The organism is Pedobacter sp. Leaf170 (genome assembly GCF_920984665.1).
Taxonomy (GTDB): Bacteria; Bacteroidota; Bacteroidia; order Sphingobacteriales; family Sphingobacteriaceae; genus Pedobacter.
In genome coordinates, this window is the sequence record NZ_CAKLBP010000011.1 from 1 (window position 1) to 57,671 (window position 57,671).

54 protein-coding genes (1 of these 54 running past the window's edge) are annotated in these 57,671 nt (G+C 36.1%); 24 read left to right on the top strand and 30 right to left on the bottom strand.

The window, feature by feature from the left end:
• Positions 1-273: 273 nt before the first annotated feature.
• The gene (locus tag LUA90_RS18775) at positions 274-513 is read left to right on the top strand and encodes a hypothetical protein (protein ID WP_231464052.1); all 240 of its coding nucleotides are present in this window, start codon (positions 274-276) and stop codon (positions 511-513) included.
• 23 nt (positions 514-536) lie between these two features.
• On the opposite strand, the gene LUA90_RS18780 is transcribed toward LUA90_RS18775, so the two are convergent.
• Positions 537-2,141, bottom strand: coding sequence for a SulP family inorganic anion transporter (locus LUA90_RS18780; protein ID WP_231464054.1), 1,605 nt, complete (start codon positions 2,139-2,141; stop codon positions 537-539).
• 127 nt (positions 2,142-2,268) lie between these two features.
• Positions 2,269-2,613, bottom strand: a complete 345-nt coding sequence (locus tag LUA90_RS18785; RefSeq protein WP_231464056.1) for a hypothetical protein — start codon at positions 2,611-2,613, stop codon at positions 2,269-2,271.
• 296 nt (positions 2,614-2,909) lie between these two features.
• Here LUA90_RS18785 and LUA90_RS18790 point away from each other — a divergent pair, with 296 nt between their 5' ends.
• The 10 genes from LUA90_RS18790 (at position 2,910) to LUA90_RS18835 (ending at position 14,831) form a co-directional block, all read left to right on the top strand.
• Entirely contained in the window at positions 2,910-4,451 is a 1,542-nt protein-coding gene (locus tag LUA90_RS18790) for an acyl-CoA carboxylase subunit beta (RefSeq protein ID WP_231464058.1), read from the top strand.
• Between the two features lie 229 nt (positions 4,452-4,680).
• The gene (locus LUA90_RS18795; RefSeq protein WP_231464060.1) at positions 4,681-5,838 is read left to right on the top strand and encodes an MFS transporter; all 1,158 of its coding nucleotides are present in this window, start codon (positions 4,681-4,683) and stop codon (positions 5,836-5,838) included.
• Between the two features lies 1 nt (position 5,839).
• Positions 5,840-6,256, top strand: a complete 417-nt coding sequence (locus tag LUA90_RS18800) for a GNAT family N-acetyltransferase (protein ID WP_231464062.1) — start codon at positions 5,840-5,842, stop codon at positions 6,254-6,256.
• A gap of 110 nt (positions 6,257-6,366) precedes the next feature.
• Complete coding sequence (locus LUA90_RS18805) at positions 6,367-7,482, top strand: M42 family metallopeptidase (protein ID WP_231464064.1); 1,116 nt, start codon at positions 6,367-6,369, stop codon at positions 7,480-7,482.
• 97 nt (positions 7,483-7,579) lie between these two features.
• Positions 7,580-7,996, top strand: a complete 417-nt coding sequence (locus LUA90_RS18810) for a DUF1801 domain-containing protein (RefSeq protein ID WP_231464065.1) — start codon at positions 7,580-7,582, stop codon at positions 7,994-7,996.
• A 106-nt stretch (positions 7,997-8,102) separates the two neighbouring features.
• Positions 8,103-10,520: a S9 family peptidase gene (locus tag LUA90_RS18815; RefSeq protein ID WP_231492136.1), complete on the top strand. Its 2,418-nt coding sequence runs from the start codon at positions 8,103-8,105 to the stop codon at positions 10,518-10,520.
• A 128-nt stretch (positions 10,521-10,648) separates the two neighbouring features.
• Positions 10,649-11,527 carry a DnaJ C-terminal domain-containing protein gene (locus LUA90_RS18820; protein ID WP_231464069.1) on the top strand — a complete coding sequence of 293 codons (879 nt, stop codon included), beginning with the start codon at positions 10,649-10,651 and terminating at the stop codon, positions 11,525-11,527.
• 116 nt (positions 11,528-11,643) lie between these two features.
• A complete protein-coding gene (locus LUA90_RS18825; protein ID WP_231492137.1) occupies positions 11,644-13,218 on the top strand; it encodes a helicase HerA-like domain-containing protein in 1,575 nt (524 codons plus the stop codon).
• Between the two features lie 11 nt (positions 13,219-13,229).
• A complete protein-coding gene (locus LUA90_RS18830) occupies positions 13,230-13,886 on the top strand; it encodes a hypothetical protein (RefSeq protein ID WP_231492139.1) in 657 nt (218 codons plus the stop codon).
• Between the two features lie 45 nt (positions 13,887-13,931).
• Positions 13,932-14,831, top strand: coding sequence for a sugar phosphate nucleotidyltransferase (locus LUA90_RS18835; protein WP_231492142.1), 900 nt, complete (start codon positions 13,932-13,934; stop codon positions 14,829-14,831).
• Between the two features lie 458 nt (positions 14,832-15,289).
• Here the strand turns inward: LUA90_RS18835 and dnaK are convergent, their stop codons facing one another.
• Positions 15,290-17,194, bottom strand: coding sequence for a molecular chaperone DnaK (gene dnaK, locus LUA90_RS18840; RefSeq protein WP_231464079.1), 1,905 nt, complete (start codon positions 17,192-17,194; stop codon positions 15,290-15,292).
• 913 nt (positions 17,195-18,107) lie between these two features.
• Between dnaK and LUA90_RS18845 the strand changes: the two genes are divergently transcribed.
• The 3 genes from LUA90_RS18845 (at position 18,108) to crtD (ending at position 21,752) form a co-directional block, all read left to right on the top strand.
• Complete coding sequence (locus LUA90_RS18845) at positions 18,108-18,470, top strand: DUF1304 domain-containing protein (RefSeq protein ID WP_231492144.1); 363 nt, start codon at positions 18,108-18,110, stop codon at positions 18,468-18,470.
• 108 nt (positions 18,471-18,578) lie between these two features.
• Entirely contained in the window at positions 18,579-20,279 is a 1,701-nt protein-coding gene (locus tag LUA90_RS18850; RefSeq protein ID WP_231492147.1) for a M28 family peptidase, read from the top strand.
• 6 nt (positions 20,280-20,285) lie between these two features.
• Complete coding sequence (gene crtD, locus LUA90_RS18855) at positions 20,286-21,752, top strand: 1-hydroxycarotenoid 3,4-desaturase CrtD (protein ID WP_231492150.1); 1,467 nt, start codon at positions 20,286-20,288, stop codon at positions 21,750-21,752.
• Here the strand turns inward: crtD and LUA90_RS18860 are convergent.
• From LUA90_RS18860 to LUA90_RS18880, 5 genes are read right to left on the bottom strand one after another with little or no spacing between them, the layout of a single operon-like run.
• Positions 21,749-22,252, bottom strand: coding sequence for a shikimate kinase (locus LUA90_RS18860; protein WP_231492152.1), 504 nt, complete (start codon positions 22,250-22,252; stop codon positions 21,749-21,751). The genes crtD and LUA90_RS18860 overlap by 4 nt on opposite strands.
• The gene (locus LUA90_RS18865) at positions 22,249-22,692 is read right to left on the bottom strand and encodes a DinB family protein (protein WP_231464089.1); all 444 of its coding nucleotides are present in this window, start codon (positions 22,690-22,692) and stop codon (positions 22,249-22,251) included. Before LUA90_RS18865 ends, LUA90_RS18860 begins: the two co-directional genes overlap by 4 nt.
• 1 nt (position 22,693) lies before the next feature.
• A complete protein-coding gene (locus LUA90_RS18870) occupies positions 22,694-23,749 on the bottom strand; it encodes an ABC transporter permease (RefSeq protein WP_231492154.1) in 1,056 nt (351 codons plus the stop codon).
• Positions 23,750-24,901 (bottom strand): BT_3928 family protein, encoded by a 1,152-nt coding sequence (locus LUA90_RS18875; RefSeq protein WP_231492155.1) that lies wholly within the window; start codon positions 24,899-24,901, stop codon positions 23,750-23,752. It abuts the gene before it with no gap.
• Complete coding sequence (locus LUA90_RS18880) at positions 24,901-25,446, bottom strand: DUF1599 domain-containing protein (RefSeq protein ID WP_231492157.1); 546 nt, start codon at positions 25,444-25,446, stop codon at positions 24,901-24,903. The genes LUA90_RS18875 and LUA90_RS18880 overlap by 1 nt, the downstream gene beginning before the upstream one ends.
• Before the next feature lie 98 nt (positions 25,447-25,544).
• Here LUA90_RS18880 and folP point away from each other — a divergent pair, with 98 nt between their 5' ends.
• On the top strand, positions 25,545-26,396 hold the full coding sequence (gene folP, locus LUA90_RS18885) for a dihydropteroate synthase (RefSeq protein WP_231492159.1): 852 nt from the start codon (positions 25,545-25,547) through the stop codon (positions 26,394-26,396).
• Between the two features lie 216 nt (positions 26,397-26,612).
• Positions 26,613-27,404, top strand: a complete 792-nt coding sequence (gene cdaA, locus LUA90_RS18890) for a diadenylate cyclase CdaA (protein WP_231492160.1) — start codon at positions 26,613-26,615, stop codon at positions 27,402-27,404.
• Positions 27,405-27,490: 86 nt separating this feature from the next.
• On the opposite strand, the gene LUA90_RS18895 is transcribed toward cdaA, so the two are convergent.
• The 7 genes from LUA90_RS18895 to recJ all read right to left on the bottom strand — a co-directional run bounded on the left by LUA90_RS18895 (position 27,491) and on the right by recJ (position 33,353).
• Positions 27,491-27,901 (bottom strand): BrxA/BrxB family bacilliredoxin, encoded by a 411-nt coding sequence (locus LUA90_RS18895; protein WP_231492162.1) that lies wholly within the window; start codon positions 27,899-27,901, stop codon positions 27,491-27,493.
• A gap of 102 nt (positions 27,902-28,003) precedes the next feature.
• A complete protein-coding gene (locus tag LUA90_RS18900; protein ID WP_231492164.1) occupies positions 28,004-28,462 on the bottom strand; it encodes a CCC motif membrane protein in 459 nt (152 codons plus the stop codon).
• Positions 28,463-28,469: 7 nt separating this feature from the next.
• The gene (locus LUA90_RS18905) at positions 28,470-28,793 is read right to left on the bottom strand and encodes a DUF2752 domain-containing protein (RefSeq protein WP_231492165.1); all 324 of its coding nucleotides are present in this window, start codon (positions 28,791-28,793) and stop codon (positions 28,470-28,472) included.
• Positions 28,777-29,205 carry a YkvA family protein gene (locus LUA90_RS19585; protein ID WP_370635375.1) on the bottom strand — a complete coding sequence of 143 codons (429 nt, stop codon included), beginning with the start codon at positions 29,203-29,205 and terminating at the stop codon, positions 28,777-28,779. The genes LUA90_RS18905 and LUA90_RS19585 overlap by 17 nt, the downstream gene beginning before the upstream one ends.
• Before the next feature lie 44 nt (positions 29,206-29,249).
• Positions 29,250-30,767 carry a GH3 auxin-responsive promoter family protein gene (locus tag LUA90_RS18915; RefSeq protein ID WP_231464107.1) on the bottom strand — a complete coding sequence of 506 codons (1,518 nt, stop codon included), beginning with the start codon at positions 30,765-30,767 and terminating at the stop codon, positions 29,250-29,252.
• 9 nt (positions 30,768-30,776) lie between these two features.
• The gene (lptB, locus tag LUA90_RS18920) at positions 30,777-31,517 is read right to left on the bottom strand and encodes an LPS export ABC transporter ATP-binding protein (protein WP_231464108.1); all 741 of its coding nucleotides are present in this window, start codon (positions 31,515-31,517) and stop codon (positions 30,777-30,779) included.
• A 132-nt stretch (positions 31,518-31,649) separates the two neighbouring features.
• Positions 31,650-33,353 carry a single-stranded-DNA-specific exonuclease RecJ gene (gene recJ, locus LUA90_RS18925; RefSeq protein WP_231492167.1) on the bottom strand — a complete coding sequence of 568 codons (1,704 nt, stop codon included), beginning with the start codon at positions 33,351-33,353 and terminating at the stop codon, positions 31,650-31,652.
• Between the two features lie 112 nt (positions 33,354-33,465).
• Between recJ and LUA90_RS18930 the strand changes: the two genes are divergently transcribed.
• Positions 33,466-34,230 (top strand): MBL fold metallo-hydrolase, encoded by a 765-nt coding sequence (locus tag LUA90_RS18930; RefSeq protein ID WP_231464112.1) that lies wholly within the window; start codon positions 33,466-33,468, stop codon positions 34,228-34,230.
• Positions 34,231-34,777: 547 nt separating this feature from the next.
• On the opposite strand, the gene LUA90_RS18935 is transcribed toward LUA90_RS18930, so the two are convergent.
• Positions 34,778-35,350, bottom strand: a complete 573-nt coding sequence (locus tag LUA90_RS18935; RefSeq protein WP_231464114.1) for a YceI family protein — start codon at positions 35,348-35,350, stop codon at positions 34,778-34,780.
• Positions 35,351-35,688: 338 nt separating this feature from the next.
• Here LUA90_RS18935 and LUA90_RS18940 point away from each other — a divergent pair, with 338 nt between their 5' ends.
• Positions 35,689-36,048: a VOC family protein gene (locus LUA90_RS18940; RefSeq protein ID WP_231492169.1), complete on the top strand. Its 360-nt coding sequence runs from the start codon at positions 35,689-35,691 to the stop codon at positions 36,046-36,048.
• Positions 36,049-37,311: 1,263 nt separating this feature from the next.
• Here LUA90_RS18940 and gcvP read toward each other — a convergent pair.
• Positions 37,312-40,188: an aminomethyl-transferring glycine dehydrogenase gene (gene gcvP / locus LUA90_RS18945; RefSeq protein WP_231492171.1), complete on the bottom strand. Its 2,877-nt coding sequence runs from the start codon at positions 40,186-40,188 to the stop codon at positions 37,312-37,314.
• A gap of 682 nt (positions 40,189-40,870) precedes the next feature.
• Here gcvP and LUA90_RS18950 point away from each other — a divergent pair.
• On the top strand, positions 40,871-41,713 hold the full coding sequence (locus LUA90_RS18950; protein WP_231464120.1) for a hypothetical protein: 843 nt from the start codon (positions 40,871-40,873) through the stop codon (positions 41,711-41,713).
• A 4-nt stretch (positions 41,714-41,717) separates the two neighbouring features.
• Here the strand turns inward: LUA90_RS18950 and LUA90_RS18955 are convergent, their stop codons facing one another.
• From LUA90_RS18955 to LUA90_RS18965, 3 genes are all read right to left on the bottom strand, one after another.
• Positions 41,718-42,281, bottom strand: a complete 564-nt coding sequence (locus LUA90_RS18955; protein ID WP_231464122.1) for a hypothetical protein — start codon at positions 42,279-42,281, stop codon at positions 41,718-41,720.
• A gap of 259 nt (positions 42,282-42,540) precedes the next feature.
• A complete protein-coding gene (locus tag LUA90_RS18960) occupies positions 42,541-43,434 on the bottom strand; it encodes a DMT family transporter (RefSeq protein WP_231464124.1) in 894 nt (297 codons plus the stop codon).
• Positions 43,435-43,530: 96 nt separating this feature from the next.
• Positions 43,531-44,247, bottom strand: a complete 717-nt coding sequence (locus tag LUA90_RS18965) for a pyridoxine 5'-phosphate synthase (protein WP_231464126.1) — start codon at positions 44,245-44,247, stop codon at positions 43,531-43,533.
• A gap of 84 nt (positions 44,248-44,331) precedes the next feature.
• Between LUA90_RS18965 and LUA90_RS18970 the strand changes: the two genes are divergently transcribed.
• Together LUA90_RS18970 and LUA90_RS18975 are read left to right on the top strand one after the other, a co-directional pair.
• On the top strand, positions 44,332-45,972 hold the full coding sequence (locus LUA90_RS18970) for a glycosyltransferase family 39 protein (protein WP_231464127.1): 1,641 nt from the start codon (positions 44,332-44,334) through the stop codon (positions 45,970-45,972).
• A 1-nt stretch (position 45,973) separates the two neighbouring features.
• Positions 45,974-46,354, top strand: coding sequence for a GtrA family protein (locus tag LUA90_RS18975; RefSeq protein ID WP_231492173.1), 381 nt, complete (start codon positions 45,974-45,976; stop codon positions 46,352-46,354).
• A 205-nt stretch (positions 46,355-46,559) separates the two neighbouring features.
• Here LUA90_RS18975 and LUA90_RS18980 read toward each other — a convergent pair whose 3' ends face one another.
• The 4 genes from LUA90_RS18980 to LUA90_RS18995 form a co-directional block, all read right to left on the bottom strand.
• Positions 46,560-46,913, bottom strand: a complete 354-nt coding sequence (locus tag LUA90_RS18980) for a DUF6370 family protein (RefSeq protein WP_231492175.1) — start codon at positions 46,911-46,913, stop codon at positions 46,560-46,562.
• Between the two features lie 345 nt (positions 46,914-47,258).
• Positions 47,259-48,575: an adenosylhomocysteinase gene (gene ahcY, locus LUA90_RS18985; RefSeq protein WP_231464133.1), complete on the bottom strand. Its 1,317-nt coding sequence runs from the start codon at positions 48,573-48,575 to the stop codon at positions 47,259-47,261.
• 245 nt (positions 48,576-48,820) lie between these two features.
• The gene (locus LUA90_RS18990) at positions 48,821-49,300 is read right to left on the bottom strand and encodes a hypothetical protein (protein ID WP_231492177.1); all 480 of its coding nucleotides are present in this window, start codon (positions 49,298-49,300) and stop codon (positions 48,821-48,823) included.
• 4 nt (positions 49,301-49,304) lie between these two features.
• The gene (locus tag LUA90_RS18995; protein WP_231492179.1) at positions 49,305-50,537 is read right to left on the bottom strand and encodes a hypothetical protein; all 1,233 of its coding nucleotides are present in this window, start codon (positions 50,535-50,537) and stop codon (positions 49,305-49,307) included.
• A gap of 1,623 nt (positions 50,538-52,160) precedes the next feature.
• On the opposite strand from LUA90_RS18995, the gene LUA90_RS19000 reads away from it, so the two are divergent.
• The 3 genes from LUA90_RS19000 to LUA90_RS19010 all read left to right on the top strand — a co-directional run bounded on the left by LUA90_RS19000 (position 52,161) and on the right by LUA90_RS19010 (position 54,416).
• Complete coding sequence (locus LUA90_RS19000) at positions 52,161-52,391, top strand: hypothetical protein (protein WP_231492181.1); 231 nt, start codon at positions 52,161-52,163, stop codon at positions 52,389-52,391.
• 117 nt (positions 52,392-52,508) lie between these two features.
• Entirely contained in the window at positions 52,509-54,044 is a 1,536-nt protein-coding gene (locus LUA90_RS19005; protein WP_231492182.1) for a PAS domain-containing sensor histidine kinase, read from the top strand.
• 9 nt (positions 54,045-54,053) lie between these two features.
• Positions 54,054-54,416, top strand: a complete 363-nt coding sequence (locus LUA90_RS19010; protein WP_231492183.1) for a response regulator — start codon at positions 54,054-54,056, stop codon at positions 54,414-54,416.
• A gap of 236 nt (positions 54,417-54,652) precedes the next feature.
• Here LUA90_RS19010 and LUA90_RS19015 read toward each other — a convergent pair whose 3' ends face one another.
• The 6 genes from LUA90_RS19015 to LUA90_RS19040 form a co-directional block, all read right to left on the bottom strand.
• On the bottom strand, positions 54,653-55,294 hold the full coding sequence (locus tag LUA90_RS19015) for a hypothetical protein (RefSeq protein ID WP_231492184.1): 642 nt from the start codon (positions 55,292-55,294) through the stop codon (positions 54,653-54,655).
• A 34-nt stretch (positions 55,295-55,328) separates the two neighbouring features.
• Positions 55,329-55,751 (bottom strand): hypothetical protein, encoded by a 423-nt coding sequence (locus LUA90_RS19020; protein ID WP_231492185.1) that lies wholly within the window; start codon positions 55,749-55,751, stop codon positions 55,329-55,331.
• A gap of 14 nt (positions 55,752-55,765) precedes the next feature.
• A complete protein-coding gene (locus LUA90_RS19025; RefSeq protein WP_231492187.1) occupies positions 55,766-55,903 on the bottom strand; it encodes a hypothetical protein in 138 nt (45 codons plus the stop codon).
• A gap of 2 nt (positions 55,904-55,905) precedes the next feature.
• Positions 55,906-57,033 carry a phage integrase SAM-like domain-containing protein gene (locus LUA90_RS19030; protein WP_370635377.1) on the bottom strand — a complete coding sequence of 376 codons (1,128 nt, stop codon included), beginning with the start codon at positions 57,031-57,033 and terminating at the stop codon, positions 55,906-55,908.
• Between the two features lies 1 nt (position 57,034).
• Positions 57,035-57,319: a hypothetical protein gene (locus LUA90_RS19035; RefSeq protein WP_231492189.1), complete on the bottom strand. Its 285-nt coding sequence runs from the start codon at positions 57,317-57,319 to the stop codon at positions 57,035-57,037.
• A gap of 240 nt (positions 57,320-57,559) precedes the next feature.
• A protein-coding gene (locus LUA90_RS19040; protein ID WP_231492190.1) for a hypothetical protein crosses the window boundary here: on the bottom strand, positions 57,560-57,671 show its final stretch. The gene runs 296 nt beyond the window's last position; the window shows 112 of its 408 coding nt (coding positions 297-408); the start codon falls outside the window, past its right edge; it ends in the stop codon at positions 57,560-57,562.

The following is a 57,671-nucleotide window of genomic DNA, read 5'->3' on the forward strand; positions in this document are numbered from 1 at the left end:
TTAGGTGGTTGGAAAGGTTATTCATCACAGAGGAAGCCTGGTGCAACAACCCTAATACTCGGTCTCCAAAAATTCTATAATATCTATTTAGGATTCGAAATCCAAAAAGATGTGGGTACACGGTAGGTAGTAGCGGGCATCCCGACCCTTCATCGGGATAAAGCGGATAATGGGACTGATGAAGCCAAGAATTACTGCGCATTCATTTCCAAAAACCTTATTGATATTTAAAACCATTGCTTCATCCTAACGTTTTAATAGAAATTAAAAGTTATGGAAAGTCACAAAGAAAATAATGCTGAAAAATCAAATTTGCCTGATAACTTAGTCCCAAAACATCATAGCAACGCAGATAGCGACAAAAACAAGGTTAAATCTGAGGCTGGAAATTTGGCAAAGGATTTTGGTAAAGGCGATTTCGGTTCGGAAGAAGCAAGGCAAGATGAAGAAAAAGGCAATAAAGGTGAAGCTGGAAATATGCCCAATACCGTAAATGAAAAAAGTCCCGAATAATACCGGGACTTTTCTTTACTAAATTACTTATTTATATCATCGATAATATTGTTAGATAATTTGGGAACGGTATAATGTTTCTGAACGTTTTCAAGCGTAACAATTATGCCTTTTGTATAAGCATTATGCTTATAGTTAAAAATGGTTTCCAATACATCGGGATCTATGTAGCGGGCATTTGTACCATCAATAATTACATTCGTTTCTTTCGGGATATTGTTTAAAACTACCTGTATGGCTGCTTTATTTAAAAATGAAACTTCTTCTGCAAGTTTTATTCTGATATTCTTCTTATCGCCCTCTTTCGTAATTCTGTAGAAAAAGGGATTACGCATATTTGTACGTAACAAATAAAATATAGATACCAACATACCAATGGCAACACCTTTTAATAAATCGGTAAATAATACTGCTAAAACAGTTACTACAAATGGAATAAATTGGTCCCAACCTTTGTGGTACATGTGTTTAAACAAACTAATCCTGGTTAATTTATAGCCCGTAACCAATAATATTGCCGCCAGGCAAGATAAAGGGATCATATTTATAACCTGCGGAATAAACAGCAAGGATAGCAATAACCAGCCACCATGAAATATGGCCGACATTTTTGTTCTGCCGCCGGCATTAACATTTGCCGAGCTTCTTACAATAACGGATGTCATTGGTAAACCACCTACCATACCGCTTGTAATATTACCAATACCTTGAGCAATTAATTCTCTGTTTGTTGGAGTTACCCGCTTAATCGGGTCAATTTTATCTACTGCCTCTATACTTAAAAGGGTTTCTAAGCTGGCAACAACTGCAATGGTTGCAGCAACAATATATACATTTTTGTTTGCCAATTGAGAAAAATCAGGCATAGTAAAAAGACCAAGAAACTCATCAAAACCACTAAAAGTTGGAATTTTAACCATTTGATCGGCCCTTAATGGCGTGTTTGTGTTTGCAAAAATTATTGTCCCTACAATGCCAATAATTACCACAATTAATGGTGCCGGAACAATTGCCAGCTGCTTGAATTTTGGCCAGACTATTAAAATGGCGATTGATAAACCACTTATTACCACAGCAGCCAGACTAAAATGCCCTAGCGCAGCTGTTATGGCCGAGAAGGTGTTCTCATGATCTTGCTGAAAAAAGCCTTCATCTCCGCTAAAATCTGTATCTACACCTAAAGCGTGAGGTAATTGTTTAAGAATTAAAATTAAACCAATAGCCGCTAGCATACCTTCTATTACACTTGAAGGGAAATAATTACCAATAGTGCCAGCCTTAATTATGCCCAATATAAGTTGGAAAACGCCTGCAAGCACAACAGCTAACAAAAAAGTTGGGTAAGCGCCTAATGATGTTATGGCGCCTAAAACAATAACGGTTAAACCAGCTGCTGGTCCGCTTACGCTAAGCTGCGAACCGCTACAGGATGCAACTACAATGCCGCCAATTATACCGGTAATTAGGCCGGCAAATAATGGCGCACCAGAGGCAAGTGCAATACCTAAACACAGCGGCAAAGCCACCAAAAAAACTACTATACTTGATGGAAGGTCTTTTTTTAAATTCTTTGCAAGAAAATATTTCCTGATGTCCGTACCTGAAAAGGCCGGGTTAAACTTTTGCATAACAATATAATTATCTAATAAATTTTAACGATTAAATCGTGGTGGGTAATTCAAACACATCACTACAAAATATAGCTTCTAATGCGTTGCCAAAGCAATGGTTCAAATAAATTACCCTAAAAATATATTAGATAAAATTGGGAGGAGGCGTTGGTACCGTTGGATGAAAGGGTTCTACATAACGTTTATAATGCTCTATAAAACTGCTTTTTAAAAAGAAATGACTCGAAGAGAATTCGTAAGATAAGATTGGGTGATTTAGCTCAACCAGTTTAAAGTCGGTAAATTTGGCGGTTTCTTTAGAGGTATCTTTCCCGCCGGCATGCTCTAACTCTATCTGCATGATTACGGCTTTCATAATTTCACGATCGATACACGTATAAAATACCGGCGCACCAGAAATCCCCATCTTCGCTATGAAGATGAGCATAAAAGTTGCGACAATAATATATTTATACTTCCTTAAAAACATTCGATTATTTTCTAATCTTATTTTAATCTCGTTGCTTGCAAAAGTAATCGGATAAATGACTTTTCACTACACAGAGGTGTAAAAAAAATGCTTTGCAGACCAAAAATAAGGTCAACAAGCATACAATCAATTAATTACCATTTAATTAAATATACAAATAATGGAAGAAAAATATAGCATTGTTTTTAATTTCAATTTAATATGCAAATCAAATTGCATTGATTGGCTAATTAACCAGCCGCCGAAACTTGTTTTCCCGATAGTAATTTTTAATTTTAAAATCTATTGAACCGAATATGGATAAGAAAATTGCTTTACTTCAGGAAAAGATAAACAAAGCCAACCTTGGCGGCGGACAAGAGAGAATTGATGCGCAACATAAAAAAGGTAAGTTAACTGCCCGAGAGCGTATTCATTTTTTAATGGATGAAGGTAGTTTTGAAGAAATCGGGATGATGGTAACCCACCGCAGCACGGATTTTGGTATGGAGAGAGAGAAATACCTTGGCGATGGCGTTATAACAGGTTACGGAACAATTAACGGCCGTTTAACTTATGTTTTTTCTCAGGATTTTACAGTTTTTGGTGGCTCACTATCAGAAACACATGCCGAAAAAATTTGCAAATTAATGGATATGGCCATGAAAAATGGTGCGCCATTAATTGGTCTAAATGATAGTGGTGGTGCACGTATTCAGGAAGGGGTAGTTTCTTTAGGTGGTTATGCCGATATTTTCTACAAAAACGTTCAGGCTTCTGGGGTAATTCCGCAATTATCTGCAATTATGGGCCCTTGCGCTGGTGGCGCTGTTTATTCGCCTGCGATTACCGATTTTATTTTAATGGTAGAGCAAACTTCTTACATGTTTGTAACCGGGCCAAATGTAGTTAAAACCGTAACACATGAAGTAGTTACTTCAGAAGAATTAGGTGGTGCAAATACACATGCCACGAATTCTGGCGTTACGCATTTTGCTTGCGCAAATGAAATCGAGGCCATAAATCACGTAAAGAAATTGCTGTCGTTCATGCCTCAAAATTGCGAGGAAATTCCAGAGAATTTGCCTTACGAATCAGAAGACGAAAGCAGACCAGCATTAAATACATTTATGCCTCAAAATGCTACTCAACCTTATGATATTAGAGAAATTATTTCTTCTGTTGCAGATGCAGACACTTTTTTAGAAGTTCATAAAGATTTTGCCGAAAATATTGTGGTTGGCTTTGCCCGTTTGGCAGGAAGAAGTATTGGTATTGTGGCAAATCAGCCAGCTTATTTAGCTGGTGTTTTAGATAGTAATTCATCAACCAAAGCGGCTCGTTTTGTTCGCTTTTGCGATTGCTTTAATATTCCACTGTTAGTTTTTGAAGATGTTCCGGGTTTTCTTCCAGGTACAGATCAAGAGTGGAACGGAATCATCACCAATGGTGCAAAATTATTGTATGCTTTTAGCGAAGCTACTGTTCCACGCATTACGGTTATCACCAGAAAAGCCTATGGCGGCGCTTATGATGTAATGAATAGCAAACATATTGGTGCCGACATGAATTATGCCTGGCCAAGTGCCGAAATCGCGGTTATGGGTGCTAAAGGTGCAGCAGAAATTATATTTAAAAAGGAAATATCTTCAGCAGAAAATCCAGAAGAAAAGTGGCTGGAGAAGGAAAAATTGTACTCAGATATTTTTGCTAATCCTTACAGAGCAGCCGAAAGAGGGTTTATTGATGAGGTTATTGAACCTTCTCAAACCCGTATCAAGTTGATAAAAGCTTTTAAAATGCTGGAAAATAAAGTAGTAAATAATCCTAGAAAAAAACACGGAAATATACCTTTGTAAGGATGGAAAATGTAAAGATGGAAGATGGGGAATGGAAGATGTAGAATGGATGAGGGAAGATGGGTGATGAAGTTGTGGTTACTCACATTTTCCATTTCTCATTTTACATCGTACATCCCACACGCTACATTTTCCATTTCACATTTTACATCTTCCATTTCACATAATACATCGTCCATCCCACACGCTATATTTTCCAAATCTCATTTTACATCCTACATAAAAACACATGTTAAAACGTATAGATATTCTTCTGATGGCCTTTTGCACCGGCTTAATCGTTGCAAACATTTATTATTGCCAACCATTAGTTATTTTAATTGCAAAAGATTTTAATTTAACAGAAAGTTATGCCGGAAGAATTACCTATTTAACACAAATCGGCTATGCTTTGGGCTTATTTCTTTTGGTGCCCTTGGGCGATATGTTTGAGCGTAAAAAGCAGATTCTAGTTATCACCGGAATGGCAATTGTAGCCCTTTTATCGGCTGCCTTAGCTAAAAGTTTTTTCTTGCTCGAGGTAGCCAGTGTTTTTATTGGGGCTTGTTCTATTGTACCGCAATTGATTTTACCACTCGCTGCAAATTTAAGCACAGATGAAAACAGAGGTGCAAATATTGGAGCTATAATGAGCGGCTTGCTTGTTGGTATTCTTGCATCAAGAGCGGTTAGCGGAAGCATTGGTTTTTGGCTTGGCTGGAGAGCCATGTATTACATTGCCGCAGCAATTTGTGCATTGCTCATCTTACTAATGGCAAAACGATTTCCAAAAAGCATTCCATCATTTAAAGGAAATTACAAAGAGTTAATGGGCTCTATGTTTAGCTATATCAAACATCAGCCGGTTCTTCGAGAAACATCAATTATAAATTTTCTGGCTTTTGCCATAATAAGCGCATTTTGGACCACTATGGTCTTATTTCTTGCTAACCCACCTTTTAATTTTCAGACTTTGCAAATCGGTTTATTCGGTATTGCGGGTGCGGCAGGTGCCTTGGCGGCTCCTTTGGTTGGCAAATTAAGCGATGGAAGTAATCCACGAAAAAACTTAATGATTGGTTTCATTTTGCAAATTGTGAGCATTGCATTATTTTACTTCACCAAGAGTCATTTATATTTATTCGTGATTGGCATTGTTTTAATAGATATTGGTCAGCAGGCTATACATGTAACCAACCAAACCAGAATTTACACGTTAATTCCCGAAGCCAGAAACAGGCTGAATACGATTTTTATGTCGGTGAGTTTTATTGGTGCAAGTTGTGGTTCAGCTTTAGGCTTGTACCTATGGGATAAAGGTGGATGGAATTTATTTTGCTATGGTATGGCTGCAATCATTTTACTAAATATTTTAATTTATAAATACTACGGTAAAAAGAAATATTAAATTGGAAACACTAATTCAGGTAGAACAAATCTTCCCTTCATTAACCTGGCGGATAAGACATGAAAGCATGTATCCGGATGCTCCATTTGATTTAGTAAAACTGAAAGACGATTTCGATGGTTTGCATTTTGGATTATACGCAGAACATAAGCTAACTGGTGTAGTTTCTCTATTTAATGAAAGTGATGTTTACCAATTTCGCAAGCTCGCCATACTTCCTGATGCACAAAAACGTGGATACGGCACAATTTTATTAAACTATTTGATAGATTTTTGTAAAATTCAAAATGCTTCGAAGCTTTGGTGTAATGCTCGTGTAAACGCTACCGAATTTTATTCTAAATTTGGATTCCTTGAAACCAATAATCGATTTTCTAAAAATGGAAATGATTACGTTATCATGGAAATGAATTTTTAGATAGTAGATTTACTATTTTAAAAATTAGATTAAAATAAATAAAAATTAGGCTTAGGAATTAGTTTGGTGCATGCTAACCTAAAATCGTAAATCTAAAATCATAAATAAATATGGCTAAGAAAAAAGAAGACGACAAAAAAAAGCACGTAACTGTAGTGACCAAAAAATCACTTCAGTTTTTAGAAGCGTATATTAATAACCCTGCACCTACTGGTTACGAGTGGGAGGGACAAAAATTATGGTTAGATTACTTAAAACCATATATAGATGAGCATTTCATCGATAATTACGGAACTGCAGTTGGTGTTATTAATCCGAAGGCAAATTATAAAGTTGTTATTGAAGCGCATGCAGATGAAATTTCATGGTATGTAAATTATATTACCAATGATGGTTTAATTTATGTAATTCGCAACGGTGGTTCAGACCATCAGATTGCACCTTCAAAACGCGTAAACATCCACACAGAAAAAGGATTGGTAAAAGCAGTTTTTGGCTGGCCTGCAATTCATACTCGCCATGGCGAAAAAGAACAAGCTCCAGAGCTTAAAAACATTTTCCTGGATTGTGGTTGTACCTCTAAAGAAGAAGTAGAGAAATTAGGCATCCATGTGGGTTGCGTAATTACTTATGAAGATGAGTTTATGATTTTAAACGACCGTTATTATGTTGGTCGGGCTTTAGATAACCGTGTTGGTGGTTTTATGATTGCCGAAGTTGCAAGGTTGTTAAAAGAAAACAAGAAAAAACTTCCGTTCGGTTTGTATATAGTAAATTCTGTACAAGAAGAAATTGGTTTACGCGGTGCCGAAATGATTGCCCAACGCATTAAACCAAATGTTGCTATTGTAACTGATGTTACACATGATACAACCACACCAATGATTAACAAAAATACGCAAGGCGATTTATCATCTGGTAAAGGTCCGGTAGTTTCTTATGCACCAGCCGTTCAAACCAACTTAAATAAGTTGCTAATTAAAACTGCAGAGAAAAACGAAATTCCGTTTCAACGCCAGGCTTCATCACGCTCAACAGGAACCGATACCGATGCTTTTGCATATTCAAATGGCGGTGTTCCTTCGGCTTTAATTTCTTTGCCTTTACGTTACATGCACACTACTGTAGAAATGGTTCACAAAGAAGATGTTGATAACGTTATCAGTTTAATTTACGAAAGCTTATTAAACATTAAAGACGGTCAGGATTTTAGGGAATTTAAATAGATTTTTCCCATATTCTATTTTTATAAGGGCTTGAAGTTAATTCTTCAAGCCTTTTTTTATAACTTATTTTACCAAACAAATAAATTTTTAAAAGATTATGGCTCAAAATAAAACAACAGAAAACGATGATAGTGTAACAGCGTTTCTTAACAAAGTTGAAGATGAAAATAAACGCAATGATGCTTTCGAATTGGTAAAAATATTTGAAGAATTATCATCCTTTAAAGCAAAAATGTGGGGCACCGCAATAATTGGCTTTGGTAATTATCATTATAAATATGAAAGTGGCAGAGAAGGCGATGCGCCTATTGTAGCTTTCTCACCAAGAAAAGATGCATTTGCGCTATACCTTTCATCAGAATTTCCAGCCCGTGAAGAATTATTATCTCAATTTGGTAAACACAAAACCGGCAAAGCTTGCATTTACGTTAAAAAACTGAGCGATGTTAATATAGACATTTTAAAAAAGATGATTTCAAATTCACTAATAGAGGATGGAGATAGACGCTGCTAAAGCAATATAACTATTTAACACTTGTAAATTAGCGGTTACGCATCAATAGCTTATTTTTTTAATTTGCATATTTGGTTTTCAATCGGAAAACTAACTAACCCTAATTATGATAAAAAAAATACACCTCTATTTTTTAATAGCAGGCGCCTGTGTTTCTCTAAATACTGCCGCGCAGGATGCAGTGAGCTACCAAACACCGCCTAAAGAAATCGCCGATTTATTACTTGCAAAGCCAACACCTGGTGTAAGTATTGATGATAAAGCAGAATGGATTTTGTTTAGCGAAAGAAATTCTTATCCTTCGGTAGAAGAATTGGCAATGCCAGAATATCGCATTGCTGGTATGCGTTTAAACCCTAACAATTACGCTCCTAGTCGCCAGAATTATATTAACAACTTCTCTGTTAAAAATATAAAAACGGATAAAACCTTCCCGATTACTGGTTTACCAACACCATTATATGCCGGTAACATCAGCTGGAACCCGGCTCAAAACAAAATTGCTTTTACCAACACTACTCAAAAAGGCGTTGATTTATACATTATTGATTTAGCTACAAAAAAAGCGACAAAAACTAATAAAGCATTCTTAAATACTGTTTTGGGCAGTGGCTTAACCTGGTTAAACGATAATACCATTGTTTACAGAGCCGTTACCAAACCTGCAAGTGCTGCACCAGTAAAACCTTTAATGCCAAAAGGACCAACCGTTCAGCAAAATTTAGGTAAAGCAGCACCAAGCCCAACTTATCAGGATTTAATTAAATCTCCGTATGATGAGCAACTTTTCGGATTTTATGGCACTTCGCAATTGGTAAAAAATACTGGCGGAGTTGAAACGCCGATTGGTAAACCTGCAATTTATGGTTCGGTAAGTTTATCTCCGGATAAAACTTATATGTTGGTAGAAACCATTCGTAAACCATTTTCTTATTTGGTTACTGCGGGAGGTTTTCCATCAACCATGACGATTACCGATTTAAACGGAAAAGCAATTAAAGTTTTAGCAGAACTTCCATCTGCAGAAGGTACGCCCTCAGGTTACGATAATACGCAAAATGTACCTCGCGGTTTTAGCTGGAGAGATGATGAGCCTGCAACCATTATCTGGGCAAAACCATTAGATAGCGGATTAATTAAGAAAAATGTTCCTTTTCACGATGCTGTTTATGCTTTAAGTGCGCCATTTACCGGAACAGAAAAAGAGCTTTTTAAAACTGAAACTCGTTATCGTGGTGTACAATGGGGTAATGCAAATCTAGCTTTAGTTATGGAAGGTTTACGTAGTAAGCAAACCAATAAAGTAAGCATTTACAATCCATCAACAGGAAAAATTGAAGAGCTTTATACTCGTAATCAAACCGATGCTTATGGCAATCCCGGTACTCCGGTTACGACTAAAAACAAATACGGCCGTTCGATAATTCATTTGGTAGATAATGGCACCAAATTATTAATGAATAATGTTGTCGGCTCATCAGAAAAAGGAGATTTACCTTTCCTGGCGAAGTTTGATTTAGCTACAAAAAAGAATGAAATTATCTGGCGAAGTGCAGAAGGAACTTATGAATTTGTAAGTGATGTTATTGATGCGGATAAACTTATTTTATTAACCCGTAAGGAAAGTCAGAAATTAGTACCAAATTATTACATTAAAAATTTAGTATTACGCATAGCGGATAGACCGGTTACAGCGTTCGGAAATCCTTATCCTTCTTTAGATGGAATTTCGAAAGAAAAAATATCTTACAAACGTGCAGATGGAGTTGATTTAACTGGTGATTTATATTTGCCAAAAGGTTATAACAAAGAAAAAGACGGACCACTCCCAGCCGTAATTTGGGCTTACCCACGTGAGTTTAATTCTGCAACTGATGCAGCGCAAATTCGCGGTTCTAAAGATAGGTTCACAACAATTTCTTGGGGTTCGCCAATTTATTGGGTAACCCGTGGCTATGCCGTTTTAGATAATGCAGAAATGCCGATTGTTGCTAAAGATGGCAAAAAACCTAACGATACTTTTGTTGACCAATTAAGTTTAAATGCTGAAGCTGCAATTAATAAATTATCTGATTTAGGCGTTGGTGATAGAAAACGTATGGCTGTTGGTGGACATAGCTACGGTGCATTTATGACTGCCAATTTATTAGCACACACCAATTTATTTGCTGCAGGAATTGCAAGAAGTGGCGCTTACAACCGTACTTTAACACCGTTTGGTTTCCAAAATGAGGACAGAACTTATTGGCAAGCACCTCAAATGTATTACGAAATGAGTCCGTTTAGCTATGCAGATAAAATTAAAACTCCACTATTATTAATTCATGGTGATTCGGATGATAACACCGGAACTTATCCAATCAATAGTGAGCGTTTATTTGCAGCGATTAAAGGTTTAGGCGGAACAGTAAGATTTGTATTTATGCCTTTCGAAGCTCACGGATATCGTGGTAAAGAAAATATTCTTCACGTACTTTGGGAGCAAGACCAATGGCTTGAAAAATATGTGAAAAACAAAAAATAAAAATAAATTATGTTTTGTAAATGCCCCGAAAAAATCGGGGCATTTATTTTTTAAGGTGTTAGCTATACTTACCGGGATTAACTATTTTTACATTCCTATTTACACACAAAATATCGCTTCCCATTATTATGGCTTACATAGATTACTATAAAGTTCTTGAGATTCAAAAAAATGCCAGTGCAGACGAAATAAAAAAAGCTTACCGTAAGTTAGCCAGGAAATATCATCCTGATGTTAATGGCGATAATGAAGAAGCAAAGAAGAAGTTTCAGCAAATTAACGAAGCAAACGAAGTTTTAAGCGACCCGGATAAAAGGAAAAAGTATGATCAGTATGGTCAGAATTGGCAACAAGCCGATGCTTTTGGAGGGCAGCAACAACGACAATCACAAGGTCGTGGCAGAGGCGGTTTTTCTGGCTTTGGTGGCGAAGATTTTTCAGATTTCTTTTCTTCGATGTTTGGCGGCGGTGGCTCGAGAAGTAGCTCACGTTCTCCATTTAAAGGGCAAGATTATACTTCAGATTTAAATATAAATTTGATTGATGCTTACACCACGCACAAGCAAACTTTAACGATAAATGGCAAACAGGTTCGTATTACCATCCCGGCAGGTGTAGAAAATGGGCAAAAGATAAAATTGCCTGGTTATGGTGCACCCGGACCAAATCATGGTCCGGCGGGAGATTTAATCATATCTTTTAATATCACCGAGCACCCTAAATTTAAACGTAAAGGAAATGATATCTATGTTGACGAGCAGATAGATTTATACACTGCAATACTAGGTGGCGAAAAAATTGTTGAAACTTTGAGTGGTAAGGTAAAACTTAACATCCCGGCAGGTACACAGCCAGATACAAATTTGCGCCTAAAAGGCAAAGGCTTCCCAATTTATAAAAAGGATAATCAATTTGGCGATTTATATATTAAATGGCAGATAAAAATCCCAAAAAATTTAAATGCTGAGCAAAGAGAATTGTTTGAAAAATTAGCAAAAATTCAATAAGATATTTCTAAAATTAATCATTAATTATCGTTTTAGACGGCTTAAGATTTACTGCAAATAAAAAAACATTATTTTAATATTAGTTTACTAAATTGGTGCTTTAGAAATTTATTATAATGAGTGATTCTTCATCAAAATTTATTGAAAAAATAAAAGCATCTTACGCTCCGCAAGGCTCTTATATTTACCTTGGAGCAGGAATGTTAGACGGACAAGTTTACGGCGAAGCAGAAGTTAATTTATCATTAAAAATGATGAATAGACACGGCTTAATTGCCGGCGCAACCGGAACAGGTAAAACCAGAACCTTACAATTACTTGCAGAACAGCTTTCTGATGCCGGTGTTCCGGTTTTTATGCTTGATGTTAAAGGCGATTTATCTGGCTTAAATCAAGCCGGAAGTGTAAATCCTAAAATTGAAGAAAGGGCAAAACAATTAAATAAACCATTTTCACCTACAGGTTTTCCAATAGAAGTTTACTCACTTTCAGGAAAACTCGGTGCGCAAATGCGTGCTACAGTCTTAGAATTTGGCCCTACTCTATTATCAAAAGTATTAGATTTAAACGACACCCAAAGTGGTGTAATGGCTGTAATTTTTAAATATGCCGACGATAATAAAATGCCTGTTATCGACTTAAATGATTTAAAAAAATTACTTTCCTACTTATCTGATGGTCCGGGAGCAAAAGAAATAAAAGAAAGCTACGGTAGCATTTCAACAGCAACATCGGGTACAATTTTAAGGAAAATTGTGGCTATCGAGCAGCAAGGTTTGGCGGGCATGTTTGGCGAAAAATCATTTGATGCAGATGATTTATTTGAACGTGTAGACGGTAAGGGTGTGATAAGTCTTTTAAACATTGCCGATGTTCAAAATCAACCAGTTCTATATTCTACCTTTCTGTTGAGTTTATTGGCAGAATTATTTAATACTTTGCCAGAAGTTGGCGATTTAGATAAACCGAAACTGGTATTCTTTTTCGATGAAGCACATTTACTTTTCAATAATTCGTCGAAAACGTTTTTAGAGCAAATTGAAACTATTATTCGCTTAATACGCTCAAAAGGTGTAGGCGTATTTTTCTGTACGCAGGCACCTACTGACATTCCGGAAAGTGTTTTGGGCCAATTGGGTAATCGTGTACAACATGCTTTAAGAGCTTTTACACCAAACGATGTTGACGCATTGAAAAAAACGGTTAATACCTATCCAAAATCTGATTTTTATCAAATAGATAAAGTGCTTACTTCTTTGGGTACTGGTCAAGCTTTAGTAACGGTATTGAACGAAAAAGGTATTCCTACTGAAGTTTCGGCTACAATGCTTACTCCGCCAAGAGCGGTTATGGGGCCATTAACTTCTGCAGATTACGATAAATTGATAAATGCAAGCCAAATTTACGGCAAGTATAAAGATGCTATTGATCCGGAAAGTGCTTACGATATTTTAACCAAAAGAATTAATGAGCAAATAGCTGCCGATGAACAAATTAAACAAGAGGCAGAAGAAAAGAAACAGGAAGAGATTGATAGCAAACCAAAACCAGGTGAAAAAAGCATCATCGAAAAAGTTATGGGCGCTACAATTACACGCCAAATAGGTAAAGAAATTGTTCGCGGCTTGTTCGGAATGCTTACAGGTAAGAAAACACGTACCAGAAGTGGGGGTGGTTTGTTTGGATTTTAATATTTTATTTAATGAAAAACTTACTTTTTCTACTTATTTTTCTTTCAAGCGGAGTAATGGCTCAATACGAAATTCTTCCATTTGGTGATGTTATCAGGACACCGATAAAAGAAAAGAAATATACAGATGTTGAGGGCACGCCCTATTTGATTGATAAATGGTCGAAAGGTAAGGTTACCTTAATTATTGGTAAGCATTATCAGTATGATTCATTAAAATACAACTTAATGGATGATAAGCTAATCTTTGTTGATGCCGGAAAGATGATGTACTTCGCAGAGCCTGTTGCAAAATTTGAACTTATGGATTCAAAGAGCGGAAACTATTTAAAATATAAAAATGGCTTGCCTGCTATTGATGCACTTTCGAATACTTCATATTTTCAGATTATTAATGATAACAAAGTTGGGCTTTATAAAAGAATTAATAAATCGATAACAGAATCCAAACAATACGGTTCTGCTGTGGTTATTAAAACATTTCATACAACTTCAAGCTATTATTCACTTAAAAATGGAATTTTTAGTAAAATTGTACCCAATAAGAAATCAATTTTAGCTTTATTTGATGATAAAGAAAATCACTTTGATGAATATTTAAGAAATCAGAAGGTTGATTTTAAAAATGATACAGACTTAGATAAAATTTTTACATACTTAAATAAATAAAACGCCCTAGCTAATCGAAATATAATTAGCACAATTAGTTAAAATATGAAACCTACCTTATTAATATTAGCTGCCGGGATGGCCAGTCGCTACGGAAGCATGAAGCAAATAGATGGCTTTGGCCCAAATGGAGAAACCATCATCGATTATTCAATTTATGATGCAATTAAAGCCGGATTTGGCAAAGTTGTATTCATCATTAAAGAAGAATTTGTAGAGAACTTTAAATCGATTTTTGAACCAAAACTAAATGGAAAAATTGAAACAGATTACGTTTTTCAAAATTTCGATTTAAAACAATTTGGTATTGAAGAAGAAATTTACAGAGAAAAGCCTTGGGGAACTGCTCACGCAATTTTATCTGCCAGAAAAGTAGTTAAAGAGCCTTTTTGTGTTATTAATGCTGATGATTACTACGGTTTTGATGCATTTAAAAAGATGGTTGATTTCTTAACTGACGAAGCATCTGACAGCAATTTCTCAATTATTGGTTACGAAGTTGGTAAAACACTTTCAGAATTTGGTGCAGTATCTCGCGGTGTTTGTAAAGTTGATGGTTCTGGTAATTTGGAAGAAATTATCGAACGTACTAAAGTATATCCAAAAGATGGAAAAATCTATTATGAAGAAGATGGTGAAGAATTTCCATTAGCTTTCGATACCCCTGTATCGATGAATTTCTGGGGCTTTACACCTGCTGTATTCAAAATTACCGAGAAATTATTTGTAGAATTTGCAATGGCAAATAAAGATAAGCCAAAGGCTGAATTCTTTATCCCTTTAATTGGCGAGAACTTAGTTAAAACTGGTGAAGCAACATTTAAAGTTGTTCCAACATCAAACAAATGGTTTGGCGTAACTTACAAAGAGGATAAACCTTACGTTCAGGATAGCATTGACCAATTAGTTAAGAATGGTACATATCCAGAAAAACTTTGGAATTAAGATAAATCGATTCTTTAAATTATAAAAAGGGTTCAGTTAAAAATAACTGAACCCTTTTTTATGCATTGTAAGTTTCCCAAAAGCCACAGTTTGCTAATCATAAACCTGACAGCAGGGGAAATCCTTTTGGTATAAACCTAGAAGGTTTTAAACGGCGAAGCCCTCAATGAGGCAATTAGAGTATAATAAACTACTCGAATTAAACCTTATAGGTTTGCAAAAGATTGCAGCGAATGGCGGGGCTGCTGTTACCGAAAAGTACCGAAGCTTTCATTTTCAGTTAAATGGAAGTCGTGATTACGAGGCACGAAGCAAATTTTATGTGATTATGCTAAACTTTGAGCTATGAGATTGCTTCTTTCCTCGCAATGACGAGCCTATAAAAAAAGCGTTCTGAACTTAATCAGAAACGCTTTTTCTTGTTTCAAATCTTCGGTTTTCCAACCTCCAACTAAAAACTATTTCTCTTCTTTTACTTCTTCAAAATCAACATCAGTAACATTATCGCCGCCACCTTGAGGCTGACCATCAGCTTGTGGTTGCTCAGCACCTTGAGGCTGACCGCCATCTTTGTACATTTCTTCTGAAGCTGCATTCCATGCATTTTGCAATTCAGCCTGAGCTGCATCGATATCTGCAAAGTTACGTGAAGCGTGAGCTGCTTTTAATTTCTCTAAACCAGCTTCGATTGGTGCTTTTTTATCAGCAGATAATTTTTCACCAAACTCTTTTAATTGTTTCTCAGTTGAGAAGATTAAAGCATCAGCACCATTGATTTTCTCAATTTCTTCTTTTGCTTTTGCATCAGCTTCTGCGTTAGCTTCAGCTTCTTGCTTCATTTTCTGAATTTCTTCGTCAGTTAAACCCGATGAAGCTTCGATACGGATTTTTTGCTCTTTGCCAGTAGCTTTATCTTTTGCACTTACGTGTAAAATACCGTTCGCATCAATATCAAAAGAAACTTCTACCTGAGGCACACCACGTGGTGCTGGTGGAATACCATCTAAAATGAAACGACCAATTGTACGGTTTTGATTAGCCATTGGGCGCTCACCTTGTAAAATATGAATCTCTACAGATGGCTGATTATCAGCTGCTGTTGAGAAGGTTTCAGATTTTTTAGTAGGGATAGTTGTGTTAGACTCGATTAATTTAGTCATTACACCACCCATAGTTTCGATACCTAATGATAAAGGCGTAACGTCTAGTAACAATACATCTTTTACATCACCAGTTAAAACACCACCTTGAATAGCTGCACCAATTGCAACAACCTCATCAGGGTTTACACCTTTACTTGGCTCTTTACCGAAGAAAGCTTTAACAGCATCCTGAATTGCAGGAATACGAGTTGAACCACCTACTAAGATAATTTCGTCGATATCGCTTGTGCTTAAACCAGCATTTTTTAATGCAGATTTACATGGGTCGATAGTACGTTTAATTAAGCTATCAGCTAATTGCTCAAATTTAGCACGACTTAAAGTACGCACCAAGTGTTTAGGGCCGCTAGCATCAGCAGTAATGTATGGTAAGTTAATTTCAGTAGAAGTTGTGCTCGATAACTCGATTTTAGCTTTCTCTGCAGCTTCTTTTAAACGTTGTAAAGCCATTGGGTCTTTAGAAAGATCCATGCTGTTTTCGCTTTTAAACTCATCTGTTAACCAATCGATAATTACGTGGTCAAAATCATCACCACCTAAGTGTGTATCACCATCAGTAGATTTTACTTCGAAAACGCCATCACCTAATTCTAAAACAGAAACGTCATGTGTACCACCACCGCAGTCAAACACAACAATTTTCATGTCTTTGTGCGCTTTATCTAAACCATAAGCTAAAGCAGCTGCAGTTGGCTCGTTAATGATACGTTTTACAGATAAACCTGCAATTTCACCAGCTTCCTTAGTAGCCTGACGTTGTGCATCGTTAAAATAAGCTGGTACTGTAATAACCGCTTCAGTTACTTCTTGTCCTAAGAAATCTTCTGCAGTTTTTTTCATTTTCTGCAAAATCATTGCAGAAATTTCTTGTGGAGTATATTTTCTATCGTCGATTTCAACACGTGGCGTGTTGTTATCGCCTTTAATTACTTTATAAGGTACACGTCCAGCTTCTTTTGCACTTTCGTCGTAGCTGTTACCCATAAAGCGTTTAACCGAATAAATCGTTTTTGTTGGGTTAGTTATAGCCTGACGTTTAGCCGGCTCGCCAACCTTACGTTCACCGTTTTCTGCAAAAGCAACAATAGACGGTGTAGTACGTTTACCCTCACTGTTCGCAATAACTACAGGCTCATTGCCCTCCATTACCGAAACACAAGAGTTTGTTGTTCCTAAGTCTATTCCAATAATTTTTCCCATTGTATTTTGTATTTTCTCTTTTTTAATAATAATTCTACAGCTTATAAACAATGGTTGTGCCAATCGGCATTTGGCAGAGAATACAGCTAAAAGACTGATAAAATGTAAAAATTATTCTTATTTGGTACTGACAGCATGACAGAAAGAACCTTATCCGACTATTGACCACCTTCCCCCCAGAGAAAGGCAGCATAAGCCCAGCCAAACTGCAAGGCCTCCCTTTCTGCCAGGGTTAGGTGGGGATTTTGAAAATGAAAGTTACATGCTCTTCGGGAACAGCAGTCCCGCTGTCCGCTTTACTTCGTTACACTCCGTGTTCGCTGCCATCGGGTTTATAAATTAAGTTTGTAGCTTTTGGCTTCTCAGTTGCCGTCATTGCGAGGCACGAAGCAATCTCAAAAAAAATTATTAGGAATTTGTACTCGCGAGATGTGATTGAAAAGAGCAGTTCGTAGTTTTCAAAGCTAAACCTATTACATTAATCAAATTTATCTATTCAATATCAAGAAACTATATTTTTTTATAAGATCTCCATCAAGGCGAAATAATTATAAATCACAAACTTTCAAAGTTGCGAGGACCGGCACCAGAAGATTTGGAAGTAAAGGCCAATAAATCTTTATTGAAGTTCCTTTGATATAACCACTGAAATAAGAAAGCCTACGCGTGTTGTACAAACTTTCAAACTGCAAAAACCCCTAACATGTCTTAGGATTATGCTTAAAGATTTATTGAGGATTTACAACAAAGCTTCGCAAGCCTTGATTTTTTGCTACTCTTTTTTCAAGAGAAAAGCAAAAGCCTCCCGATGATAATCGGGACAAGTAGTCTGGCTAAAATAAAACAAACCATTTAAACCAGTAGTAATAAATAATTTAAATTAATTGTATCTTCAATCTCAAAACCAAACAAAATGCAAATAGTAGCACAGATAATAGTCGGCTTAGTAGCCGCAATTCACATCTACATTTTATGGCTCGAAATGTTCGCATGGACAACCAAAGCACCTAAAGTTTTCAAAACCTTACCAAAAGAATTATTTGCACCAACCAAAACAATTGCAGCAAACCAAGGCTTATATAATGGCTTCTTAGCCGCAGGCTTAATCTGGTCGTTACTAATTGAGGATCATCATTGGAGATTTTATATAGCCATTTTCTTTTTAACCTGCATAATCATCGCCGGCATTTATGGCGCTGCAACCGCAAGTAAGAAAATTCTTTTTGTACAAACTGTACCGGCATTAATTGCATTAATACTATTGCACCTGAAATAATTACACCGCTACATTTTTATTAAACCATTATATCAATTCAAAAAAAATGAAGTTGAATGGGAACGCATTGACTTAAAAATCTGCTATCTTTCGCTTTTATTCCTTTGCATGAAAACGAAAATCTTTATTGCCCTAACATTAATTGGTTTTAGCAGCTTTGCTCAAAATACATCAACAAACTTTAACCTTACCCGTAAAGGTTTCAATGAGAAAAACGCTTTTGAAACCACGTCATTTGTAGAGAAATATTTTAGAGTTCCGGGGAATACAGGTTTTAACGCAAGCATAAAATACGTGGAAGATATTTTGAAAAAAGCGGGTTATGTAGAGCAAAAACAGAGTGAAATGGAAGCGCCTCTAAGCTATCGTATTGAAAAAAGGGCAATGAAGAATAAAACCTGGGAACCTGTAGATGCCAATATTAATATCATTGGAGAAACTGAACCTTTAATTACATTCCGTACAAACCGGAATATGATTCCCATAAACTGTATCTCAACACCAATGGAAGGTGTAACCGCCGATGTTGTTTACATAAGCGATACTAAACCATCAGAAATAGAAAAATTAGATTTAAGGGGTAAGATTGTTTTTTCAGAAAGCCATCCATCAAGATTATTAGCAATTGCAGCTAAAGCCGGGGCAGTTGGTGTTTTAGGATATGCTATGCCTGCTTACACAAAACCTGAAATCCACCAAACTTCCATTCAGTTTGGAAGCATGAAGGCAAATAGCGAAGTGTGGACATTACTTTTATCTTACAAGGCAAAAGAAAAATTAAAAGCCAGTTGTTTAAAAGGCTTAACCAAGCTTAAAGTAAATATCGAAACCAAAATTTATCAGTCAGAAGAATTAACAATAATTGCAAACCTTAAAGGAAGTGAAATGCCAGCTGAACGTTTTGTCTTTAGTGCCCACGTTCAAGAACCTGGCGCTAATGACAATGCAAGTGGCGTGGGTACATTAGCTGAAATGGCTCGTTTGACTGCCGAACTTTATAAAGCAAAAAAAATAACGCCAAAACGTACCTTAACATTTTTATGGGGCGATGAAATTACATCAACCAGAAGATATATTGTTGAAGATACAACCCGTGCCAAAGGCATACTTTGGGGCATGAGTTTGGATATGGTTGGCGAAGACACCAAAAAAACCGGAGGTTCCTTCTTAATCGAAAAAATGCCTGACCCATCAGCAATATGGACACGTGGAACCGACAAACATACCGAATGGGGTGCTGGAGATGTTAAGGAGAAAGACCTATTTCCTCATTATTTTAACGATTTCATTTTCAACATTTGTAAAGAACAAGGCAAATTTGCAAATTGGACGGTTAATTACAACCCTTTTGAAGGCGGAAGTGACCATACTCCATTTCTGCAAAATAAAATTCCGGGTTTATTGATGTGGCACTTTACCGATGTTTTTTACCATACTGATAATGACAGGATTGATAAAGTTTCATCCACAGAGATGAAAAATGTTGGTATAAGCGCTTTAACTGCGGCATTAACACTAATTTCTGCTGATGAAAGTACCGCATCAGAAACCGTAAACCAAATTAAAAATGATGGGTTAATTCGTTTAAAAACGGAATTTGATCTCAGCAAAAAAGCAATTACTGAAGGAAAATCTGCAGTAGATGAAAAACACATCATCGAAACCTGGAGCAAATGGTATGTAGATGCACTGGCTACGGTAAGCAGAATGCCTGTAAAACCTGAAACTACCAGAGTTGGCTCGGCAATTAAAGTAGCTACTTTAGAAATTGAAAAGCAAACCAGTATCTATTTAAACGAACTGAAATAGTAAAGAATGCCCAAAGCAATTATTATTGGTGCCGGCGTAGCCGGAATAGCAAGTGCAATTCGATTGGCTGCAAAAGGTTACAGCGTACAGGTTTTTGAAGCAAATTCATATCCCGGAGGAAAGCTAACTGAAGTTAGTACCGATGGTTTCAGGTTTGATGCTGGCCCAAGTTTGTTTACCATGCCACAATATGTTGATGAACTTTTTACGTTGGCTGGCAAAAACCCAAAAAACTATTTTGAATATGAAAAGCTTGATGAAATTTGCAGATATTTTTACGAAGATGGCTTACAATTAAACGCTTCTGCAGACATCAACAAATTTGCGAAAGAGGTTGAGCAAAAAACCAATGCAAAGGCATCTGAAATAAAATCTTTTCTTAAAAAAAGTGACACGATTTACCATGTTACACACAAAGTTTTCTTGGAAAGAAGTTTACATAAACTGAAAAGTTATCTGCACTGGGATACAGTTAAAAGCATTTTTTCGTTTGGAAAAATTGATGCTTTCAGAACTCAGCATAAAGCAAACCTACATGCTTTTAGTGATGAGCGAATTACCCAGTTATTTAACCGGTATGCTACTTATAATGGCTCAAACCCTTACCATGCGCCTGCAACTTTAAATATTATTCCGCATTTCGAATATCATTTTGGGGCTTATTTCCCAAAACAGGGTATGCATAGCATTATCCTATCACTTGTAAATTTGGCTAAAGATTTAGGTGTTGAATTTCTGTACAACCAAAAGGTTAATGAAATAAATTATGTCAGTGGTAAAGTTAGTGGCATAACATCCGACAATAAGTTTTTTAATGCTGAAATTGTAGTATCAAATTTAGATATCTGGTTTACCTATAAAAATCTACTAAAAAACATTACTCAACCTAAAAAATTACTAACTCAACAAAGAAGCAGTTCCGCGTTGATTTTTTACTGGGGAATTAAAAATATTTACCCCGAATTGGGCTTACACAATATCTTATTTTCAGAAAACTACAAAGCAGAATTTGATGCTATCTGGAAGGATAAGAAAATATATTCAGACCCAACAATCTACATCAACATTACATCAAAACATTTAGAAACTGATGCGCCAAAAGGTTGTGAAAACTGGTTTGTAATGATAAACGTACCAGCGAATGATGGTCAGGATTGGGATAATTTAATTAGGGCGGCAAAACAAAATATCTTACAGAAACTCAATAGAATATTAAAGAAAGATGTTTCGAAAGATATTATTAGTGAAACCATTCTTGACCCGAGAAGCATTGAGTTTAAAACAGGTTCTTACCAGGGTTCGCTTTATGGCAACAGCTCAAATAATCAGTTCGCTGCTTTTCTGCGTCACTCAAATTTTAGTAATAAGCTGAAAAATCTTTATTTCTGCGGGGGTAGCGTACATCCAGGCGGCGGGATTCCGCTGGCCTTACTTTCGGCAAAAATAATTGATGATAATATAAAGAAAGCTTAAATTTTATCTGAAATTGTTTCTTCCAGTTTCTCTCCATCTAAATCAAAAGCATCAACTATAAGCTTGGCTTTAGTGTAAAATGGATCGCGTTCCTGTAACTTCTCCCCAATAAAAACGAAAAGTTCCTCGTCGTTTAAATCTTTTATCAATGGCCTTTTCTGGCGGTTATGTAATCTTGAAACCAAAGCCGCCGGTGTCATTTGCAGATAAATGGTTAAACCGCGATTATTCATCCAATCCATATTATCAAAAAAGCAAGGCAAACCGCCACCAGTAGCAACTACACAAGTTTCTGGATATGGATAAGATTTTAGCATCTCACTTTCATAAGTTCTAAATCCGCTTTCTCCAAAAGCTTCAAAATATTCGGCAATGGTTTTGCCGCTTTGGCTCACAATTTCTGCATCCAAATCTATTACCAGGCAATTTAAACGATGCGCAAGTTGCTTTGCTTTGGTACTTTTGCCGCAACCCATATAGCCCACTAAAAAAATTATCATAAAAGGTTTTTGCGTTTAAAATAAATATAATCTGTTACCGGAGGTGTAATCCCCTCCTTTTTTAACATCGAAACAATCTGCCCACGATGGTAAGTGGAGTGATTTAACATTTGCATAAACATTTCTGCAACTTTGTTTTTGTATTCATTACCCCGAGAATCGTGATAGGTAATCGCAGTATCTAAATCCTGCTTAGCTAAACTTTCTTTTATTAACCGAAAGTTTTCAGTTGAAATGCTAGCAAAAGTTTCTTTAGGATGTACTTGCCAAATCTCATACTGCAATGGCGAAGCTTCTATGCGACTAACCCAAATGTGTTGTGCATTCAAAACGTGACTGAACAGGCGTTCCGCCTCAGGCATATCTTTATTTGTTGCGCTAAATACAGTCAAAATTTCCCTATCTGCAAGTTCCGTATAACGAATAAATTCTTCAATCATCTTAAACCAATTTAACTCGTGGATCAACATAGGCGTATAAAATATCTACCAAAATATTAATCACTACAAAAACAAAAGCAATAAATAATATTGAACCCATAACAACCGGAAAATCAGACATTTCCAATGCGCTTACCGTTGTTCTGCCTAAACCGTTGTATCCAAAAATATATTCTACAAAGAAAGAGCCGGCAAGTAAAGATGCAAACCAACCTGAAATTGCCGTTATTACAGGGTTCATGGCATTTTTAAGCGCATGCTTATAAATTATGGCATTTCTGCCAAGCCCTTTCGCTCTGGCTGTGCGAATGTAATCCTGAGCCAAAACATCAATCATTGCACTTCTGGTAAGCTGAACAATAATTGCCAAGGGCCTTAATCCTAAAGTAACCATGGGTAACCATAGGTTTCTTAGCGTTAAAATTTCACCATTAAAAGGATCGTAACTATATAAACTGCCACTCATTTTTAGTCCGGTGTAGTTGCTTAGCACAAAACCAAAAAGCCAGGCAATTATAATTCCCGCAAAAAATGAAGGTGCAGAAATACCTAAAATTGCGAATGCATTTGCCGATTTATCTATCCACGAATCTTTATACACTGCTGATAAAACCCCTAAAAAAACACCGATTAAAGTAGCAAAAATCATTGCCGTTAGCGCCAAAATAAATGTGTTCGGAACAGTTTCAGAAAGTATATCGGTTACATCTCGTTTAGTTTGATACGAACTTCTCAGGTAAGGCCATTTTACAACTAATGCCTTTTTATTAAAATTTATAAGCTTTTTATAATGATACTTGTTTTGAGTAATGGTATCATTATCTAAAAAGCTTATTGGCGATAAATCATTTACATACAGAAGAAATTGAACCGGTTTTGAACGGTCTAAACCAAATTCTTTTCTAACCGCTTCTAGTGATTGAACATCAGCCCTTTGACCCATCGTCATACGGGCCGGGTCGCCTGGTAAAATATTAAACAACACAAAAACTACCAATACAACACCCGCCATAACCAGCAAGCCATAAAGTAGTTTTTTTAGGGCGTATGCGAACATTTATTTGCTGAAATATTTATTACTCAAATCATCGAAGCTGGGCATATTGTGAAAATGCCATTTATTTACAATCACACCATTTTTAAGTAAAATAATTCCAGGATTTGCCCTCACCATACTTTTTAGTGGAACAGCGTCAGCGTAAAAAACTTCTGAAAAAAGATTGTTTTTTTTGATAAATACCTCAGCATCTCGAGCAGCATTTGAAGTTAACAGAACACTGCGAATATTGTACTGTTGCGTAGCATTTAAAGCCAATGCATTTAAACTTCCAATTGCTTTAATATTTGCATCGTTTAAATTGTAAGCCACAAAAACCAGGCTGTAGTAAGGATTTTCAATTAACTCTTTAGTATAGTCCGTTCCCGATGCATCGGTTATAATTAAATCCTTTATTTTGGGCTCGAAACCTTTTTTGATAAGCTCTTTAGTAGGTTCGCCAACAATTTCCCAGTTATTATCCTTCCAAATTTCGGTTTTCAAATATTCCTTATCGCTCATATCCTTTTCAGCCTTAGTTTTTTTATTTTTAAGGTGATACATGATTTGAAACTCATCGGGCTGTTCTCCTTCGGGAATAACCATTAAAGATGGAATATGGGCGCCAACTTTGTAAGGCAGAAAATCGATAATTGGTAGAAAATTATAGGTAAATAAACCAAATAAGAAAGACGCCAAAACAACAGCAATTGTGATGTTACGCTGCATTTTCTCTTTGCTAAAGATTGGCTTGATATCGTCCTTTTTAAAAAAGATGTAAAGTATAAATATCAACAGGATAATATCTTTACTAAAAGATTGCCAAGGTGTTAGCGGAATAGCATCGCCGAAGCAACCGCAACTTGTAACCACTTTAAATGCAGCAGAAACAAAGGTGAGCAGTGTAAAAAATGCGATGAGTAATAACAATCCCCAGGATACCTTTTTGCCCCAAAAACCTAATAAAAGCAATACGCCAAGAACAATTTCTAAGGTGCAAATTAAAATGGCTATACCTGTTGCTATCGGACTTAAAAAACTGATGTGGAAAACGTCAAAGTATTCCTGCAGTTTATAACCAAAACCAAGCGGATCGTTTGCCTTTATCAATCCTGAAAAGATAAATAATACACCAACGAAAATTCTGGAAATGGTTAAAAACGTGTTCTTCATTATTTTACACCTAATTTTATTAAAGCAAAAACTGAGTAATTTAGCATATCCTGATAGTTTGCATTTACCCCTTCAGACACTTGTGTTTGCCCTTCGTTATCTTCAATCTGTTTAACTCTAAATATTTTTTGCAAAATCAAATCAGTTAAAGAACTAATGCGCATATCTCTCCAGGCTTCACCATAATCGTGGTTTTTAGCAAACATAAGTTCCTTAGTTTCATTAACTTTTTCATCAAAAAGCACCTGTATTTCTTTAACGGGAATTTCCAAAGGGTCATTTTCGTTAAAGTTTAATTGCATCATAGCGATAACGCAATAATTTATAATCCCGATGTATTCTGGCGTTATGCCCTCGCCAACTTTACTAACTTTTTTTTCTTCTAAAGTCCTGATGCGTTGCGCTTTAATAAAAATCTGATCGGTAATTGAGCTTAACCTCAAGATTCGCCAGGCCGTACCATAATCGGTTGTTTTTTTTAAGAATAAAGATCTGCAAACTGCAATTACGTCATCAAATTCAGAAGCGGTATTTGTTCGTGCCAAAGCCAGTATTTATTTAGTTTTAATGTATTTTTGTATCGAAAAAACGAAAGCTAAAGATACATTTTTAAAGCGAAACCCAAATCCCGAAAGGGTTTAATATGGCAGAAAAAAACTTTTTTAAACCTAGGCAAAGTCTTAATATTAAAGGTAAGATATTCGATTTGAGTACACCAAAGGTGATGGGAATTTTGAATATAACACCAGATTCATTTTACACCAAAAGCAGAACAAACACCGTTGATGATGCAATCAGAAAAGCTGAACAGTTTTTAAATGAAGGTGCAAGTTTTATTGATATTGGTGGTTATTCTTCCAGACCTGGTGCAATAGATATTTCTACTGATGAAGAGCTTTTTAGGTTAATACCGATTGTGGAAGCTTTAAATAAACATTTGCCCGAAGCCACAATCTCTATTGATACTTTTAGAGCCAAGGTTGCTAACGAAACCATTTTAGCAGGTGCGCATTTAATTAATGATATTTCTGCCGGAGATATGGATGAAGAAATGTTTAGCACAATTGCCCGCCTGCAGGTTCCATACGTATTTATGCACATGCAAGGAACGCCTCAAAATATGCAACACAATCCTCAATATGAAAATGTTACCTTAGATATAATCGATTATTTTGCCGAAAAAGTAGCGCAATTAAGAGCATTGCATGTAAATGATATCATCCTCGACCCTGGCTTTGGATTTGGCAAAACGATAGAACATAATTATCAACTCTTAAGTCGGTTAGAAAACTTCAAAATTTTTAATCTCCCGGTTTTAGTTGGTTTCTCCAGAAAGGGAATGATTCACAAAGTATTAGGCACTTCTGCCAGCGAAGCCTTAAATGGAACAACTGTTTTAAACACAATAGCATTACAAAAAGGTGCAAAAATTTTAAGAGTTCACGATGTTAAGGAAGCCGTAGAGTGCATTAAATTGGTTAATTGTTTGGAGTAGTTATCTGAATCTCCTCCTCATTGCGAGGCAAGAAGCAATCTTTCTATTTAGATTGCTTCGTGCCTCGCAATGACGTTACGTGTCAAATATTACTGATGATAAAATCTAGGGTTCAATCAAGAACTTAATAATACGACAATTAAAACAGTTAACCTAAACCATACAATTTAATCATTTAACAAAAAGAAACGTCCAACATTTACTATCTTGCCGTAGATGAAAAGTTTTGATTTCGATTTCCTTAAAATATCACCCACTGATGTAGTAGACGTTGTGCTTGTTGCACTGTTAATCTATTATGTATACACGCTTATTCGTAATACCCTTGCTGTTAATTTACTGGTTGGAATGTTTGTAATAACCGTTTTCTACTGGATAGTAAAAGGTTTACACATGGAGTTGCTTACCGCCATAATTGAAAAATTTATGAGTGTGGGCATTATTGCGCTAATCGTAATTTTTCATCCCGAAATAAGAAGATTTTTGTTACTTATTGGTAAAAATGCCTTCCTTCAAAAAAATAAGGCTTGGTGGGGCTATTTATTTGGTAGAAAAGAAATTGAACGCAACAATCTAACCCGTATAAAACCCATCATCGACGCCTGCAAAACCATGAAAAAAACACGAACGGGTGCTTTAATTGTATTTGTTAAGTTTTATGATGAACAGTTTTTTGCAAATAGTTGTGAAGTTGTTGAGGCCAAAATATCTAAGCGATTATTAGAAAGTATTTTCCAGAAAAACAGTCCTTTACATGATGGTGCTGTGGTTATTTCTGAGAATAAGATAAAAAGTGCAAGTTGCATTTTGCCTTTAACTGATAACGATCAGCTTCCATCTCAATTTGGTTTGAGGCATAGAGCCGGAATTGGTGTTTCTGAAACAACTGATGCAGTTGCTGTGATTATATCAGAAGAAACGGGGGAAATTTCATACGCTAAACAAGGTAGAGTTAGGATGAATGTTTCATTCGGCGAACTAGAGAAATTACTAAATAAGGATTTTTAGAAATCACAGATTTAAGAAAATAAAAAAAGGATTACACAGATATAGTTACCAAAACCTGTGCAATCTCTTCAATAATTTTATCTGTATTAACAGTATTGCTCAAAAGCACCAATAAGGTTATCAGCAATCATTTGTGCTGGTCTGCCTTCAATTTGATGGCGCTCAATCATGTGTACTAACTTACCATCTTTAAATAATGCCATTGCCGGTGAAGATGGCGGATAAGGCATCATATAATTTCTAGCCTGATCTACTGCTTCTCTTTCCATTCCTGCAAAAACAGTAACCAATTTATCAGGATGTTTTTCATGCGCTGCTGCTACTTTCGCTGCCGGGCGAGCATTTGCTGCTGCACAACCACAAACAGAATTTACAACAACTAAAACAGTTCCTTCACCTTTAATAGCTGCATCAACTTCTTGTGCATTTTTTAATTCTTCAAAACCAACGTTGGTTAATTCCTTACGCATTGGCTCAACTAAATATTCTGGATACATTTATCTTATGTTTTGATTTACAATATAATGTACAAAAATAACAAAATCGAATGGCATGCACCATTCGATTTATATTTTTAAGGTAAAATTAAAAAGCTGCAATTATTGTAAGCCTTTTAAGATTTCCTGCATTTTCTGTGGGTCGTTCATCATTCCAAAACCAAAAATAACAATGATTGCGATGTAATAAAGCAATGAAATGATATTTAGCACTAAGCCTACAATGGCACAAATTCTACCGGCTTTTAAGTTTTTGAAAGAGCTTTCTGTATACGTTGATGGGTTTAATTCATATAATGCTTTATCTTTTTTGCTTAGCACTAATGCAATTATCGCAGGAATTAAACCCAGGATACCGTAACAGCAACAGAATGCAATTGATAATATCCCTAAAACCAGAACTATGGTTGCATTTGGTAAATTTTGATAACCCATTCCTCCGCCAAACTGACCAAATGGTGGCTGCTGTTGAAACGGTGGAGGCGTTACTGGTGGTGTATTAATAGGTTGAAAAGATTGATTCTCTGGTTGGTTTTCCGGTTGATTTTGTTCTTCAGACATAGTATAGTTAACTTATGAGTTGATGGTTGTATATTTTGTAAATGTAATTGATTACAACAATTACTGCAATAGCAATAAATGTACTTTTGATAATCAAAGCACCGAATTTAAAATCGAATTTTAGATGGAATATGGTGTAAAAACCCAAAAAAACCATTAAGATGGTTGGAGGATATAACCTGAAAGATTCGATAAAATCACCCTGTAACAGCGCCATTCCCGAACGTTGCAAGCCACAACCCGGACAATCGAAACCAAACTGAGCTTTAAAAGGGCATGTGAATAAATGATGATTTAACCAGTTGAAAAAACCATTATGTTGCTGAGCCATTGAGTTCATTTAGGTCTAACTGTTTATCTTTCCAGGCCCTATATTTTTCTAAATCCTTTAAAACTTGCTTATAAACCAGGTTCAAAATAAATACATCATCTATGAAACCTAAAACCGGTATAAAATCGGGTATAATATCAATAGGAGATAAAAAATAAAGAATACCGCCCAATATTGAAATGATTGACCTTTTTGGAATTTCAGTATAATGGCCATTAACATAATCTTTAGCAATCGCGAAAAGTAAGAGCAATTTACTCCACACGCCTTCCAAATCACCTTTATTGGTAACTGCTTTTCCTAATGCATCGTTTATGGTTTGTTTAGCCTTGCTTTTATTGTTTAATAAAACACTTGCCTTATTTTCCGATTTTTTAAAAAAATCTAATATCTTTTTTCTGTCTAATTTCATGGAGGTTATTTCAATGTAAAATGTAAAACGAAAAAAGTATAATTTTATTGAGATTTCATCATTTCCAGAATATCATCCACATACTTTCTTTCATTTGCAAGACGAGGAACCTTATGCTGACCGCCCAGTTTATTCTTCGCTTTTAACCAATTATAAAAAGTATTCGACGCTGCATTATGCACTTTCGGACGGCAGAGCGCCAAATCCTTAAATCGCTTTGCATCATAATCAGAGTTTATTTCACGTAAGGTATTATCCATTACATCGATAAACTTTTCTAAATCATCTGGTTGCTTATCAAATTCTATAATCCACTCATGTCCACCAGCCTTTTCGCCTTCAAAATAAATTGGCCCGGCGGTGTAATCTTTAATTTCAGCGCCTGTTACAGCACAAGCTTTAGTTAAGGCCTGTTCTGCATTATCAATAATCACCTCCTCACCAAATGCGTTTATAAAATGTTTTGTTCGCCCTGTTATTTTAATACGATAAGGTTCCAGTGATGTAAACTGAACCGTATCTCCTATCATATAACGCCACAAACCGCCGTTTGTAGAAATTACAATAGCATAATTTTTATGTAACTCAACATCGCCCAACAAAAGTGCGGTCGGATTTTCTTCTCCAATATTTTCCATCGGGATAAATTCATAGAAAATACCATAATCCAACATCAAAAGCATTTCCTCCGAATTATCCTGATCCTGAATTCCGAAAAAACCTTCAGAAGCATTGTAGGTTTCCAGATAATACATATCCGGAGATGGAATAAGCTGCTTAAATTGCTCGCGGTACGGACCAAAATTTACCGCTCCGTGAACGTATAGTTCTAAATTTGGCCAAACTTCAAGCAAGTGTTTTTTACCCGTAAGTTCCAACACCTTTTTAGCTAACACGATTGTCCAGGTTGGCACACCAGAAATGCTGGTTACGTTCTCGTGGATGGTGGCTTCTGCCATTCTATCCATCTTCACTTCGTAATTATCCATCAAGGCGATAGACATATCCGGCGTACGATAAAACTCAGCCCAAATAGGTAAATTCTTAATCAGCACAGCTGATAAATCACCATAAAAGCAGTCTTCGTTTAATTGGTTAACCTGATGACTTCCACCCAAAACCAAACCTTTACCAGTAAACATTTGGTTATCGGGGCGATTATTGCAGTAAATAGACAGCATGTCTTTACCGCCTTTAAAATGGCATTCTTCCAAACTTTCTTCAGATACTGGAATGAATTTACTTCTATCACTAGTTGTACCAGATGATTTTGCAAACCATTTAATATCAGATGGCCATAAAATATTTTGCTCACCATTAAGCATCCGCTCGATGTAAGGCTTTAAAGTATCATAATTTTGAACAGGAACCCGCTCTTGAAATTGCTGAGGTGTTAAAATTGATTTGTAATCATAAAGCTTGCCCCATTCTGTATTTTCAGCGCTATCAATTAAGGTATGAAACCATTCTTGTTGCACATCATGCGGATATTTCATAAAAAGCTCAATCTGGTGGATTCGCTTTTTCATTAACCAAGTAAAAATAGAATTTACTATTGCCATGAGCTTTTCTTAAACATCAAAATTCTTACGTTTTAAAACAAAGTTAGAACCTAAATAAACCTTTCTAACCATTTCATTTTCGGCCAAAACCTCAGGTACACCCTGCTCTAAAATCTTACCTTCAAAAAGCAAATAAGCCCTATCGGTAATCGAAAGCGTTTCCTGAACATTATGGTCGGTAATTAGAATACCAATATTTTTATGTTTTAGTTTTGCAACTATCGATTGAATTTCTTCAACCGCAATCGGATCTACGCCCGCAAATGGTTCATCAAGTAAAATAAAACTTGGGTTTGCAGCCAGAGCTCTCGCAATTTCGGTCCTTCTACGCTCGCCACCAGATAATAAATCGCCTCTGTTTTTGCGTACTTTATGCAAACTGAATTCATTAATTAATTCTTCCAGTTTATCTTTCTGCTCTTCCTTGCTAAGTTTAGTCATTTCAAGTATAGAAAGGATATTATCTTCAACAGTTAGCTTTCTAAAAACTGATGCTTCCTGGGCTAAATAACCAATACCTTTTTGCGCCCGGCGATACATTGCATCTTCTGTAATGTCCTCATCTTCAAGAAAAATCCTACCTTCATTGGGCTTTATTAAACCAACAATCATGTAGAATGATGTTGTTTTCCCTGCCCCGTTTGGCCCAAGTAAACCAACAATTTCACCCTGACTAACGTTAAATGAAACATCATTAACAACAGTTCGCTGTTTATATTTTTTAACAAGATGCTCAGCTCTTAATATCATTATTTATTTAAATTTTTGATTTACGACTACCATAAATCCAAATCAACATGTTCAAATTATGTCATTCTGAATTTATTTCAGAATTTATTTAGCAATACAGGAAAAAAGAGTTTGTTCTTTTATCCTTGCTTCTTATTCTATTGTCTTAATGCCTTTAATATTTAACTGCAAACGCTTTTTATCACGCCACACATTTTCTTCTAAAGTATAGCAAACCGAGAACGGAACATTTGGTTGTAAAAGTTTCTCAAATTCTGCTAAACCAAAAGCAATGCCTTCAAAAATACTCGAATTTTGTTGTTTTATATTAATTTTTAAGTGATTTGCCCCAACAACAGTTGGATACTGAGCAAGGTAAACATTATGTGTTACAAAAATTGGCGCCATATTTTCTGGCCCGAACGGACCCATTTGTGCTAAAACGCGATAGAATTTCCCATCAATTTGAGCAAGCTCAATTTCTGCATCAATTTTTATCATGGGCGTTAAAAGCTCATCGGTTATGGATGCAGATACAATTTCTTCAAATTTATCAGCCAATGCTGCAACATTGCTTTCTTGCATAGTTAAGCCTGCGGCAAACTTATGGCCGCCATATTGATCTAATAAATCTGAACAACCACTCAAAGCTTCGTACAAATCAAAACCAACCACCGAACGGCAAGAACCTGCAACATGACCGTTTGATTTTGTAAGTACAATTGTTGGTCGGTAATATTTTTCGGTTAACCGGGATGCTACGATACCAATAACGCCTTTGTGCCAATTTTCGTTAAAAACAACAGTAGTTTTGCGATTAATTAAGATTTCACTATCGCCAATCAAAGCTAAAGCTTCGCGGGTAATATCCTGGTCGTAAGTTTTACGTTCGGTATTTTTTAAATTAATTGATTCGCTCTGCTCTAAAGAATTGCCATCAGCCTGGCACAGCAACATCGCTACGGCATGTTTTGCATGGTCTATTCTGCCCGCAGCATTTATCCGCGGACCTAATGTAAAAACCACATCAGTTATGGTATAATTTTCGGTTTTGCCAGAAACCTCCATCAAAGCCCTCAAACCTTCGCAAGGGTTTGAGTTTAGTTTCTGTAAACCATAATAAGCTAAAATTCTGTTTTCACCAACCACAGGAACAATATCGGCGGCAATGCTTACCATAACCAAATCCAGGTATTGCAAATAGGTTTCCTGTGGCAGTTCATACTGCTGAGCATAAGCCTGAGCGAGTTTAAAGCCGATTCCACAGCCAGCAAGTTCTTTAAATGGATATTCGCAATCACTTCTTTTCGGGTCTAAAACCGCTAAAGCTTTTGGTAATTCATCGCCTGGTAAATGGTGGTCGCAAATGATGAAATCAATACCTAAGTCATTTGCATAATCAATCTTATCAATTGATTTTATACCGCAATCTAAAGCAATAATTAGAGTAAAACCCTTTTCTTTAGCGTAATCAATTCCTGCTGTAGAAATACCATAACCTTCGAGGTATCTATCTGGTATGTAATATTCTATGTTGGAGGTTAATTGAGAGAAAAAGCTATAAGCGAGCGCTACAGAAGTGGTACCATCAACATCATAATCGCCATAAATTAAAATCTTCTCCTGATTATCAATGGCAACTTCAATTCTGGCCACAGCAACATCCATATCCTTCATTAAAAAAGGATTATGAAGGTGATTTAAATTTGGCCTGAAAAAATCTTTTGCTTCATCAAAACTGCAAATATTCCTTTGCACTAATATTTGCGCAAGTGAACGGTCTATATTTAATTCTTCAGCTATTTTATTAACAGTATCATCATTACAATCTGATGCTTTTACCCATCTTTTTTCCATTTATTCTTTCTCCGAACAGTAAATATACATTTTAATTGAATACTTAAACACAATGCCAAAACGAATGAAGAAATAGATTGTTAACTTTACAGCACATTAAAACTAATATATTTTGCAAGTTCATACCTTATTTGAAGGCACCTACTCTGTAGATGCTACGAAAAAATTTATTCCTTTTGATTCTGCTATTCATAATTTTAGAGATAGACCAGCATCTTTATTTATTAATGTACAGCCATTTTTGGTTGAGCTAAAAAACGACTTGATTTTATTTGATACCGGATTGGGTTTTAGTGATGACCATGGTGAATTAATTTTGCATAAAAATATTCGCAATGCAGGTTTCGACCCAACAGATGTAACTAAGGTTTTAATGTCGCACTTACATTATGATCATTCTGGTGGTATGATTCATAAAATTGGTGATAAAGCACAACTTAGCTTTCCGGATGCAGAATACGTGATTAATCGTGGCGAATGGGAAACTGCTTTTAGCAGCACATCATCCTCTTATCATACCGACATTTTTGAGGTTGTTCAAAGAAATGCGCAATTAAAATTTATTGAGGGTGATGGCAGCTTAGATGAAACAATTGCTTTTGAATTTACGGGTGCGCATTGTCCGAATCATCAGGTTTTTTTATTAACTGAAGGTAACCAGAAAGTATTTTTTGGCGGTGATGTTTTGCCAGAGCCGGGCGAATTAATTAAAAATTTTATTGCCAAATATGATTTCGATGGCCGCAGGGCGATGGAATTGCGCAAAGAATTTGGCAAAAGAGCAGCAGCAGAAAACTGGGAGTGTTTATTTTACCATAGCAAAGACCAAGCTACCGGTTTTGTTGATGAAGTTGAGGGTGGATTTAAGATAAGGTAGTGGAAAGTTGAAAGTGAAAAGTTGAAAGTGATAAATTCAAAGTGAAAAGTTGAAAGTATAAAGTTCGTAGTTGACTATTGAAATTTAAATATTCATGAATTATTTACAAATATCCGTTGGCTAAGGCCAACGGCTAGGTAAATGCAGGTGCAAAATAAATTTGAAAGCCTAAGGCTAACCAGATAGTTTCATGATTTCATTGCCGTCAGTTTCAACTGACGGAAGAATGATAAGCAACCAAGGCTTCAGCACATTCTGCAATTTGCATCCTTTGTTTCTTGCAGTTCTGTAAGTGTTTAAACCCGATAGCAGCGAAAATACTTTTTCAAACCTATAAGTTTTTCAAAACCTTATAGGTTTGAAAAAGATTGTAGCGAATAGCGGGAACAAACATTAAAATTAACTACAAAACTGCTTTCCAAAATATTATAGAAAACATATTATATCGAGGTTTTTATATGCGCATGATGATTGCTTCATACCTGGCGCCGACAAAAAAAAGCGCCCAATAAATTGAGCGCTTTATATTTTTCCGAGACCTAGAGAATTATTTTTTAGCTACTAATTTAACAGCTAACTCGAAATTATCATCGATTGCTTTGTCGCCAATGCTATCGAAGAAAGATTTTGAACCGTAACGGATGTCATATTTAGTTCTATCAACAACGATTTTACCAGCTAAAGCAGATACTGTACCATCAGCATTAACAGAGATAGTTGCAGGGAAAGTTACCGGTTTAGTGATGCCTTTGATTGTTAAGTTACCTGTTACATTTGTACCAGCAACTTTAGTAATTACGAATGTTGAAGTTGGGAATTTAGCTACTCCGAAAAAATCATCAGCTTTTAAGTGGCCTTCTAATTTAGCGCTACCATCAGCATCTTTTATAGAGTTCATATCGATAGTGAAAGTTCCACCAGTTACTTTTTTACCATCAACGTTTAACGTTCCTGATTGTAAAGCGATAGTTCCGTTGTGAGAACCTGTAACTTTTTTCCCAACCCAGGTAATGGTTGATTTTGCTGCATCTACAGTGTAAGTTACTGGTTTAATAGTTGTAAAAGCTGATAATGACACAACTGCAACTAATAAAAAGATTGAAGAGATTTTTAATTTCATTTTCTGGTTTTTTAAAATTTGATACAAAGATATACTTAACATTGCTTGGTTGCTATTGATGTATGTTAAGTTTTTTAAAATTATATGATTTATTTAAAATCATTCTATTGACTGAAAAATATTGTGGAGGTTTAATTTGACGGCTTAAAAATGATTAGGAAAAGCAAATGCAGCAGCGTTGTTTAATGTTAGTCGGGCTTTCCATTAAATTCCCGATGAAAAATCGGGAGATATCATTTCAATCCCGTTTAGGTGGGCAATGCGGTGCTTCTATTTAGGATTTCAAAATGTCCAACCAATATTTCATTATATTAGTAAGCAAATAAATAAAAGAAATAATGAATCACAATGCAAAATCAATCCGCCAGTTTATTGGCGCTAAAGATTTCGAGATATCCAGGAACTTCTACCGCGATTTAGGTTTTGAAGAAGTAACTTTAGGTAACCAAATGTCGGTTTTTAAGAGCGGCAATATGGCTTTTTATTTACAAAATGCCTACGTTAAAGATTGGATTGAAAATACCATGGTATTTATGGAAGTTGACGACATTAACCGCTTTCACGATGATTTGTCTGCTTTAGATTTAGATAAAAAATATAATGTTAAACCTTCACCCATCAAACATGAAGATTGGGGCAGCGAATGTTTCTTGCTAGACCCAGCCGGAAACTTATGGCATTTTGGAGTGTTTATTTAAATAGTTTCTGTTTTGCGCCTGAATTGAGGTGCAAAAAAAATCTGCAGGCTTTATGAAAATGAATTCAAAAACTTACAGATGATTTATTTGTTTCATGAAGACACGAACCAAGGCTTAATTATCTAAAATGAGATTGCTTCGTTGGCTGAAAAAGCCTTCTCGCAATGACGAGTAGGAAAGTCAAAATCGTCATTTCGACTGGAGCGCAGCGTAATGGAGAAATCTTTGAACATAGGTTGTCAGTACAAAGATTTCTCGGCTGCGCCTGAATTGAGAGGCAAAAAAAATCTGCAGGTTTATGAAAATGAATTCTAAAACTTGCAGATGATTTATTTGCTTCGTAGAAACACGAACCAAGGATTAATTATCTAAAATGAGATTGCTTCGTCGGCTGAAAAAGCCTTCTCGCAATGACGAGTAGGAAAGTCAAAATCGTCATTTCGACTGGAGCGCAGCGTAATGGAGAAATCTTTGAACATAGGTTATTAGTACAAAAATTTCTCGGCTGCACCTGAAATGCCGAACAAAAAAATCTGCAAGCTTTAAAAAAAATGAATTCAAAAACTTGCAGATGATTTATTTGCTTCGTGGAGACACGAACCAAGGGTTAATTATCTAGAATGAGATTGCTTCGTCGGCTGAAAAAGCCTTCTCGCAATGACGGGCAAAAAAGTCAAAATCGTCATTTCGACTGGAGCGCAGCGTAATGGAGAAATCTTTGAACATAGGTTATTAGTACAAAAATTTCTCAGCTGAACCTGAAATGCCGAACAAAAAAAAATCTGCAAGCTTTATGAAAATGAATTCTAAAACTTGCAGATGATTTATTTGTTTCGTGAAGACAAGAACCAAGGCTTAATTATCTAAAATGAGATTGCTTCGTTGGCTGAAAAAGCCTCCTCGCAATGACGAGTAGGAAAGTCAAAATCGTCATTTCGACTGGAGCGCAGCGTAATGGAGAAATCTTTGAACATAGGTTATCAGTACAAAGATTTCTCGGTTGCGCCTGAAATGAGGGGCAAAAAAAATCTGCAAGCTTTATGAAAATGAATTCAAAAACTTGCAGATGATTTATTTGCTTTGTAGAAACACGAACCAAGGCTTAATTATTTAAAAAGAGATTGCTTCGTCGGCTGAAAAAGCCTTCTCGCAATGACGGATTGGTGTTGGGTTCAGCGATGGAAAGGAAAACCTTAAATCTTTTACCTTCTACCCTATACCCTAAACCCTGCACCTTAAACCCTATACCTTCTACCCTAAACCCTAAGGCACTATTTCCTCTAAATAACTCTCAACCGGTGGACAAGCACAAATTAATGACCTGTCGCCATGGCTATCATTTACACGTCCAACCGATGGCCAAAACTTACGCTCTAACACATAAGGTAGCGGGAATGCAGCAGTTTGACGGCTATAAGCATGTTCCCATTCGTTAGCGGTAATTACCGAAACGGTATGCGGTGCATTTTTTAAAGGATTATCTATTTTATCGAAAGTTAGGTTTTCAACCTGATCAATTTCTTTTTTAATAGCAATTAAAGCATCACAGAAACGGTCTAACTCATGTTTAGGCTCAGATTCTGTAGGCTCAACCATTAACGTACCTGCAACCGGGAATGAAACCGTTGGCGCATGGAAACCATAATCCATTAAACGTTTTGCAATATCGGTAACTTCAATTCCAAATGCTTTGAAAGAACGGCAATCTAAAATCATCTCGTGTGCACAACGACCTTGAGCACCTGAATATAGTACCGGATAATGTTGTTCTAAACGAGCTTTCATATAATTTGCATTCAAAATAGCATATTTTGTAGCATTGGTTAATCCTTCAGCGCCCATCATAGCGATGTATGCATGAGAAATAATCAAGATTGAAGCCGAACCCCAAGGTGCAGAAGAAACCGCAGAAATTGATTTTCCTTTGTCGATATCTACCACAGCGTGGCCAGGAAGATATGGAACCAAGTGCTTTGCAACACCAATCGGACCCATACCAGGACCACCACCACCGTGAGGAATACAGAAAGTTTTGTGCAAGTTTAAGTGGCAAACATCAGCACCGATATTAGCCGGACTTGTTAAACCAACCTGAGCATTCATATTTGCACCATCCATGTAAACTTGTCCGCCGTTAGCATGTATAGTTTCACAAATTTCGATAATGCTTTCTTCAAATACACCATGCGTTGATGGATAAGTAACCATCAAACATGATAAATTGTCTTTATGTAATTCTGCTTTCGCTTTTAAATCTTCAACATCTATATTACCATTTTCTAAAGATTTAACAACAACAATTTTCATATCGGCCATTGCCGCAGAAGCAGGGTTTGTACCATGAGCAGATGCAGGAATTAAAGCTACGTTACGATGGAAATCTCCCCTATCCTGATGGTAAGCACGAATAACCATTAAACCAGCATACTCGCCCTGAGCACCAGCATTTGGCTGTAAACTCATTGCTGCAAAGCCTGTAATTTCACTTAACCATTTATCCAATTCATTAAAAACAGAATAATAACCTAAAACCTGGTCGGCGGGCGCAAACGGATGTACGCGACCAAAATGAGACCAGGTAACCGGAATCATTTCTGCCGTTGCGTTTAATTTCATTGTACAGCTTCCCAATGCAATCATCGAGTGGCAAAGCGATAAATCTTTAGCCTCTAGTGATTTGATGTAACGCAACATTTCATGTTCTGAATGGTGCGAGTTAAAAATTGGGTGTGTTAAATATTCAGAAGTACGCTGTAAAGCCGAAGGAATAACTGTAGTAACATTTTCTACAACTTCAACCTGGTCTGCCGCTACCGCTTTTACTTTAGCAAAGATTTTAGCGATTAAAGCTACATCTTCAAAGGTTGTGGTTTCATCAATTGAAATGGTTGCAACATTCCCAACATAATTTAAGTTGATTTCGTTATCTAAACATCCAGAGTGAATACCGCCTTTTAAATCGCCTAAATCGAAACGAATCGTATCAAAATAAGCAGAATTTAATTGCTCGTAACCTAAGCTTTTTAATGTTGAGGCCAAGCTTATTGCCAAACCATGTGTACGTTCTGCAATGGCTTTTAAACCTTTCGGACCGTGATAAGCTGCATAAAACCCAGCCATAATAGCCAATAAAGCTTGTGCCGTACAAATGTTTGAAGTTGCTTTATCTCTACGAATGTGTTGCTCGCGGGTTTGCAAAGCCATACGTAAAGCGTAATCACCGTGGCTATCGATGGTTACACCAATAATACGGCCAGGGATTGAACGCTTATATTCATCTTTAGTTGCAAAAAATGCTGCGTGAGGACCACCGAATCCCATAGGAATACCGAAACGTTGTGTTGTACCAACCACAATATCTGCACCCCATTCGCCTGGAGGCGATAATAAGGTTAAGCTTAAAATATCTGCAGCAACTGTTAATTTAATGTTTTGGTTGTGCAGTTCTGAAGCAAAGTTTTTGTAATCGAAAACCTCACCATTACCAGCAGGATATTGAACAATTGCACCGAAAAAATCTTCTGTAGCAACGAAATCCAAATGGCTACCAATAACCAGTTCAATTCCGTATGGATTTGCACGGGTTTTTAAAATATCTATCGTTTGCGGAAAAACCAATTCAGATACAAAATATTTCTTTGCAGCTTGATTTTTACGCGTACTGTATTGCATAAACATTGCTTCTGCCGCAGCTGTACCTTCATCTAAAAGAGATGCGTTGGCAATTTCCATTCCGGTTAAATCGATAACCATAGTTTGAAAATTTAACAAAGCCTGTAAACGGCCTTGAGCAATTTCAGCCTGGTAAGGTGTGTATTGGGTGTACCATCCCGGATTTTCAAAAACGTTACGCAAAATTACGCCTGGCGTAATCGTATCATAATAACCTTGACCAATAAAGCTTTTGAAAACCTTATTTAACAACGAAGTTTGTTTTAAAGCACCAAGATATTCAGTTTCTGATTTTGCAGCAGGCAAATTTAAAGGTTGTTTTAACCTAATTGCACCTGGCACAGTTTGTTCAATCAGCTCATCAATAGAATTTACCCCAACAGCTTGCAGCATTTCTGCTGTATCTGCCTCATTCGGCGCAATATGACGGTTTTGAAAATCTTCCTTGTAATGGATATTTAAGCTCATGCGTTATGAATAATAATTTGCGTGCAAAGGTAACGAAAAGGGCGTTGTATTTTGCTATATATAAGTGTAAAAAAGGTGTCTTATTTACGATTAAAAGCTACAAAAATAGTAGATTATAAACTTATTGACACACTCAAACGTTTGTGTGCTTTATTGCTAAAAATTTAAATTATTTGGAAAGCGCTGCTTGTGTAAAAATTTAAGTTTGTTCCCGCCATTTGCTACAATCTTTTTGTTAATTTTTGTCAGTTAATTTAAAGTTTCTACAAACAAAAAGTATTTCCGCGGCTGTTGGGTTTAGTAAAATAAACCTGTGCTAAAAATGTCAGTTTAAACCCATTCAAAGTTTTATATCTTTGAAATATTAAACCTACATGAATTATGGGTCTTAATTTTATTAATAAACATGAACGTTTGACTAAGCCAAAGCATAAAATCTTCGTTCTACTTATTACCGGCCTAACATCCCGTACGTACGGGATTGGGGAAGCACAGTCAAAGCCAACTCACTGACTTTAAAACAAAAATTTTCAGCTGGCGTTTTTTGTTTCTTTTTGACGTCAAAAAGAAAAAAGCCCGTCCGGTCAGGACAAAACAACATGCTTAATTGATATTAGAATACAGTTTTAATACTACAAACGATTTTTTACACCCATAACTCACGTTAATCATTTAAGATTACATGCCAAACTCAAAAAATAATGTTGCTCTTTTAGTTCACGCCTGCGATCGTTATGAATTTTTATACAAAGGTTTCGACTATTCATTTTCTAAGAACTGGGATTTTAAAATTCCTTGCAACTATTATTTTGCTACGGAAATAAAAGATGCAGAAGTTAATGGCTTTACCAATATCAAATCTGGCAAAGGCGAATGGGCAGATAGACTTGCTAATTTACTCAAAAATATTGATGAGGATTATGTGCTCTATTTTCAGGAAGACATGTGGTTAAGTAAACCGGTAAATCCTAAATTCTTTACTGAATTATTCAAGTTAGCTACTATAAATAACTGGAAACAAGTAAAACTTCATAGTTCTGATGTTTATGTAACAAAAGAAACTGATAATTTTATTGAAGGATTTAATATTGCAGAGGTAGATAATAAGGCGTCAAATTTTTTAATGTCTCACCAAATTACCCTTTGGAAAAAAGATTTTCTATTGGCTCAACTTCACAAAAGAGAACATCCCTGGCGAAACGAAAGAAAAGGAACAAAACGTTTAAAAAAGCTTAACCCATTAATCCAGCATATAGATTATTTTGCAGAAAACGGAGCTGATGAAATTAACATAAATAAAAAACCGATAAAGCGAAGTGAATATTATGCCGTTTCTTTCAACAGCACCTTGAATTTCAATGCAGTTCGTTTTATCGAAGAGCTAAAATCTGGCAACAAATCAGAACAAGATTATGCGGCAGAACTGCAAAATCATTACGATAATGATTTAACCCATGACGGAAAACCAAAAGCAAAAAAAGTAGATTTATTTAAAAGATTTAAAACCTGGTTTTTGAATAAGTAAAAGTTTACTTCTGCACTTTCCAACCTTCATCCTTACTTAACTTCAATCTATAAGTTTTGGTTATGAAGTCGCTGTTTTCATTTGCGTTTTTATCAAAAGGAGCAAAAACTGTATTTACCTTTTTTAATGAAACAGTAACTTTGGCTGTACTTGAATTTACCTGAGAGAAATCAACTGGTTTTTCATCTGAAAGAACGTATTCCACAACTTTAACCGTAGCCTTATCATCATCTTGCTTTAAAACCAATGGACTTGCTTTTTCGGTTAACGTCACTCGATAAAGGAAACTGCTATCTTTCGATAAAAATTTTTTGTTCGCTTCTTTTAAGTTTAATGTTACCATTCCGGTACCTTCTAAAGTTTTGTATTTAGCTAAATCTTGTTTATCACTTTTGCTGCTAAATTTAATTTCTCCAAAATTAAACCGTGTTGTTTTGTATTCCGGGTTAGCAGTCAAGTAGTCTGTAATTACACTACCCGCTTCTTCCTGATTAATGGTGGTTTTGGTTTTACATCCGGCGAAGCCGATAATAAGAAAAGATAATATATAAAGGATATGTTTTTTCATGTTTTTGAATTTGCTTTTTAAAGGTATTTATTTTTAGGTTAACCGCAAAGAACGCTAAGTTTTTCGCAAAGAAAAAGAAGAGTTTAGGCTACATATTTTACCGCAGAGTGAACAGAGGCTTTACCGAATTCACAAATCTTGAATACTTAACTCAGTGTTCTCTGTGTTTTTCTTAGTGTGCTTTGTGGTTAAAAATTCAACACCCAGCTTTGTGTTCTTTGCGCACTTATCTATGCGAACTTTGCGGTTAATTATTAAACTAAGCAGGCCGTCTCAAATACTTCAAATTTGGAATTACCATTGCCGATAATATTACGAAAACGCCAACCCACCGCAAAAAAGAAACCTGCTCTTGTAACACAAAGCCAGCCATCATTACTGCTACGGGCAATTCTGCGGCACTTAAAATTGAGCTTAAAGCCGTACCAATTCTTGGAACACCTTCTGCATAAAATAATGGAGGGATAACGGTTCCGAAAACAGCTATAATCAAACCCCATTTCAATAAACTACCGCTTAAAGCGCCATTGAATAAAAATGTGGGCGGAAAAATGATAAAAATTAAAATGCAGGCGCCCGTAATCATTAAAGCACTTTTCTTTAGTGGAGGATATTCATTTCCAATTTTTCCACTCAGCATTAAGAAACCAGCATAGCAAACCGCCGCTAACAACCCAAAGCCAATTCCGGTTAAGCTTAAACTTTTAATACTCGTTTCTACCATACCGCTTGCTAATACTGTTCCGCCTAAAACCAGTAGAATTGCTATAAACTGTAATCCTGAAGGTTTCTTTTTAAAGATTAAGAATTCGAGTAAAATACTCATCCAAATAAACTGCATTAATAAAATAATGGCCACAGAGTTTGGAACAAGCTTAACGCATTGGTAGTAGAAAACACTAACAAGACCGGTACAAGTTCCAGCCAAAACCATTTGCCACCAAGGCGTTTTAGTCTCAATTGCTTTTGCTTTATATTTCCGGGTTTTGGTTTGAAAGAAAAAGAGTGTCCATAAAATAACGGCACCAAAAAAAGCCTGGGCGCCGGTTACATCGCCTAATGTGTAGCCTTCATGGTAAGCAAGTTTTACAAAAGTTGACAGGATGCCAAAACTACAGGCACCAAAAAAGACAAGGATAATTCCTTTTAACATGATATTTTTTAATTACGTCATTGCGAGGCACGAAGCAATCTTATCTTAAAAGGTTGCTTCGTGCCTCGCAATGACGACTTTATTATTTGCAGCTTATTACGCTAACTGTTGTAAATATTTTTGAATTGTTGTTTCCAAACCCAAATATAGCGCATCGCTAATCAGCGCATGGCCAATAGAAACCTCTAACAAACCAGGAATACTTTGGGCAAAGTAATGTAGGTTATGCAAATCCAAATCATGCCCTGCATTGATACCTAAACCCAAATGGTTGGCATATTTTGCCGCTGCGATGTAATTTACCACAGCTTTTTCTCTATCTGCGAAATAATTTTGAGCATAAGCCTCGGTGTATAATTCAATTCTGTCTGTTCCGGTTTCAGCAGCACCTTCAATCATTTCTACAACGGGGTCGACAAATATTGAAACGCGAATGCCTTCTTTCTGAAAAACAGCAACCATTTCTTTAAGATAATCTTTATGTTTTAGGGTGTCCCAACCATGGTTTGAAGTTATCTGACCTTCGGCATCTGGCACCAAAGTAACCTGAACAGGTTTATTGGCTAAAACCAAATCGACAAATTTATCTTCACGGCAGTTACCCTCGATATTAAATTCTGTTGAAATAACGGCTTTCAAATCATAAACATCCTGATAACGAATATGGCGTTCATCTGGACGCGGGTGTACAGTAATACCTTGCGCACCAAAACGCTCACAATCTAATGCAACTTTAACTAAATCAGGATTGTTGCCGCCACGACTGTTGCGTAAAGTAGCAATTTTGTTGATATTAACCGATAACTTTGTCATGCCGTAAAGATAAGGCTTTGCCTTTGTTTATCTCAAAGCTTAAATAAATTTGACTTTTTTTTGCTCATATTTGTTCAAATCGTCATGAATTTAAAGGATACAACATTATATAAAATTTTAATTGCAGCACTCGTAATTGTTAGCAGTTTTGCTCTTTTTAGTGGGGTTATGGAGCCAGATGGAGCACTTTATGCTTCGATGGCAAAAAACATAATTATTTATAAAGACTGGCTTAACCTATACGGCCGAGGAGCAGATTGGTTAGATAAGCCACATTTAACTTTTTGGATAGCAGCTGCTTCATTTAAACTTTTTGGCATCTCTGCATTCGCTTATAAATTACCTAACTTTTTATTCGGGTTGCTTGGCGTTTGGTATTTATATAAGCTGGCAAAAGATATTTATGATGAGAAAACGGGACTAATTAGCGCTTTAATTTTTCTGAGCGCCCTGCATATTGGCACATCAACTTTTGATGTAAGGGCAGAGATTTACATCACCACGTTTACACTGGCATCCATTTATCATTATTATAAAGCGCAACATTATTCTTTCTGGCATGTCGTAGCAGGTTCGTTTTTTGCAGCTTGCGCAATACTAATAAAAGGAATTTTTGTATTGATTCCCGTTTTTGCCGGCTTCATCATTTATTGGTTATTTACAAAACAGTATAAACAACTGTGGCAACCAAAATGGTGGATAGCAATTGTTTTAATCTTTGTATTCATTACGCCAGAATTATACTCCCTTTATACACAGTTCGATTTACATCCTGAGAAAGTTGTTTTTAACAGAACCGGCGTATCAGGTTTAAAATTTTTCTTTTGGGATAGCCAATTCGGGAGATTTTTTAACAACGGACCAATTAAAGGTAAAGGAGATATTTCTTTCTTTTTACACACAACTCTTTGGGCATTTTTACCTTGGTCGGTATTGCTTTATGCAGCAGTTGTAAATTTATTTAAAAAGAAAAACCGGGATAATCTGGCACCAGAAAGTATTATTATTTGGGCAAGTGCGGCAGTAACTTTTTTAATTTTTTCATTGTCGAAGTTCCAATTACCACACTATATTTTAATTGTTTTTCCTCAGTTTGCCATTATAACGGCTTTGTATTTGCAGAAGCTTGAAATAAAAGGTTTAAAGGGATTTCTGATTGTACAGAATGTTATTTATGCATTGGTTATCATATTACTTTCTGCGCTAGCATATTATTTCGGCTTTAATAATTATGTAATAGCAATAATCATGATAGCCATTATTTTTATTGTGGCTTTTATCATTTTTAAAGGATTTAAAGTAGAAACCATCATTGGCAGAAGTGTATTCCTTTTTATCGGTTTGATGGCATATTTATTTGTTTTCTTCTATCCTGCCCTTTTAAAATACCAATCTGGCAGTGAGGCCGGAACATGGTTAAAGAAAAATTACCCAACCGCTAAACCTGCAGTTTTAAATTATATAGATGCTTTTTCATTTGATTTTTATGCCCCAGGCGAAGTAAAATATTTGCGGAATTATGAAGATTTAAATCAATATAAGAACACGAAAGATTTAGTTTTATACGTTTCAGAAGTTGAGCTTCCTAAATTAAAAGCATCCTATAATGTTCAAGTTTTAAATTCTTTTGAATACTTTCATATTTCTAAATTAACGCCAAAATTCCTAAACAAAAACTCAAGAAACCGGGTGCTGGAGCACTTTTATTTGGTTAAAGTAAATTAGAATGGATTTAATCTTTCGCATCGTAAAGTTCGGTTTAACAGGTCTTTTAGGCATGGCGATAGATTTTGGCGCAACATGGTTGTGTAAGGAGAAACTAAAAATCAATAAATATATTGCCAATGCAGTTGGTTTTAGTTTGGCCGTAACAAATAATTATTTAATTAATAGAATTTGGACTTTCCAAAGCACAAACACACATTGGGGAACAGAATTTTTTAAATTCCTTGCCGTAAGCTTATTTGGATTAGTCTTAAATACCGTTATTATTTACTTTTTTCACCAGCGTAAAAACGGCATTAACTTTTACTTAGCTAAGTTTTTTGCAATAGTTCTGGTATTTATATGGAATTTTTTAGCAAACATGCTGTTCACTTTTAAGTAACATTTTTCCCAACATAATAGAACACCACAAGCCAAATCAAGCCTTTAATCAGGAAAAATAGAAAGCCTATTAGGCCAACCCTTTTAAACCATAACTTCAATTTCTCTTTATTCATGGTGATGATTGTAAAGATAAATGATTTAGAGTAGATTAGAAATATTTTAAATAAGGATTAATGGGCGTTTAGTGTAATGCTAAATAAAATTTATAATGATTTTTTAATTGGCAGTATTGTAATTTCTTTTGCTTTAAAACGGTTTTTTACAATCTCTCCGCTCACTTCTGCTTTGCTAACAGCATTACAAAAGCCATGTTCACCGTGTGCATCGCCGAAATCATCAATGTTTTTACCATCAACAAAGTAAGGTTTACCATCAATCCGGATTGCTAAATCGCAGCTTTTACCTTTCCCGCCTTGTGGGCTGGCAAGCATTTTGAATTGACATTCGCCGCAGGCGATATCTACAACTTGTTTTGTGATTACTTTTTTAGGAGATGTTTGAGTATTTGCGTTTAAACTAATTGCGCTAATAAATAAGGCGAGGGGCAAGCTTTTCATGTTGATTTTTTTTCAAATGTAGGTTTTAGCCGGCAAAAGAATTACTGTATTTTGTAAAATAAACCTGATGGAAACAAACACGGATCCCGATATTTCATCGGGAGAAGTAAAGTGTACAGCAGGGCTGAAATTGCCGAAGTATTACTGAACGTACCTTTTCAAAATATTCTTTTTTTTGCCACGGAAACACAGAAAACACGGAAGTTATTGTCCTTCGACAAGCTCAGGATGACAGGAAGATAAAAAAGGGATATGCAATTTGCACATCCCTTTTGACAACTCATAAATGAGATTGCTTCCCCTAACAGTCGGGGCAAGCCGTTCCTCGCAATGACGAGGAAGCGATTAATAACGATATTCGTCTGATTTAAACGGACCTTCTACCGGAACGCCGATATAATCAGCCTGGTGTTGATCTAAAACGTCTAATTCTACGCCTATTTTTTCTAAATGTAAACGAGCAACTTTCTCGTCTAAATACTTTGGTAAAACGTAAACTTTATTTTCGTATTTACCTGGGTTAGTCCAAAGTTCTAATTGCGCTAAAGTTTGGTTAGTAAATGAAGCACTCATTACAAAACTTGGGTGGCCGGTTGCACAACCTAAGTTTACTAAACGACCTTCGGCCAACAAGATGATATCTTTACCTTCGATAGTATATTTATCTACCTGAGGTTTGATTTCTACTTTGGTTGAACCGTATTTTTCGTTTAACCAGGCAACATCGATTTCGTTATCGAAGTGACCGATGTTACAAACGATAGCTTTATCTTTCATGGTTAAGAAATGCTCGCCACGAACGATATCACGGTTACCAGTTGTGGTTACAATAATGTCTGCTTCTTTAACGGCAGTAGCGAATTTTTTAACTTCGTAACCTTCCATTGCAGCTTGTAAAGCACAAATTGGGTCGATTTCAGTAACAATAACACGCACGCCTTGCGAGCTTAAAGATTCTGCTGAACCTTTACCCACATCGCCATAACCACAAACAACAGCAACTTTACCAGCCATCATTACGTCAGTTGCACGACGAATCGCATCAACTAATGATTCGCGACAACCGTATTTATTATCGAATTTAGATTTAGTTACAGAATCGTTAACGTTAATTGCAGGTAAGTGCAATGTTCCGTTTTTCATTCTTTCGTATAAACGGTGTACACCGGTTGTAGTTTCTTCTGATAAACCTTTGATTGCAGCAATTAGCTCAGGGTATTTATCAAAAACCATATTGGTTAAATCGCCACCATCATCTAAAATCATGTTTAATGGTTGCTGATCAGGACCAAAGTGTAAAGTTTGCTCAATACACCAGTCAAATTCTTCTTCGTTTAAGCCTTTCCAAGCGTAAACCTGAATTCCTGCAGCAGCAATTGCAGCAGCAGCGTGATCTTGTGTTGAGAAAATGTTACATGATGACCAGGTAACTTCTGCGCCTAAAGCCACTAAAGTTTCAATTAATACAGCCGTTTGGATAGTCATGTGCAGACAGCCTGCAATACGAGCACCCTTTAATGGTTGCGTTGGACCGAATTCTTTACGTAAACTCATTAAACCTGGCATTTCTGCTTCGGCTAATTCGATTTCTTTACGGCCCCATTCTGCCAGTGAAATGTCCTTAACTTTGTAAGGAAGGTATGTTGTCTCTACTGATGACATATTATTTTTATTTAAATTGTTGCTAATTAATTAGTTACGTTAAGACAAAAAAGGCTCTTGCCCACTATTTGCCCACTTTCTAAAAACTTTATCTGTTTTGAGTGCCCCAAAATTACGCAATAGTTTAACCAATTTCAAAAGCTTGAGAATTAATTAACTCAATCATTATTTTAAGATGAATATACATACATTCGATGAGTTCTGTTACCATCTAAAAACTTATATTTCGATTCAACATTAGAAAATTAAGGTATTTTTAAAATTACGATTCCATCAGTACCTCTCTCAAAAACAGCATTATTACATGCATCGGATTTTGACATACTTAAAACTCGACGTCCCCTTTTCATAATTGTTGAAAAGTCGACTAGTGATCGATCCACTATACAGTACTGTTCTATGTGCTTTCGATTGATGAATAACAAAATACTCTTACTCTCATCTAAGGTTAGTTCAGGCATTTTCTTTTCAAATATCGCAGAATTATCAAACCCAGCGTTTCTCAATTGTATCTCACTCGCATATGGCTCAATCACATAAACAGAGTCCCATGAGAATTTAACAAAATCACATAAGTTTAGATTTATAGGTTTTGGTGAAGTGCCCATTAATTGAATAGTTTTTTTTAATTGCGGTGTCAAATCAAATTGCACAACTTGTTTATCTTCTTTGCAACTACTTAGAAACAAAATTATTGAGCAAATTAACAATAGTATTGTTTTCATAAATTTACATATTAGTTGGGCATAACTGTCCGTATAAAATATATTTTAAATTTCCATTAACTAATAACGAGTTAGCTATGTTAGCATATATGCTCCAATATCCAGGTTGATTGATATTCACTGGCTGGTGAGCACTTCTTCCAATAGCATTATTGTATAAATCCATTTGCTTGGCTAGCGCAGAGTTATTACCTCCATCCTCGTGAGCTGTGCCCAAGCTTTCTGCCAATGCCAGACCTAATGCGTCAACATTAAGCATACTAAAATATGCATGTCTGAAAGCATCAGCTTTGCTATCGGTCATAGGCTCACCGGCAAATCTAGTTTGAGTTTCATCAAGAGCATTCTTCGCATTTGCCAAATAACTAAGCTGGTTAGTCCGAGTCATGGAGTTGTAAATTCCGAGTTCACGGCTCGACATACGAGATTTATAATCTTCCTCAAAAGCTTTCATTTCGTTTGTATCACGAGAATCGACGTTTTGGTATCTAGTCCCCGCATGATAAGTCCCGTCATCATTGGCAATCCACCAAACCTCTGTCGCCATCACATCTGAGCAATGACTTCCTACAAATACTGTCGAAGTGTTTTGGTATACACCATTTGTGTACCAATCAGTAGTCAGAAATAAATCCATGCAAACCGTAACCTTTAGCTTGACCAAATCTTTACTGTTCAATGCCTGCAACTTGTCATTAAATTTTCTTGTAAAGCTATTTTCATCCTGCCTTTCCAAAACGAATCTATTCGAGTAAACGTTAGCTGATCGACGTTTTATATTTTCTTTATCTGTTATCTCTAGAAAACTAAGTTCATACAACTCTTTTGGGTTCATTCTATTACTGGACTTTGCTTTGTCTATTGGGACTGTGACAACTTTTGACTCGAAATGATTACCATCATATTTTATAACTAAGTTATACTGAGTTTGGCCATTATCGATGTTTGACAAGTTAGTATTCACTAAAGTCGTTATTATTGTTGCGTCACCCGATTTATCGACCTTTACTAAATCCCAGTCTGGTTTAAAAATTAATTGATTGGTTGTTCCAGTTGAAGATTTTATTCTGGAATCTAAATTTTTTTGTTGAGCTTCATACCATTGTCTCGAATTTTCGACCAATTGTTTATTTCCTTCAATACTTACAGATTCTTTTTTACACCCGATGAGAAATGATAGACTAAGCGAAAGGACGCAGATTAATACTCTGCCAGTTGATAGAGATTTTTTATACATAATGAGAGTTAAATTAGTTTATGTTCCAAAGTTAAATTTGTTATTGGCTAAACGTCCAACTCTGATGTTAATTTACATCAAACCTGTATGTAGGTAGCACCAAAGCTGAGTCGAAGTATATTTTCGAATTTATTTTACACGAAACGCCGTTAATTCAGGATCTATTTTAACAAAAGGACACATTCAACTGAAAAACTTCACCAACTGTCAGTACTCATCCGGGTGGTGTTGTGGGATAATTGCACCAAGTTGTCAGCATTTGTCAGCATACGCACGCATTGAGATAGTGGATAATTCGAAATAGTGTTAGCAAATGTTAGCATCAAACCACAACATTTAACAACAACCTTGCGCAAGGAAAAGGCAAAGAAATGTTAACAAAAGCGTTCTACACGCACGTATAGAGATATACGATAATTGCTTTAAGCTTAATTTTACGCGCACACGAATTGACCGTAGAAAAATCTTCTATTCATTCTAAGTGGTGTTTTTTGCCTGTATTTTGCCTGTTAACATGAGGTTTTATGAGGTTTTGCAAGATGGTGATAGCAAGAAATAGCACTCAAATAATTACTGAATTTTAAATTTAACTCACGTTTTCTCACGTTTTTGATTTATCAATGTCAAGTTTTGTACGGTTTTGTTCGGTTCAAAACTCAAAACATCTCAGGTTTTCTCAGGTTTTGATACTTAATCGCAGCGTGTAAAACGAAAGTAGTGTGAAGTTTTGTGAAGTTTTGCTGCCAGGTAAGCACGCTATCAATAAGAGGTTTATTCGAAACATGTTAAGTTTTGTTAAGTTTTCGCTTGGATTGAATTTCAACATTTTTCAACATGTACTGCCTTTGTGAGCTAAGTAGTAATTCTCACGTTGCACCTCTGATATTCTGGCTTGAATGTCTAGTTTTGTGAGGTTCCTACTACTTGCTTGAATGTCAACATTTGTCAACATTGAACTGTTCAGACCAAAGCCGGAATTCCGGCTTAGCTTCTGATATCTGGTTTAAATACTAACATTTACTAACATTCATTATGTTACCAGTAAAAGACAGATTTCTACCTTAGCATTCAAAAGGGATTTCAATGATAGGTTATAAATATCGGTTTCAACCTTAACAAAAGTTAACAACCTACTCAAGGCGATTGCTACTCTGGTCCAATTTCCGTTCGTGTCTTATCGTATTTAGAATACTGGCTTGAATGTTGGGTTTTGTAGGGTTTTTCTCAAAAAGGTGAGGTTTTGTGAGGTTCTTCAATTTCCGATTTTATGTTAGGTTTTGTAAGGTTCTTCTATACACGAGATGACCGTATTAAAATCTTTGATTGCACAAGAAACATCGACATGGTTATCCTTACATGCGCGAATTGACTATGAAAAAATCTTTAATGATATTACAGAGGGCAATACTGAGAAACTCTATAATAATAAGTGACCGTGTCAAAACCTTCAACACCCCTTTTTTATGTGTTGGATTGTGTGGGATTTTCGCCTGTTTCTCGCCTGTTAAGTAATTATTTTCCCTCGCGTGACTGACTCCGAAAACTCAATTATTTTATTCTTAATAATTTTACGAAAACATCAAAACCTTCTCAATTAAATACAGTTATTGAAACATGAAAAACATGATAAGCATACTAAAGGAATCAGCTTTGGAGAAGGATATATTCGATGTTATTGAGGTTGGTCCGCACGAGCTAAATATAATTTTGAATGACGATGCCGATGTAAAGGGCATTGTTAAGAAGGTTAATGAAATTGATTCTCAATTCTGGCATACCAGAGAACCAATAAAACTGAATTATTTGTACCAATATGGAAGCGGCGCAGAGTTGTACACCAAGGAATCTGTTTAAAACCTTGAGTTTTGCAATAATAATACAAGGAATAACTGCGTATAATTTCTTTTTCATATTTTGCAAGCAGTAAATTGAAGTCAATTTATATCGAATAAAAAACTTAACTTTTTGTAAGTGAATAAATTTCTAAAAGGAAAATTTGATTTTTCCGGAACATCAATAAACGACAACTTCGAGCTGTTAACTAAAGCTTTGGACGCCTCCATATCAGGTATAATAATTACAGATAACTTGCAGGAAGATAATCCAATTGTTTATTGTAACACTGCATTTGAGACCATAACAGGTTATTCAAGAAATGAAATTATTGGTCACAATTGTCGCTTTTTGCAAGCGCAGGATAGAAGTCAAAAGGAACGTGAGATTCTAGCCAAATGTGTCAAAGAAGGCAAAGAATGCAGAGTTGATATCCGCAATTACAGAAAAAATGGTGATTTATTTTATAATGAACTATTTATGTCGCCTGTGAAAGATGTAGATGGAAATGTAACACACTTCATAGGTGTGCAAAATGATGTTACCACTAGAAAAAATGCTGAGCATGATTTACGTCAGCAAAAGTCTTTAATGGAAAAGAAAATAGAGGAACGTACAGCAGATTTGAGGGATAGCGAATCTTTTCTTTCCAGCATCATCGAGACGGTTAGAGAGGGATTACTTGTTTTAGATCCAAATTTCAATGTTATCAGCGCAAATTATCATTTTTTAAAGACATTTAAAGTTAGTGCTGAAGAAACTGTCGGAAAAGAACTTTACAAGCTAGGAAATAGCCAATGGGATATCCCGCAGCTTAGGGAACTACTAATTAAAATACTACCGACTAACAACCCTGTAGTAGATTTTGAAGTGGAACACGATTTTCCACACATTGGGCGAAAATTGATGCTACTGAATGCGTATAGAATTGAGCTTGAGGGGCAGTATAAAGACCAAATACTCTTGGCTATTGAAGATATAACAGAACGTAAGGATATAGAGAGAAGAAAAGATGATTTTTTGTCAATTGCAAGCCATGAACTCAAAACTCCACTAACTACCATAAAGGGGTTTATTCAGGTGCTTCAGAAATCTGTACCTGAGCAGGCAAATGATAAATATCAATCTGTTCTGGACAAAGTTGCCGTTTATGTTGATAGACTCAACAATCTCATTTCAGAACTATTGGATGTATCAAGGATACAAACTGGCAATATCGAATTACACAAAGCTCCTTTTAACTTTGATAAACTTATTACAGAGGCGGTTGAGGCAATTCAGGCAACTGCTCACGGTCATAAAATCATATTAAAGGGGTCAACCAATGCAGAAGTTATTGGTGATGAATCTCACATCATTCAGGTTATAAATAACCTTCTTTCAAACGCTATTAAATATGCTCCGGATTCAAAAATCATTGAAGTTAATATTGCCAACATCAGTGAATATGTAAAAGTATCGGTAAAAGATTATGGTGTAGGAATTAATTCAGAAGACACAAAAAAAGTTTTCGAGCGTTTTTACAGGGGAAATGAAGTGCAAAAGAAATTCCCTGGAATGGGAATTGGACTATACATATGTGACCAAATTATCAAAAACCACCAGGGTACACTCTGGGTTGAAAGTGAAAAAGGACAAGGTTCTGTTTTCAGTTTCACGTTACCAAAAAATTAGAACTGTAATATGAAAGAGAAGAAGATAATAATTTGCGATGACGACCCAGGAATCATAGACTTGCTGGAAATTATTTTAGAAGATACAGGACACAATATAATAGCAGAAATGAACAGCATAAATATCCCATCGCTTATCGATAAGGAGATACCAGACCTGTTAATCCTTGATTTGTGGATGCCAGTCGTTTCGGGAGATCAACTCCTCAAAATGATCCGTAAACATCCAAAGCTAAGCGGCATTCCGGTTATAATTATATCAGCGAGTAGAGATGGTGAAGAAATTGCTAACCAAGCAGGTGCATCGACTTTTCTATCTAAACCTTTTGATATCGATAAACTAATAGCGACAGTTGAAGCACATTTAAATTAAAGTCAAAAATTCATCTCTGCGGGCAAGGCTGTGAGTGGAAGTTAGTATCTAAGCAGAGTTAGAACATGTGTAATGACCGTGAAAAAATCTTCACGCACGCGTAGTGACCTCCGAAAAATCATTGCAAGACCGCAGCAAGGTTGCGCCTCATGGAGAGTTGACTATCCTTCTATGACCGTCAAAAAATCTCGCTTGCCTCGCGCGCGCGCGCGTATCGTTTTGAAAAGTCTGAATATTTATAATCCCTCTGGCTTGTAACTGTAGTCAAGCTCTAACTTTTCGGATCTTGGAATAACGATTACCTCAAAGCCTTCATAAAAAATCATCCTCAAGATACAATTTGAATGGCCATCAACCTTGCCATCGAAAAACTGATACTTGAAAACAGATTGATTTGCGCCTTCAAAGATGTGCCACACAGGGATATCTTTATAATTTGGAAGCCTCTCATGGATATCGGCTTTTCCATCATCAAAAAGAAAATTATAATAAAATGGTGTGGGATAAGATTGCCAGCGTTTTTTATATTCCTTAAAATATACTGCATGAGAAATTTTTATGATCACATCATCAACACGCTTTCTATCGTGAAAGAAACTACTATCTATTTGCTTGCTGAAAGTTTTTAAGAACAGCTTAGGACTATGAAGGTATCCACTGCGCACCGATCCTCGCCAGTGTGTTAGAGCAATACTGTTGTTTCCTGAGCATGATACAATAATACCTCGGACATACTCATCATCTTTTGAAGTTTCATTATTATGGATGGCGCATGATGGCACGGTTATTAAATCCTTCCGATATCCTTTTGGGAAAAAACATTTTGCCGGGGCATGCTCAACACTTGTAGCAGGCTCATCGCACATGTAGCATTTCATCGATAAGTGATTTAACTCAATTTATAAAGTTAGCTTAAAACAGATCCTCCAACTTTATAGCAATCTCTGTAAACGACAAATAGAAAAATTGATTCTGTAGCTGGTGCACAAAGTAAATAGCCGGAAGGCGCTCATTGTTAATGTAAAGATGATAAGTATCCTGATCATTTTCATCAGTGTAAACAGCAAGGTGGTAATCGTTACCATTTACATTTACGCCTTTATCTAAGCCGATTCGTTCTGCAAAACCAGATTTTATTTGGATTGGTTTAAACTCATGGTTACCTGGTGCATCCGAATAAACCACGCCATTACCATTGTGAGTATATTGAACCGCTCCAAAGCTGTCTTCGTGCACCTCAGATACTTTAGCCATGAAAACATAGTTATCACCCCAACTATCTATATTTTGGCTTACTAGCCAATTACCAGGCCTCAACTCATTTAGCTTTAACATTTCGCTAATTTAATTTATTTCATGATTAATTTATCCTTTGGCACCGGTAATGTGTGTGATTTTTGGATACATGGCTGCGGGTTCTCTTTTTCGCAGGATGTTAATAATATGGTGATCAGGAGTAGTGCAGGTAAAATGTATGTTGTTTTCATTGTTAGTGTTTTAAAAGGTTAAATACTTGGTTTGCGTAACCATCCATTATGATATCGTCCTTAACTTCGGTTATGTACGCCTCATGTATTGCCAGTGTGGCGTGACCGATCAGGTCTTTGGTAATTGTGGTATTTTGTATTGTTTGGTTAGCCAGGACCGCGAAGCTATGCCGGGCAATATGGCTGGTTAGGTTTTTATCAATCCCCACTTGCTTTGCAATACGCTTTAGTCTCGATGTGATTATGGCCACTGCACGATTTGCAGCTTTATGTTTTGCGAAAGGATCTGCTGACTCCTTCACTTTCAATAAGCTGAAAATATAACCATCGCGGCTTTTACCTCGCCACCTGTCAATAATAATTTGCAGCTCAGGTATGATGGCACTGCTATGCTGCTTGCCTGTTTTAGATTCAACATAAGTTATCCTTGCTTCTTTAACATTATCAGCAGTGAGCCGCAGCAAATCTCCAATTCGTAGGCCCCGCAGATACACACACGCCATAAACATATCTCTTACCTCTGCAAGCTTTGGAGGCAAATCAGCTTCCATGAGCAACCGCAGCTCATTAACATTAAGCTTGGCTTTAATCGATTGCTCCCGCTTGAAATTAATATCAATTAGCGGATTTTCTTTGACAAGCTTAGCTTTGATTGCTTTACGGAACAAAGTGCTTAAAACAGTCATTTTTGCCTTAATCGTATTTGCACAGTTTTTAAGATCGTTCCGGAGATATGCAGCAAACTTGTAAATAAAGCTTTCATCAATATCCTCAAAATCTACATCCTTTTTAAAAGCTATGATCTGATTTAATAATGCTTGATTTATATGATATCTCCCTACCTGTTGCCTTAGCCTGTAGTTTTCGTTTTCCATTTCAAAAAAGCTGCGGAAAGTGTAGATTTTCTCAAGACCATAATTCTTAAGCGCATTCTCAATCAGGTTGTTTATCCTGGGGGCCTGCAGGTGCCTTGGCGAAACTCTCAGTTTGCTAATTAACCAATCCTCTGTTTTACACCTGGCAATCACTTTACGAATGGCCTTGCCTTTCTTAACAACCTGCAGCATGATGGGGTGTGTTCCATCGCTGTAAGTTTTGTGTTTATAAAGTATGATTTTAGGGTATGGCATGTTAGTTTACTTCGTTATTGAATATTGCTACAATTAGTTCGTGCTGCTCTTTAAGCGCTTGCTTAAGTTCTCGCTGGTGTTGGCGCCATTTAATTTGCGTTATGCCTTTTGTGTCTCTATTAGCAATCGCACAATTAACCCGGCATGCAACCCTTGCAAGATCAAGAGCCAAATCTTTGTAGGAGGACATTCCTTGCTCCTCGGGCATTTTCTCAATCATTTCAAGATTACCGGCAAGGACTTTCAATTCGCCTTTCATATAGTTGAGTATTTCTTTAGTTCCCATTATGGCCTCCTTTCACTACTATAATATTTGGTATCTGTGGATTTTTATCAATTGGTTTAGGAAGCTTAATATGCTGCGGTTCCGGTTTACATTCAATCTTTTTGCAGGAAGTGAAATAAACAGCAGCAAATACAAGGATGAAGAATTTCGTGAGGCTTCTAATCAAAATGGTTTTAAAGCGAGCCATCCTCCTGTATTTTGAGAATGGCCAGTGAGTAGAAATTATTGGAAGCTTAACCATTATAAACCCCTCCTTTCTAATGCAACACATTGAGCCTCTACATCCGCAGCATATGCCGCAGCGAAATTAACCCACTCGCCAAAGTTGCCCCGTACAAACACCTTGCCTTCA

Coding starts and splice junctions, on each gene's coding strand:
- LUA90_RS18905 (WP_231492165.1), bottom strand. CDS start 28,793: ATGGCTCAGCAACATAATGGTTTTTTCAACTGGTTAAATCATCATTTA.
- LUA90_RS18860 (WP_231492152.1), bottom strand. CDS start 22,252: ATGATAATTTTTTTAGTGGGCTATATGGGTTGCGGCAAAAGTACCAAA.
- LUA90_RS18990 (WP_231492177.1), bottom strand. CDS start 49,300: ATGAAAACAATACTATTGTTAATTTGCTCAATAATTTTGTTTCTAAGT.
- LUA90_RS19010 (WP_231492183.1), top strand. CDS start 54,054: ATGAAAGAGAAGAAGATAATAATTTGCGATGACGACCCAGGAATCATA.
- LUA90_RS19025 (WP_231492187.1), bottom strand. CDS start 55,903: ATGAAAACAACATACATTTTACCTGCACTACTCCTGATCACCATATTA.
- LUA90_RS18895 (WP_231492162.1), bottom strand. CDS start 27,901: ATGTATCCAGAATATTTAGTTGAGCCAATGCGTAAGGAATTAACCAAC.
- LUA90_RS18865 (WP_231464089.1), bottom strand. CDS start 22,692: ATGATTGAAGAATTTATTCGTTATACGGAACTTGCAGATAGGGAAATT.
- LUA90_RS18870 (WP_231492154.1), bottom strand. CDS start 23,749: ATGTTCGCATACGCCCTAAAAAAACTACTTTATGGCTTGCTGGTTATG.
- LUA90_RS18820 (WP_231464069.1), top strand. CDS start 10,649: ATGGCTTACATAGATTACTATAAAGTTCTTGAGATTCAAAAAAATGCC.
- LUA90_RS19030 (WP_370635377.1), bottom strand. CDS start 57,033: ATGCCATACCCTAAAATCATACTTTATAAACACAAAACTTACAGCGAT.
- folP (WP_231492159.1), top strand. CDS start 25,545: ATGGCAGAAAAAAACTTTTTTAAACCTAGGCAAAGTCTTAATATTAAA.
- LUA90_RS18955 (WP_231464122.1), bottom strand. CDS start 42,281: ATGAAAAAACATATCCTTTATATATTATCTTTTCTTATTATCGGCTTC.
- LUA90_RS19585 (WP_370635375.1), bottom strand. CDS start 29,205: ATGAAATTAGACAGAAAAAAGATATTAGATTTTTTTAAAAAATCGGAA.
- LUA90_RS18950 (WP_231464120.1), top strand. CDS start 40,871: ATGCCAAACTCAAAAAATAATGTTGCTCTTTTAGTTCACGCCTGCGAT.
- LUA90_RS18805 (WP_231464064.1), top strand. CDS start 6,367: ATGGCTAAGAAAAAAGAAGACGACAAAAAAAAGCACGTAACTGTAGTG.
- ahcY (WP_231464133.1), bottom strand. CDS start 48,575: ATGTCATCAGTAGAGACAACATACCTTCCTTACAAAGTTAAGGACATT.
- LUA90_RS18780 (WP_231464054.1), bottom strand. CDS start 2,141: ATGCAAAAGTTTAACCCGGCCTTTTCAGGTACGGACATCAGGAAATAT.
- LUA90_RS19020 (WP_231492185.1), bottom strand. CDS start 55,751: ATGTTAAAGCTAAATGAGTTGAGGCCTGGTAATTGGCTAGTAAGCCAA.
- LUA90_RS18940 (WP_231492169.1), top strand. CDS start 35,689: ATGAATCACAATGCAAAATCAATCCGCCAGTTTATTGGCGCTAAAGAT.
- recJ (WP_231492167.1), bottom strand. CDS start 33,353: ATGGAAAAAAGATGGGTAAAAGCATCAGATTGTAATGATGATACTGTT.
- cdaA (WP_231492160.1), top strand. CDS start 26,613: ATGAAAAGTTTTGATTTCGATTTCCTTAAAATATCACCCACTGATGTA.
- lptB (WP_231464108.1), bottom strand. CDS start 31,517: ATGATATTAAGAGCTGAGCATCTTGTTAAAAAATATAAACAGCGAACT.
- LUA90_RS19015 (WP_231492184.1), bottom strand. CDS start 55,294: ATGAAATGCTACATGTGCGATGAGCCTGCTACAAGTGTTGAGCATGCC.
- LUA90_RS18815 (WP_231492136.1), top strand. CDS start 8,103: ATGATAAAAAAAATACACCTCTATTTTTTAATAGCAGGCGCCTGTGTT.
- LUA90_RS18785 (WP_231464056.1), bottom strand. CDS start 2,613: ATGTTTTTAAGGAAGTATAAATATATTATTGTCGCAACTTTTATGCTC.
- LUA90_RS18775 (WP_231464052.1), top strand. CDS start 274: ATGGAAAGTCACAAAGAAAATAATGCTGAAAAATCAAATTTGCCTGAT.
- dnaK (WP_231464079.1), bottom strand. CDS start 17,194: ATGGGAAAAATTATTGGAATAGACTTAGGAACAACAAACTCTTGTGTT.
- LUA90_RS18980 (WP_231492175.1), bottom strand. CDS start 46,913: ATGAAAAGCTTGCCCCTCGCCTTATTTATTAGCGCAATTAGTTTAAAC.
- crtD (WP_231492150.1), top strand. CDS start 20,286: ATGCCCAAAGCAATTATTATTGGTGCCGGCGTAGCCGGAATAGCAAGT.
- LUA90_RS18790 (WP_231464058.1), top strand. CDS start 2,910: ATGGATAAGAAAATTGCTTTACTTCAGGAAAAGATAAACAAAGCCAAC.
- gcvP (WP_231492171.1), bottom strand. CDS start 40,188: ATGAGCTTAAATATCCATTACAAGGAAGATTTTCAAAACCGTCATATT.
- LUA90_RS18935 (WP_231464114.1), bottom strand. CDS start 35,350: ATGAAATTAAAAATCTCTTCAATCTTTTTATTAGTTGCAGTTGTGTCA.
- LUA90_RS18875 (WP_231492155.1), bottom strand. CDS start 24,901: ATGAAGAACACGTTTTTAACCATTTCCAGAATTTTCGTTGGTGTATTA.
- LUA90_RS18900 (WP_231492164.1), bottom strand. CDS start 28,462: ATGTCTGAAGAACAAAATCAACCGGAAAACCAACCAGAGAATCAATCT.
- LUA90_RS18975 (WP_231492173.1), top strand. CDS start 45,974: ATGGATTTAATCTTTCGCATCGTAAAGTTCGGTTTAACAGGTCTTTTA.
- LUA90_RS18965 (WP_231464126.1), bottom strand. CDS start 44,247: ATGACAAAGTTATCGGTTAATATCAACAAAATTGCTACTTTACGCAAC.
- LUA90_RS18960 (WP_231464124.1), bottom strand. CDS start 43,434: ATGTTAAAAGGAATTATCCTTGTCTTTTTTGGTGCCTGTAGTTTTGGC.
- LUA90_RS18850 (WP_231492147.1), top strand. CDS start 18,579: ATGAAAACGAAAATCTTTATTGCCCTAACATTAATTGGTTTTAGCAGC.
- LUA90_RS18845 (WP_231492144.1), top strand. CDS start 18,108: ATGCAAATAGTAGCACAGATAATAGTCGGCTTAGTAGCCGCAATTCAC.
- LUA90_RS18970 (WP_231464127.1), top strand. CDS start 44,332: ATGAATTTAAAGGATACAACATTATATAAAATTTTAATTGCAGCACTC.
- LUA90_RS18835 (WP_231492142.1), top strand. CDS start 13,932: ATGAAACCTACCTTATTAATATTAGCTGCCGGGATGGCCAGTCGCTAC.
- LUA90_RS18830 (WP_231492139.1), top strand. CDS start 13,230: ATGAAAAACTTACTTTTTCTACTTATTTTTCTTTCAAGCGGAGTAATG.
- LUA90_RS18995 (WP_231492179.1), bottom strand. CDS start 50,537: ATGTATAAAAAATCTCTATCAACTGGCAGAGTATTAATCTGCGTCCTT.
- LUA90_RS18915 (WP_231464107.1), bottom strand. CDS start 30,767: ATGGCAATAGTAAATTCTATTTTTACTTGGTTAATGAAAAAGCGAATC.
- LUA90_RS19000 (WP_231492181.1), top strand. CDS start 52,161: ATGATAAGCATACTAAAGGAATCAGCTTTGGAGAAGGATATATTCGAT.
- LUA90_RS18795 (WP_231464060.1), top strand. CDS start 4,681: ATGTTAAAACGTATAGATATTCTTCTGATGGCCTTTTGCACCGGCTTA.
- LUA90_RS19035 (WP_231492189.1), bottom strand. CDS start 57,319: ATGGGAACTAAAGAAATACTCAACTATATGAAAGGCGAATTGAAAGTC.
- LUA90_RS18825 (WP_231492137.1), top strand. CDS start 11,644: ATGAGTGATTCTTCATCAAAATTTATTGAAAAAATAAAAGCATCTTAC.
- LUA90_RS18810 (WP_231464065.1), top strand. CDS start 7,580: ATGGCTCAAAATAAAACAACAGAAAACGATGATAGTGTAACAGCGTTT.